At 70.2% G+C, this 57,024-nt stretch carries 48 protein-coding genes and 4 pseudogenes (2 of these 52 only partly in view); 24 read left to right on the top strand and 28 right to left on the bottom strand.

All coding sequences use genetic code 11. From position 1 onward, the window contains the following. Positions 1-729: pseudogene (locus tag QF027_RS39730) on the bottom strand (IS200/IS605 family accessory protein TnpB-related protein) (its annotated part extends 162 nt beyond the left edge of the window); the annotation flags it as partial. Here QF027_RS39730 and QF027_RS39725 point away from each other — a divergent pair. Continuing rightward, positions 712-1,369, top strand: a pseudogene (locus tag QF027_RS39725) (L,D-transpeptidase family protein); the annotation flags it as partial. The pseudogenes QF027_RS39730 and QF027_RS39725 sit on opposite strands and share 18 nt — an antisense overlap. 6 nt (positions 1,370-1,375) lie before the next feature. Here the strand turns inward: QF027_RS39725 and QF027_RS39720 are convergent. After that, on the bottom strand, positions 1,376-2,161 hold the full coding sequence (locus tag QF027_RS39720) for a helix-turn-helix domain-containing protein (RefSeq protein WP_307080204.1): 786 nt from the start codon (positions 2,159-2,161) through the stop codon (positions 1,376-1,378). Between the two features lie 63 nt (positions 2,162-2,224). Between QF027_RS39720 and QF027_RS39715 the strand changes: the two genes are divergently transcribed. Together QF027_RS39715 and QF027_RS39710 are read left to right on the top strand one after the other, a co-directional pair. Next, positions 2,225-3,034, top strand: coding sequence for an SDR family NAD(P)-dependent oxidoreductase (locus QF027_RS39715; RefSeq protein WP_307080202.1), 810 nt, complete (start codon positions 2,225-2,227; stop codon positions 3,032-3,034). 227 nt (positions 3,035-3,261) lie between these two features. Beyond that, complete coding sequence (locus QF027_RS39710) at positions 3,262-4,647, top strand: glycoside hydrolase family 16 protein (RefSeq protein WP_306973995.1); 1,386 nt, start codon at positions 3,262-3,264, stop codon at positions 4,645-4,647. 120 nt (positions 4,648-4,767) lie between these two features. Here QF027_RS39710 and QF027_RS39705 read toward each other — a convergent pair whose 3' ends face one another. After that, on the bottom strand, positions 4,768-5,157 hold the full coding sequence (locus QF027_RS39705) for a VOC family protein (protein ID WP_306973997.1): 390 nt from the start codon (positions 5,155-5,157) through the stop codon (positions 4,768-4,770). A gap of 11 nt (positions 5,158-5,168) precedes the next feature. Beyond that, entirely contained in the window at positions 5,169-6,083 is a 915-nt protein-coding gene (locus QF027_RS39700; protein ID WP_307080200.1) for a helix-turn-helix transcriptional regulator, read from the bottom strand. Positions 6,084-6,229: 146 nt separating this feature from the next. On the opposite strand from QF027_RS39700, the gene tkt reads away from it, so the two are divergent. The 8 genes from tkt to QF027_RS39660 all read left to right on the top strand — a co-directional run bounded on the left by tkt (position 6,230) and on the right by QF027_RS39660 (position 16,625). After that, on the top strand, positions 6,230-8,305 hold the full coding sequence (gene tkt / locus QF027_RS39695; protein WP_307080199.1) for a transketolase: 2,076 nt from the start codon (positions 6,230-6,232) through the stop codon (positions 8,303-8,305). A gap of 19 nt (positions 8,306-8,324) precedes the next feature. Further along, positions 8,325-9,470, top strand: a complete 1,146-nt coding sequence (gene tal / locus QF027_RS39690; protein ID WP_307080197.1) for a transaldolase — start codon at positions 8,325-8,327, stop codon at positions 9,468-9,470. Then, a complete protein-coding gene (zwf, locus tag QF027_RS39685) occupies positions 9,467-11,002 on the top strand; it encodes a glucose-6-phosphate dehydrogenase (protein ID WP_306974005.1) in 1,536 nt (511 codons plus the stop codon). Before tal ends, zwf begins: the two co-directional genes overlap by 4 nt. After that, on the top strand, positions 10,999-11,934 hold the full coding sequence (opcA, locus tag QF027_RS39680; protein ID WP_306974008.1) for a glucose-6-phosphate dehydrogenase assembly protein OpcA: 936 nt from the start codon (positions 10,999-11,001) through the stop codon (positions 11,932-11,934). The genes zwf and opcA overlap by 4 nt, the downstream gene beginning before the upstream one ends. Further along, a complete protein-coding gene (gene pgi, locus QF027_RS39675; RefSeq protein WP_307080195.1) occupies positions 11,927-13,579 on the top strand; it encodes a glucose-6-phosphate isomerase in 1,653 nt (550 codons plus the stop codon). Before opcA ends, pgi begins: the two co-directional genes overlap by 8 nt. Before the next feature lie 10 nt (positions 13,580-13,589). After that, complete coding sequence (gnd, locus tag QF027_RS39670) at positions 13,590-14,468, top strand: phosphogluconate dehydrogenase (NAD(+)-dependent, decarboxylating) (RefSeq protein WP_306986472.1); 879 nt, start codon at positions 13,590-13,592, stop codon at positions 14,466-14,468. Positions 14,469-14,475: 7 nt separating this feature from the next. Continuing rightward, entirely contained in the window at positions 14,476-15,063 is a 588-nt protein-coding gene (locus tag QF027_RS39665) for a histidine phosphatase family protein (protein ID WP_307080193.1), read from the top strand. A 98-nt stretch (positions 15,064-15,161) separates the two neighbouring features. Next, on the top strand, positions 15,162-16,625 hold the full coding sequence (locus tag QF027_RS39660) for a membrane-associated oxidoreductase (RefSeq protein WP_306974015.1): 1,464 nt from the start codon (positions 15,162-15,164) through the stop codon (positions 16,623-16,625). A gap of 7 nt (positions 16,626-16,632) precedes the next feature. Here the strand turns inward: QF027_RS39660 and QF027_RS39655 are convergent, their stop codons facing one another. Then, on the bottom strand, positions 16,633-17,508 hold the full coding sequence (locus tag QF027_RS39655; protein WP_307080191.1) for a shikimate dehydrogenase: 876 nt from the start codon (positions 17,506-17,508) through the stop codon (positions 16,633-16,635). A gap of 130 nt (positions 17,509-17,638) precedes the next feature. Between QF027_RS39655 and QF027_RS39650 the strand changes: the two genes are divergently transcribed. Further along, on the top strand, positions 17,639-18,304 hold the full coding sequence (locus QF027_RS39650; protein ID WP_307080190.1) for a TetR/AcrR family transcriptional regulator: 666 nt from the start codon (positions 17,639-17,641) through the stop codon (positions 18,302-18,304). 125 nt (positions 18,305-18,429) lie between these two features. Next, positions 18,430-19,788, top strand: coding sequence for an MFS transporter (locus QF027_RS39645; protein ID WP_306974021.1), 1,359 nt, complete (start codon positions 18,430-18,432; stop codon positions 19,786-19,788). 85 nt (positions 19,789-19,873) lie between these two features. Here QF027_RS39645 and QF027_RS39640 read toward each other — a convergent pair whose 3' ends face one another. Together QF027_RS39640 and QF027_RS39635 are read right to left on the bottom strand one after the other, a co-directional pair. Then, a complete protein-coding gene (locus QF027_RS39640) occupies positions 19,874-20,284 on the bottom strand; it encodes a VOC family protein (protein ID WP_307080187.1) in 411 nt (136 codons plus the stop codon). Between the two features lie 263 nt (positions 20,285-20,547). Next, complete coding sequence (locus QF027_RS39635) at positions 20,548-21,003, bottom strand: PPOX class F420-dependent oxidoreductase (RefSeq protein WP_307080185.1); 456 nt, start codon at positions 21,001-21,003, stop codon at positions 20,548-20,550. 158 nt (positions 21,004-21,161) lie between these two features. Here QF027_RS39635 and QF027_RS39630 point away from each other — a divergent pair, with 158 nt between their 5' ends. Then, positions 21,162-22,406, top strand: coding sequence for a serine hydrolase domain-containing protein (locus tag QF027_RS39630; protein WP_306974024.1), 1,245 nt, complete (start codon positions 21,162-21,164; stop codon positions 22,404-22,406). Here the strand turns inward: QF027_RS39630 and QF027_RS39625 are convergent. From QF027_RS39625 to ribA, 5 genes are read right to left on the bottom strand one after another with little or no spacing between them, the layout of a single operon-like run. Further along, the gene (locus QF027_RS39625; protein WP_307080183.1) at positions 22,403-23,557 is read right to left on the bottom strand and encodes a saccharopine dehydrogenase family protein; all 1,155 of its coding nucleotides are present in this window, start codon (positions 23,555-23,557) and stop codon (positions 22,403-22,405) included. The genes QF027_RS39630 and QF027_RS39625 overlap by 4 nt on opposite strands. Further along, positions 23,550-24,614 (bottom strand): saccharopine dehydrogenase, encoded by a 1,065-nt coding sequence (locus QF027_RS39620; protein ID WP_307080181.1) that lies wholly within the window; start codon positions 24,612-24,614, stop codon positions 23,550-23,552. The genes QF027_RS39625 and QF027_RS39620 overlap by 8 nt, the downstream gene beginning before the upstream one ends. Continuing rightward, positions 24,611-25,759, bottom strand: coding sequence for an NAD(P)/FAD-dependent oxidoreductase (locus tag QF027_RS39615; RefSeq protein ID WP_307080179.1), 1,149 nt, complete (start codon positions 25,757-25,759; stop codon positions 24,611-24,613). Before QF027_RS39615 ends, QF027_RS39620 begins: the two co-directional genes overlap by 4 nt. Further along, positions 25,756-26,763 (bottom strand): ornithine cyclodeaminase family protein, encoded by a 1,008-nt coding sequence (locus QF027_RS39610; protein WP_307080177.1) that lies wholly within the window; start codon positions 26,761-26,763, stop codon positions 25,756-25,758. Before QF027_RS39610 ends, QF027_RS39615 begins: the two co-directional genes overlap by 4 nt. A gap of 45 nt (positions 26,764-26,808) precedes the next feature. Then, entirely contained in the window at positions 26,809-27,468 is a 660-nt protein-coding gene (ribA, locus tag QF027_RS39605) for a GTP cyclohydrolase II (RefSeq protein ID WP_306974036.1), read from the bottom strand. A 38-nt stretch (positions 27,469-27,506) separates the two neighbouring features. Between ribA and QF027_RS39600 the strand changes: the two genes are divergently transcribed. Beyond that, positions 27,507-28,259, top strand: a complete 753-nt coding sequence (locus tag QF027_RS39600) for a creatininase family protein (protein ID WP_306974038.1) — start codon at positions 27,507-27,509, stop codon at positions 28,257-28,259. A 110-nt stretch (positions 28,260-28,369) separates the two neighbouring features. On the opposite strand, the pseudogene QF027_RS39595 reads toward QF027_RS39600, so the two are convergent. The 5 genes and pseudogenes from QF027_RS39595 to QF027_RS39575 form a co-directional block, all read right to left on the bottom strand. Further along, positions 28,370-29,653 (bottom strand): annotated as a pseudogene (locus QF027_RS39595) (lysylphosphatidylglycerol synthase transmembrane domain-containing protein); the annotation flags it as partial. Continuing rightward, positions 29,650-30,669 carry a class I SAM-dependent methyltransferase gene (locus QF027_RS39590; RefSeq protein ID WP_307080175.1) on the bottom strand — a complete coding sequence of 340 codons (1,020 nt, stop codon included), beginning with the start codon at positions 30,667-30,669 and terminating at the stop codon, positions 29,650-29,652. The pseudogene QF027_RS39595 and the gene QF027_RS39590, both read right to left, overlap by 4 nt. After that, complete coding sequence (locus QF027_RS39585) at positions 30,666-31,850, bottom strand: glycosyltransferase family 4 protein (RefSeq protein ID WP_307080173.1); 1,185 nt, start codon at positions 31,848-31,850, stop codon at positions 30,666-30,668. The genes QF027_RS39590 and QF027_RS39585 overlap by 4 nt, the downstream gene beginning before the upstream one ends. Further along, positions 31,847-32,245 (bottom strand): 6-pyruvoyl trahydropterin synthase family protein, encoded by a 399-nt coding sequence (locus tag QF027_RS39580; RefSeq protein WP_046728401.1) that lies wholly within the window; start codon positions 32,243-32,245, stop codon positions 31,847-31,849. Before QF027_RS39580 ends, QF027_RS39585 begins: the two co-directional genes overlap by 4 nt. Before the next feature lie 116 nt (positions 32,246-32,361). Continuing rightward, positions 32,362-33,342 (bottom strand): zinc-dependent alcohol dehydrogenase, encoded by a 981-nt coding sequence (locus QF027_RS39575; protein ID WP_307080172.1) that lies wholly within the window; start codon positions 33,340-33,342, stop codon positions 32,362-32,364. A 120-nt stretch (positions 33,343-33,462) separates the two neighbouring features. Between QF027_RS39575 and QF027_RS39570 the strand changes: the two genes are divergently transcribed. Beyond that, positions 33,463-34,254, top strand: coding sequence for a CDP-alcohol phosphatidyltransferase family protein (locus tag QF027_RS39570; RefSeq protein WP_306986473.1), 792 nt, complete (start codon positions 33,463-33,465; stop codon positions 34,252-34,254). Positions 34,255-34,273: 19 nt separating this feature from the next. Here the strand turns inward: QF027_RS39570 and QF027_RS39565 are convergent, their stop codons facing one another. The 5 genes from QF027_RS39565 to QF027_RS39545 all read right to left on the bottom strand — a co-directional run bounded on the left by QF027_RS39565 (position 34,274) and on the right by QF027_RS39545 (position 40,421). Then, complete coding sequence (locus QF027_RS39565; protein WP_307080169.1) at positions 34,274-34,723, bottom strand: GNAT family N-acetyltransferase; 450 nt, start codon at positions 34,721-34,723, stop codon at positions 34,274-34,276. Between the two features lie 721 nt (positions 34,724-35,444). Further along, positions 35,445-36,656, bottom strand: a complete 1,212-nt coding sequence (locus QF027_RS39560) for an MDR family MFS transporter (RefSeq protein ID WP_307080167.1) — start codon at positions 36,654-36,656, stop codon at positions 35,445-35,447. After that, on the bottom strand, positions 36,653-38,446 hold the full coding sequence (locus tag QF027_RS39555; RefSeq protein ID WP_307080165.1) for an ABC transporter permease subunit: 1,794 nt from the start codon (positions 38,444-38,446) through the stop codon (positions 36,653-36,655). The genes QF027_RS39560 and QF027_RS39555 overlap by 4 nt, the downstream gene beginning before the upstream one ends. A 3-nt stretch (positions 38,447-38,449) precedes the next feature. Continuing rightward, positions 38,450-39,937, bottom strand: a complete 1,488-nt coding sequence (locus tag QF027_RS39550; RefSeq protein ID WP_307080163.1) for an ABC transporter substrate-binding protein — start codon at positions 39,935-39,937, stop codon at positions 38,450-38,452. 7 nt (positions 39,938-39,944) lie between these two features. Continuing rightward, positions 39,945-40,421, bottom strand: coding sequence for a GNAT family N-acetyltransferase (locus tag QF027_RS39545; RefSeq protein WP_373432519.1), 477 nt, complete (start codon positions 40,419-40,421; stop codon positions 39,945-39,947). Positions 40,422-40,598: 177 nt separating this feature from the next. On the opposite strand from QF027_RS39545, the gene QF027_RS39540 reads away from it, so the two are divergent. Together QF027_RS39540 and QF027_RS39535 are read left to right on the top strand one after the other, a co-directional pair. Continuing rightward, entirely contained in the window at positions 40,599-41,558 is a 960-nt protein-coding gene (locus QF027_RS39540) for an ATP-binding protein (protein ID WP_307080159.1), read from the top strand. Positions 41,559-41,611: 53 nt separating this feature from the next. Beyond that, positions 41,612-42,004 carry an SCO5389 family protein gene (locus QF027_RS39535; RefSeq protein ID WP_307080158.1) on the top strand — a complete coding sequence of 131 codons (393 nt, stop codon included), beginning with the start codon at positions 41,612-41,614 and terminating at the stop codon, positions 42,002-42,004. 54 nt (positions 42,005-42,058) lie between these two features. Here the strand turns inward: QF027_RS39535 and fusA are convergent, their stop codons facing one another. From fusA to QF027_RS39505, 6 genes are all read right to left on the bottom strand, one after another. Then, a complete protein-coding gene (gene fusA / locus QF027_RS39530; RefSeq protein WP_307080156.1) occupies positions 42,059-44,101 on the bottom strand; it encodes an elongation factor G in 2,043 nt (680 codons plus the stop codon). Positions 44,102-44,439: 338 nt separating this feature from the next. Beyond that, on the bottom strand, positions 44,440-45,546 hold the full coding sequence (locus QF027_RS39525; RefSeq protein ID WP_307080154.1) for a serine hydrolase domain-containing protein: 1,107 nt from the start codon (positions 45,544-45,546) through the stop codon (positions 44,440-44,442). A 115-nt stretch (positions 45,547-45,661) separates the two neighbouring features. Next, a complete protein-coding gene (locus QF027_RS39520) occupies positions 45,662-46,243 on the bottom strand; it encodes a hypothetical protein (protein WP_307080153.1) in 582 nt (193 codons plus the stop codon). A gap of 178 nt (positions 46,244-46,421) precedes the next feature. Further along, a complete protein-coding gene (locus tag QF027_RS39515; RefSeq protein WP_307080151.1) occupies positions 46,422-48,482 on the bottom strand; it encodes a hypothetical protein in 2,061 nt (686 codons plus the stop codon). Then, complete coding sequence (locus tag QF027_RS39510) at positions 48,482-48,898, bottom strand: hypothetical protein (RefSeq protein ID WP_307080149.1); 417 nt, start codon at positions 48,896-48,898, stop codon at positions 48,482-48,484. Before QF027_RS39510 ends, QF027_RS39515 begins: the two co-directional genes overlap by 1 nt. A 97-nt stretch (positions 48,899-48,995) precedes the next feature. Further along, a complete protein-coding gene (locus QF027_RS39505; protein WP_307080148.1) occupies positions 48,996-50,222 on the bottom strand; it encodes a DNA sulfur modification protein DndB in 1,227 nt (408 codons plus the stop codon). A gap of 152 nt (positions 50,223-50,374) precedes the next feature. Between QF027_RS39505 and QF027_RS39500 the strand changes: the two genes are divergently transcribed. The 6 genes and pseudogenes from QF027_RS39500 to QF027_RS39480 all read left to right on the top strand — a co-directional run. After that, positions 50,375-52,078 (top strand): N-6 DNA methylase, encoded by a 1,704-nt coding sequence (locus QF027_RS39500; RefSeq protein ID WP_307080145.1) that lies wholly within the window; start codon positions 50,375-50,377, stop codon positions 52,076-52,078. After that, a complete protein-coding gene (locus QF027_RS39495; RefSeq protein WP_307080142.1) occupies positions 52,075-54,141 on the top strand; it encodes a type I restriction-modification system subunit M in 2,067 nt (688 codons plus the stop codon). The genes QF027_RS39500 and QF027_RS39495 overlap by 4 nt, the downstream gene beginning before the upstream one ends. Further along, a complete protein-coding gene (locus tag QF027_RS39490) occupies positions 54,138-55,439 on the top strand; it encodes a restriction endonuclease subunit S (RefSeq protein WP_307080140.1) in 1,302 nt (433 codons plus the stop codon). Before QF027_RS39495 ends, QF027_RS39490 begins: the two co-directional genes overlap by 4 nt. Then, positions 55,436-55,729, top strand: a pseudogene (locus tag QF027_RS49805) (AAA family ATPase); the annotation flags it as partial. The gene QF027_RS39490 and the pseudogene QF027_RS49805, both read left to right, overlap by 4 nt. A gap of 57 nt (positions 55,730-55,786) precedes the next feature. Beyond that, complete coding sequence (locus tag QF027_RS39485; RefSeq protein ID WP_307080138.1) at positions 55,787-56,698, top strand: AAA family ATPase; 912 nt, start codon at positions 55,787-55,789, stop codon at positions 56,696-56,698. Further along, a protein-coding gene (locus tag QF027_RS39480) for a DUF4276 family protein (RefSeq protein WP_307080136.1) crosses the window boundary here: on the top strand, positions 56,695-57,024 show its 5' portion. Its footprint extends 291 nt past the window's final position; 330 of the gene's 621 nt are visible here — the first part of the coding sequence; the start codon lies at positions 56,695-56,697; its stop codon lies beyond the right edge, outside the window. Before QF027_RS39485 ends, QF027_RS39480 begins: the two co-directional genes overlap by 4 nt.

The following is a 57,024-nucleotide window of genomic DNA, read 5'->3' as shown; positions in this document are numbered from 1 at the left end:
GGTCTCCGGTCGGGCCTGGACGGTCCGATGCCCACCACGATCACTCTGGTCGGGGTGGGGCGGTGCCGTCCGTCGCCGGATCGGGTGACCGAGGGCGCGTCGCCCGATCGCGATGCTTGCCGCATCGTGCCGGGACATCTTGCGCTGTGAGGTGGTCAGGGGTTTCTGCCAATGCTGGGCACCCCAGCGGGAGGTGTACGCCGGATCGACCGCAACGATCGCGATGTCCTGTTCGGCGGCCATCGAGACGAGGCGCGCTTTGAGTTTGGCGGTGGGTAAGCGGGAGATGAGGCGGCGGAAGCGTTTGTTGCGTCCGTGCTTTTCGCGGCTGGTGCCGTCGGTGAAGTCGAGGTCCTCGATGGCGATCGCGGCGGCCACGCAGCGGCGGGCGTGGTGCAGCAGCCGGGTCAGTGCGTGCCGGATCTGCGCGTCCCGATGCTGGGTGCTGCCGGTGAGGTCGTAGAAGAACCGTTGTGGTTCGCCGACCGGGTTGCCATGCACGTCCAACTGCCAGGCGGCGAGGTGGTCGTCGTTCATGTCCACCCCCACCACTCCGCGCGCCAGCGCGGCCTGAAGTGGTACGACGGGTGCGGAAGCGCGCTGCCAGGAGGCGGTGACATACCAACGCCCGCGTGCCGTGTCGTGGTGGATGCGGTAGGCGACCGCCCGGTTCGCGGCGACGCGGTCACGCCACTCCGCGCCGCGGTGCTGGAACCGTACGGTGAGATCGTGGGCCACTGGTTCAGCGACACCCGGCTCGACTTCCGGCCCGAGACCTACTGGGCGGCCGGCACGAAGATCACGCTGGGCCTGCGGCTCAGGGACGTCCAGGGATCCGCCGGCGTCTACGGCGTGCAGTCCAAGGACGTCACCTTCCACATCGGCCGCGAGCAGATCAGCACGGTCGACCTGTCCACCAAGGAAATGGTGGTCAAGCGGGACGGCCGGACGGTCGCCACCTACCCCGTCTCCGGCGGCGACTCCGACCACACCACGTGGTCCGGGATCATGGTGATCAGCGAGCGGTTCAAGCAGACCCGCATGGAGCCCTCGACGGTCGGCCTCGGCGACGAGTACGACATCTCCGACGTCCCGCACGCCCAGCGCCTGACCACCTCCGGCACCTTCGTGCACGGCAACTACTGGGCGTCCACCTCGGTCTTCGGCAGCCGGAACACCAGTCACGGCTGCGTCGGCCTGCACGACGCCAAGGGCGCGAACGACAGCTCCGTGGACGGCTACAAGTTCTACGAGAGCTCCCTGCTCGGCGATGTCGTGATCGTGAAGAACTCCGGCGAGAAGACCGTGGAACGGCCTCAACGGCTGGAACCTGTCGTGGTCGGACTGGAAGGCGGGCAGCACGGTCTGAACGGCGTCAGAGCAACCTGGCGAGGGCTTCGGCGGAGGGGCTCGAGGGCACCGCCTGGTAAACGATGATCACCTGCTGCTCCGCGCCTCCGACGGTGAGCGCCTGCCGCCTCAGGGCGAGCTCCCCGACGTGCGGGTGCGCGAACCGTTTGAGCTCGTCTCGGGAGGGCCGCGCGTCGTACCGCGCCCACAGGCCGCGGAAGTCCTCGTCGCTCTCCAGCTCGGCCACGAGCCGCGCGGTCCCGGGGTCGCGCGGGTCGGCCTCGGCGCGCAGGGCCGCGACGGTCTGCGCGGCGATCTCCGGCCAGTCGGGGAACAGTCGGCGGGCTGCGGGATCGAGGAACACCTCCCGGACCAGGTTGTGCCCGGGCTCGTACATCGGCGCGAGCGCGCGGGCCCACTTGTTGGCGGCCAGCACCTCGAACCGCCGGTTGCGCACATACGCCGGTGTGCCCGTCCACGCGTCGAGCAACTGGTGCAGGTCCGGGGCGACTTCGGTCTCCGCGGGCGGTACGGGATCCGGGGCGGCGAGCGCGAACAGATGCGCGCGGGTGTCGGCGTCCAGTTCCAGGGCCCGCGCGAGTGCCCGCAGCACCTGCGGCGAAGGATGCTGGTCCACGCCCTGTTCCAGCCGGGTCAGATACGGCTCGCTGATGCCGGCCAGCCGGGCCAGCTCGTCCCGGCGCAGTCCCGCGACCCGGCGTCTTCCGTGCGCGGGCAAGCCCGCGCGCGAGGGCGGGACCCGTCCCCGCCGGGCCTTGAGGAACTCTCCGAGCGCGTTGTCGGCCGCCATGGCCGAAGGGTAACCCTGCGGGGGTGCTGGCTGCCGTCCGGTGGGAGGCGCAGGGTCGAGGGCATGAAGAAGACCTGGTTCATCACCGGCGCGTCCCGTGGCTTCGGCCGGATCTGGGCGGAGGCCGCGCTTTCCCGAGGCGACCGCGTGGCCGCCACCGCCCGCCGCCCCGAGTTGCTCAAGCCACTCGTCGACACCTACGGGGACAGCGTCCTGCCCCTCGCCCTCGACGTCACCGACCGGGCGGCCGCCTTCGCCGCCGTCCGACGGGCCGCCGACACCTTCGGCCGCCTCGACGTGGTCGTCAACAACGCGGGCTACGGCCTGTTCGGCATGGTCGAGGAGACCACCGAGGAACAGGCCCGCGCCCAGCTGGAGACGAACACGCTCGGTCCGCTGTGGGTGACACAGGCGGCCCTGCCCCTCCTGCGCGCCCAGCGCGGCGGCCACATCCTGCAGGTGTCCAGCCTCGGCGGCCTGGCCGCCTTTCCCTCCCTGGGTCTCTACAACGCCTCCAAGTGGGCGCTGGAGGGCATGAGCGAGGCGCTCGCCCAGGAGGTCGGTCCGCTCGGCGTCCGCGTCACGATCGTCGAACCCGGCCCCTACGGCACCGACTGGTCCGGCTCCTCCGCGGTGCACGCCGAGCCGCTCGCCGCCTACGAGCCGATCCGCGAGGCCCGCCGGGCCGGTGCCGGCGCCCGGGCGCCCCAGGATCCGCAGGCCACCGCCGAGGTCGTCCTCGAACTGGTCGACACGGACGAGCCGCCCCTGCGCCTGTTCCTGGGCACGTATCCCTATCCGGTCGTGGAAGCCGCCTACCGCAGGCGACTGGACACCTGGAACGCCTGGCGGCCACTCGCCGCCCGGGCCTGACGCGGACGTGCGAGCCGGCGCCTCGGCAGCGACCGAGGCGCACGGCGCCGATCCGCACCCTTCACTGGGTGAACTCACCTGCACCGCAGCGACTTTCACTGTTTCACCTCTTGACGACCGGAGTGGCCGAGAGCACATTGGGCGCACTTTGAGAGCGCTCTCAGAACGCGCTCGAAGGGCATCCCCGCACTCGCACCCCCACTCCGTACTCGAGAGGCAGCACCCCCATGAGTGAAACCTCCGGCATACCCAGACGGCGTCGAGCCCTCGTCGCCGTGCTGAGCACCCTCGGTCTGGCAGCCGCCCTCGCGACGGCCGCGACCCTCCCCGCCGACGCCTCCGCCCCCACGCCTCCCACGGGCTGGTCGCAGGTCTTCCTGGACGACTTCAACGGCTCGGCCGGGACCGGCGTCAACACCTCCAACTGGCAGTACGCGACCGGCACTTCCTATCCGGGCGGCCCCGCGCACTGGGGAACCGGCGAGGTCGAGACGATGACCAACAGCACCAGCAACGTGGCGCTGGACGGCAACGGCAACCTGCGCATCACGCCCCTTCGCGACGCGGCCGGCAACTGGACCTCGGGCCGCATCGAGACCAACCGCACCGACTTCCAGCCCCCGTCCGGCGGCAAGCTGCGCGTCGAGGCGCGCATCCAGATGCCCAACGTCACCGGCACCGCGGCCGAGGGCTACTGGCCGGCGTTCTGGGCACTGGGCGCGCCCTACCGCGGCAACTACCAGAACTGGCCGAGCGTCGGTGAGCTGGACATCATGGAGAACGTCCAGGGCATGAACCGCGTGTGGGCCACGATGCACTGCGGCACCAACCCGGGCGGCCCGTGCAACGAGACGACGGGCATCGGCAACAACGTCGCCTGTCCAGGCTCGACCTGCCAGTCGGCGTTCCACACCTACACCATGGAGTGGGACCGCTCGGTGAGCCCCGAGACGATCCGCTTCTTCGTGGACGGCACCCAGTTCCACTCCGTCAACGCGAGCCAGATGGACGCGACGACCTGGGCCAACGCCACGGGCCACGGTTTCTTCCTCATCCTCAACGTGGCGATGGGCGGCGCCTTCCCGGACGCGTTCGGCGGCGGCCTCGACTCCGGTACCCGGTCCGGCGTGCCCATGACCGTCGACTACGTCCAGGTGCTGTCGGCGAGTGGGAGCGGTACCACGCCTCCGCCTTCGGGTGGCGTCGACGCCTACGGCACCATCCAGGCAGAGTCGTACACCAGCCAGAGCGGTGTGAACGCCGAGGCCACGACGGACACCGGTGGCGGCCAGGACATCGGCTCCCTCGCGAACGGTGACTGGGCGCTCTACCAGAACGTCAACTTCGGCTCCACGGCTGCGACTCAGTTCGTCGCGCGCGTGGCGAGCGGTGCGGCGGGCGGCGTCAGCGGTCTGGTCGAGGTGCGCCTGGACAGCCGTACCGCCACTCCGGTCGCCAGCTTCTCGATCGCCGACACGGGCGGCTGGCAGTCCTGGAGAACGGTCCCGGCGAACATGAGCGCCGTCACCGGCACCCACAACGTCTATCTGACCTTCACCAGCGGCCAGCCGGCCGACTTCGTGAACGTGAACTGGTTCACCTTCGGTCACTGACCGATCCGTCGGCACCCACCGGAGCCGCCCCGCGAGGCCTGTGCGGTCTCGCGGGGCGGCGTTCTGTCACCCGGACAGGCGGGGGCGAGCACCGGCACCAGGACGCCGAGTACGGCGACGTCATCCGTCCGCACCGACGACACAGAACTCGTTCCCCTCGACATCGACCAGCATCAGATGGTCCGTGTACCGGTCCCGGACCGTCGCACCGAGCCCGACGAGCCGCCCGGCCTCCGCTTCCATGTCCGTGGCGGAAAGGTCCAGGTGGACCCGGTTCTTGCAGCTCTTGCCCTCCGGCACCAGCTGGAACCACAGCCGGGGCCCGCCCCCCGAGGACTCGACGAGCACGGTCGGGTCGTCCTCGACGTCCGTGATCCCGAGGGCCCTCAGCCGGGCCAACTCCTCGTCGTCGTACGGCGCGACGTCATAGCCGTCCATCGCGGCCGCCCAGAACCGCGCCATGGCGGCGGGGTGGGCGCAGTCGAAGACGATGTCTCGCAGTCGGGCCATTCGGTCCACTCCTACAGAAGTTCCGCCCGGAACGCCGCCGGCGTCATGTCGGTGTGCTGATGGAAGAACTTGGAGAAGTTCGCGGCGTCGGGAAACCCCACCGCCGCCCCCACCCGCCCGATCGGCATGTCCGTGTGGGCGAGCAGCCGCTTCGCCTCCAGCACGACCCGCTTGTCGATGAACCCCTTGGGGGTCTCCCCCGTGGCGGCGCGCACCGCACGCACCAGGGTCCGGCGGGAGTAGCCCAGCGCGTCGGCGTACGCGCTGACACTGTGGTTCGTGGCGAAGCCCTTCTCCACCGCGTCCCGGAACAGGGTGAACGTCGACTCGGCCCGCCGCCCCGCCTCGGCCGAACTCGCCGCGAGGTGGGCCAGGCGCAGCAGGAACGCCGTCAACGAGTGCCGCAGGACCGAGGTGTGCAGGCTCAGCGGGAGGGTCGACGTGTCCTCGTACTCCCGTTGCAGCTGGTCCAGTGAGGCCTCGAGGCCCGCCAACTGGGCGCCGGAGGGCCGCAGTAGCGGCGGCAGGTCGTAGCGGTAGAGCCCCGTCGCCTCCACCGTCGCCCGCGGCAGGAAGCCCGGTTGCATGGTCAGCACGGTTCCGCGGTACTCGCTCGTCGGCGAGAAGCGGTGGACCTGACCCGGCCGGATCCACAACAGGTCGCCCGCTGTCGCCTCGTACTCGGCGAAGTCGATCATGTGGCGCACGGGACCGCCGCCGAAGAGCATCACGACATGGAAGTCGATGCGGTGCACCCGCTCCAGCGGGGCATCCGCGTGCCAGGTGCGGCCGGTGCCCATCGCGCCGACCTGCATACCGACTCCGCCCACGCTCAGCTCTATGGGGAAGGGGAACGTTCTGATCCCGTCCACTCCGTCGTCACCACCCCCGCCACGGGTGGAGTCTTGGATTGTTCTGTCCGCCATGTCCTGCTCGCGCCGCCTGCCTGGAGCGTTCCGTGTCCCACTTTCACCACAGGCTGACACACGGCGACCTTCCCCCGTAAAAGTCAGACTTTTAAGGTTGAACGCGTCAGACCAGCTACTTCGCTCCGATCGAGGACTTCTTGAAGATGAGCACGCAGACACCGGACAGCTTCGAATGGACCGAACTCGACCGGCGTGCCGTCGACACCGCCCGTCTGCTGGCGGCGGATGCCGTGCAGCAGGTCGGGAACGGCCACCCGGGCACCGCGATGGCCCTGGCCCCCGCGGCCTACACGATCTTTCAGAAGGTGATGCGCCACGACCCGGCGGACCCCGAGTGGACCGGCCGTGACCGCTTCGTCCTCTCCCCCGGCCACACCTCGCTGACGCTCTACACCCAGCTCTACCTCTCCGGGTACGAGCTGGAGCTCGACGATCTGAAGGCCTTCCGGACGCACGGCTCCAAGACACCCGGTCACCCGGAGTACGGGCACACCGCCGGTGTCGAGACCACCACCGGTCCGCTCGGCCAGGGTGTCGCCAACGCCGTCGGCATGGCGATGGCCGCCCGCTACGAGCGCGGCCTCTTCGACCCCGAGGCCCCCGAGGGCGAATCCCCCTTCGACCACACCATCTGGGCGATCGTCTCCGACGGCGACCTGGAGGAGGGCATCTCCGCCGAGGCCTCCTCGCTCGCGGGCCACCAGAAGCTCGGCAACCTGGTCTTCGTCTATGACGACAACCACATCTCCATCGAGGGCGACACGGCGACCGCGTTCTCCGAGGACGTGCTGAAGCGGTACGAGGCCTACGGCTGGCACACCCAGCGCATCGAGCCCGGCGCCGACGGCGACATCGACGTACCCGCCCTGTACGCGGCACTGAAGTCCGCGCAGGCCGAGACCGAGCGGCCCTCGATCATCGCTATGCGCACGATCATCGCCTGGCCCGCCCCGAACGCCCAGAACACCGAGGCCGCCCACGGCTCCGCGCTCGGCGCCGACGAAGTCGCGGCCACCAAGCGGGTCCTCGGCTTCGACCCCTCGCGCACCTTCGAGGTCGCCGACGAGGTGCTGGCCCACTCCCGCAAGGCCCTCGACCGGGGCGCCGAGGCGCACGCCGCCTGGGACAAGCGGATCTCCGCCTGGCGCGGTGAGCAGCCCGAGCGGGCCCGGCTCTTCGACCGGATCGTCGCCGGTCAGCTCCCCGAGGGCTGGGAGTCCGCGATCCCGGTCTTCGAGGAGGGCAAGTCCGTCGCCACCCGTGCCGCCTCCGGCAAGGTGCTCCAGGCGCTCGGCGCGGTGCTCCCCGAGTTGTGGGGCGGTTCCGCCGACCTCGCCGGCTCGAACAACACGACCATCGACAAGTCGAGCTCCTTCCTGCCGAAGGGCAACCCGCTGCCGGAGGCCGACCCCTACGGCCGTACGGTCCACTTCGGCATCCGCGAGCACTCGATGGCCGCGGAGATGAACGGCATCGCGCTGCACGGCAACACGCGGATCTACGGCGGCACCTTCCTCGTGTTCTCCGACTACATGCGCAACGCCGTACGCCTGTCCGCGCTGATGCAGCTGCCTGTCACCTACGTGTGGACGCACGACTCCATCGGCCTCGGCGAGGACGGTCCCACGCACCAGCCGGTCGAGCACCTCGCGTCGCTGCGCGCCATCCCGGGCCTGAACATCGTCCGCCCGGCCGACGCCAACGAGACCGCGACCGCCTGGGCCGAGATCCTCCGCCGGCACGCCACCGACCCGGCCCCGCACGGCCTCGCGCTCAGCCGCCAGGGTGTGCCGACGTACGCGCCGAACCCGGACGCGGCCAAGGGCGGGTACGTCCTCCGGGACTCCTCCACGGAGACCCCGGACGTCGTCCTCATCGCCACCGGCTCCGAGGTCCAGCTCGCCGTCGCCGCGCGGGAGCAGCTGGAGACGGAGGGGGTCGGCACCCGGGTGGTGTCGATGCCGTCCGTGGAGTGGTTCGAGCAGCAGCCGCGGGAGTACCGGGAGAGCGTCCTACCGCCGTCCGTGCGAGCCCGTGTCGCGATCGAGGCCGGTATCGGCCTGACGTGGTACCGGTTCACAGGTGACGCAGGACGCATCGTCTCCCTCGAACACTTCGGCGCCTCCGCCGACGCGAAGACTCTCTTCGCCGAGTACGGCTTCACCGCCGAGAACGTCGCCGCCGCAGCCAGGGAATCGCTGGCCGCCGCGCGTGGTTGATCCGATCGCCAGAAAGAAGATGATCCAAGTGACCGAAGCAACCGCGACCGCGGGAGCACTCAAGCGCCTGTCCGACGAGGGCGTATCCGTCTGGCTGGACGACCTGTCGCGGGGACGGATCGAGTCCGGGAACCTCGCCGAACTGGTCGAGACGAAGCACGTGGTGGGTGTCACCACCAACCCGTCGATCTTCCAGGCCGCCATCGGCTCGGGTGAGGGCTACGAGGAGCAGCTGACCGACCTCGCCACCCGGGGCGTCACGGTCGACGAGGCCGTACGGATGATGACCACGGCCGATGTCCGGGCCGCCGCCGACGTACTGCGTCCGGTGTACGACGCCACCGGCGGCCGGGACGGCCGGGTCTCCATCGAGGTCGACCCCCGCCTCGCCCACGACACCCGGGCGACGATCGCCGAGGCCAAGCAGCTCGCCTGGCTCGTCGACCGCCCGAACGTCATGATCAAGATCCCGGCGACCAAGGCGGGCCTCCCGGCGATCACCGAGGTCATCGGCCTCGGAATCAGCGTCAACGTCACGCTGATCTTCTCCCTCGAGCGCTACCGCGAGGTCATGGACGCCTACCTGGCGGGTCTGGAGAAGGCCGCGAAGAAGGGCCTCGACCTCTCCACGATCCACTCCGTCGCCTCCTTCTTCGTCTCCCGCGTCGACTCCGAGATCGACAAGCGGCTCACCGTCCTCGGCACGGACCGGGCCCTCGCCCTCAAGGGCAGGGCGGCCCTCGCCAACGCGCGGCTGGCCTACGAGGCGTACGAGGACGTCTTCGCCGGGGAGCGCTGGAACTCCCTCGGCGGTGCCCGCGCCAACAAGCAGCGCCCGCTGTGGGCCTCGACCGGCGTGAAGGACCCGGCCTACAAGGACACCCTCTACGTCGACGACCTGGTCGCGCCCGGCACGGTCAACACCATGCCGGAGGCCACGCTGAACGCCACCGCCGACCACGGCGGGATCACCGGCGACACGGTGACCGGCGGCTATGCGCAGGCCCGCGCCGACCTGGCCGCCGTGGAGGCGCTGGGGATCTCGTACGACGAGGTCGTGCAGCAGCTGGAGGACGAGGGCGTCGCCAAGTTCGAGGTGGCCTGGCAGGACCTGCTGGACGCCGTCACGAAGTCGCTGAACAGTAAGGGAGTTGACGCGGAATGACCGTCACCGCCGACTGGGAGAACCCGCTGCGCGACGAGCGCGACCGGCGTCTCCCCCGGATCGCCGGACCGTCCGGACTCGTCATCTTCGGGGTCACCGGCGACCTGTCCCGCAAGAAGCTGATGCCGGCCGTCTACGACCTCGCCAACCGCGGCATGCTGCCGCCGGGCTTCTCGCTCGTCGGGTTCGCCCGCCGGGACTGGGAGGACGAGGACTTCGCACAGATCGTGCACGACTCCGTGCGCGACCACGCGCGGACCGAGTTCCGTGAGGAGGTCTGGCAGCAGCTCGCCGAGGGGATGCGGTTCATTCCGGGCGACTTCGACGACGACACGGCGTTCAAGCAGTTGCGCCAGACCGTCGAGGAGCTGGACAAGGCCCGCGGCACCAGCGGCAACTACGCCTTCTACCTCTCCGTGCCGCCGAAGTTCTTCCCGAAGGTCGTCCAGCAGCTCAAGAAGCACGGGCTGGCGAACGCGCCCGAGGGCTCCTGGCGGCGCGCGGTCATCGAGAAGCCGTTCGGCCGCGACCTCAAGAGCGCCCGCGAGCTCAACGCCCTCGTGCACGACGTGTTCGAGCCGGACCAGGTCTTCCGCATCGACCACTACCTCGGCAAGGAGACCGTCCAGAACATCCTGGCGCTGCGCTTCGCCAACCAGATGTACGAGCCCATCTGGAACCGGTCGTACGTGGACCACGTCCAGATCACGATGGCCGAGGACATCGGCATCGGCGGGCGCGCGGGGTACTACGACGGCATCGGCGCCGCCCGTGACGTCATCCAGAACCACCTGCTCCAGCTGATGGCGCTCACCGCCATGGAGGAGCCGGCCGCCTTCGACGCCGAGTCGCTGCTCACCGAGAAGCTGAAGGTCCTCAGGGCCGTGAAGCTGCCGGAGGACATCGGCGCGCACGCGGTCCGCGGGCAGTACGCGGGTGCCTGGCAGGGCGGCGAGAAGGTGCTCGGGTATCTGGAGGAGGAGGGCATCGACCCGGCCTCCACGACGGACACGTACGCGGCCATCAGGCTGAACGTCGACAACCGCCGCTGGGCGGGCGTCCCCTTCTACCTGCGCACCGGCAAGCGGCTCGGCCGCCGGGTCACCGAGATCGCGGTCGTCTTCCAGACGGCCCCGCACTCGCCCTTCGACTCCACGGCCACCGAGGAGCTCGGCTCCAACGCGATCGTCATCCGGGTGCAGCCGGACGAGGGCATGACGGTCCGGTTCGGGTCGAAGGTGCCGGGCACCTCGATGGAGATCCGGGACGTGACGATGGACTTCGCCTACGGCGAGTCGTTCACCGAGTCCAGCCCGGAGGCCTACGAGCGGCTCATCCTGGATGTCCTTCTCGGGGACGCCAACCTGTTCCCCCGCCACCAGGAAGTGGAAGAGTCCTGGAAGATCCTCGACCCGATCGAGGAGCACTGGGCGAACCACGGCCGTCCGGCGCAGTACGCGTCGGGTACCTGGGGACCCGAGGAAGCCGACGAGATGCTCGCACGAGACGGACGGAGCTGGCGCAGGCCATGAAGATCGACCTGACCGACACCACGGCAAGCAAGATCAACAAGGCGCTGGTGCAGGGTCGCCGCGCCATCGGCACACCGGCTGTGGGCATGGTCCTGACGATGGTGATCGTCACGGACGAGGAAAACGCCTACGACGCGATCAAGGCCGCCGAGGAGGCCTCGCACGAGCACCCCTCGCGCACCCTGGTCGTCATCAAGCGGCACGCCCGCACGCCGCGCGACCGCACCAACTCGCACCTCGACGCCGAGGTCCGGGTGGGCGCCGACGCCGGCACCGGCGAGACGGTCGTCCTGCGAACCTACGGCGAGGTCTCCGACCACGCCGACTCCGTCGTGCTGCCGCTGCTGCTGCCGGACGCCCCGGTCGTCGTGTGGTGGCCGGTGGACGCGCCGGAGAACCCGGCGAAGGACCCGCTGGGCGCGCTGGCCCAGCGCCGGATCACCGACCTGTACGCCGTCGAGAACCCCCTCGACGTCCTCGCGGCCCGGGTCCGCTCCTACGCGCCCGGCGACACCGACCTCGCCTGGACCCGGCTGACCCCCTGGCGGTCGATGCTCGCGGCGGCCCTGGACCAGGCCCGCACCGAGATCATCTCCGGGGCCGTGGAGGCCGAGGCCGACAACCCGGCCGCCGAGCTGCTCGCGCGCTGGCTGGAGGCGCGGCTGAAGGTGAGGATCGACCGCGTGGTCACCGCCGGTCCGGTCGTCACGGCCGTCCGCCTGGGCACCGCGAACGGCGAGGTCGTCATCGACCGCCCCGAGGGCCCGCTGGCCACGCTGTCCCTGCCGGGCCAGCCCTCCCGCACCCTCGCGCTCAAGGTCCGCACCACCTCCGAACTCATCGCCGAGGAGCTGCGGCGCCTCGACGCGGACGAGATGTACGCCGTCGCTCTCCGGGGCGAGGCCACCAAGGAGACCCCCTCTCATGTCTGACTCTCCCAAGCTGACGCGCCGCCCCGAGTGGACCGCGCTGGAGGACCACCGCGCCGAGGGTGTCACCCATCTGCGTGAGCTGTTCGCGACGGACCCCGGGCGCGCGGAGCGGTACGTCGTGCGCGTCGGCGATCTGCGCATCGACTACTCCAAGCACCTGATCACCGACGAGACCCTGGCCCTGCTCCAGGAACTGGCCACCGCCACCGACGTGTTCGGGCTGCGGGACGCCATGTTCCGCGGTGAGCGGATCAACCTCACCGAGGACCGGGCGGTGCTGCACACCGCGCTGCGCGCCCCCGCCAACGCCGTGGTCGAGGTGGACGGGGAGAACGTCGTGCCTCAGGTGCACGCCGTGCTCGACCGGATGAGCGACTTCGCGAACCGGGTCCGCTCCGGCGAGTGGACCGGCCACACCGGCAAGCGGATCAAGAACGTCGTCAACATCGGCATCGGCGGCTCGGACCTCGGTCCCGCGATGGCGTACGAGGCCCTGCGGGCCTACACGGCACGGGAGTTGACCTTCCGCTTCGTGTCCAACGTGGACGGCGCCGACCTGCACGAGGCGGTGCGGGACCTGGATCCGGCGGAGACCCTGTTCATCGTCGCGTCCAAGACCTTCACCACGATCGAGACGATCACCAACGCCACCTCGGCCCGCACCTGGCTGCTCGACGGCCCGGCCGGACTCCGCGACGACAAGGCCGTCGCCAAGCACTTCGTCGCCCTGTCGACGAACGCCGAGAAGGTCACGGACTTCGGCATCGACCCGGACAACATGTTCGAGTTCTGGGACTGGGTCGGCGGCCGCTACTCCTACGACTCGGCGATCGGCCTGTCCCTCATGATCGCCATCGGCCCGGACAGCTTCCGGGAGATGCTCGACGGCTTCCGGATCGTCGACGAGCACTTCCAGAACGCGCCCGCCGAGGCCAACGCGCCGCTGATCCTGGGCCTGTTGGGCATCTGGTACGGCAACTTCCACGACGCCCAGTCGCACGCGGTACTGCCGTACTCCCACTACCTGTCGAAGTTCACCGCCTATCTCCAGCAGCTGGACATGGAGTCCAACGGCAAGTCGGTGGACCGTGACGGCAACCCCGTGGAGTGGCAGACCGGGCCGGTGGTGTGGGGCACGCCCGGCACCAACGGGCAGCACGCCTACTACCAGTTGATCCACCAGGGCACCAAGCTCATCCCGGCCGACCTGATCGGCTTCGCCCGTCCGATCGGCGAGCTGAGCGACGAACTCAAGGCGCAGCACGACCTGTTGATGGCCAACTTGTTCGCACAGGGGCAGGCGCTCGCCTTCGGCAAGACCGCCGAGGAGGTCCGCGCGGAGGGTGTGGCCGAGGAGCAGGTGGCGCACCGCACCTTCCGGGGCAACCACCCCACGACCACCATCCTGGCCAAGGAGCTCACCCCCTCGGTCCTCGGCCAGCTGGTCGCCCTCTACGAGCACAAGGTGTTCGTCCAGGGCGCGATCTGGCACATCGACTCCTTCGACCAGTGGGGCGTCGAGCTCGGCAAGGTCCTCGCCCGGCGTGTCGAACCCGCCCTGACCGAGGGTGCCGCCGTCCCCGGCCTCGATTCCTCCACCACCGCCCTCGTGGCCGCCTACCGTGAACTGAAGGAAGTGCTCTGACATGACAGCGATGCAGCTCGGTCTCATCGGCCTCGGCAAGATGGGCGGCAACATGCGCGAGCGCATCCGCCGCGCCGGCCACACCGTCATCGGCTACGACCGCAACCCCGAAGTCTCCGACGTGGCGAGCCTGTCCGAGCTGGTCGACAAGCTCGAAGCGCCGCGCACGGTGTGGGTGATGGTTCCCGCCGGCGCCGCCACCCAGTCCGTCGTGGACGAGCTCGGCGAGCTCCTCTCCCCCGGTGACACCGTGGTCGACGGCGGCAACTCCCGCTGGAGCGACGACGAGAAGCACGCCGAGGAGCTGGGCGCCAAGGGCATCGGCTTCGTCGACGCCGGTGTCTCCGGCGGCGTGTGGGGCCTCCAGAACGGCTACGCCCTGATGGTCGGCGGTGACAAGGAGCACGTGGAGCGGCTGCAGCCGATCTTCGAGGCGCTCAAGCCCGAGGGGCCGTACGGCTATGTCCACGCGGGCAAGGTCGGCGCCGGGCACTTCTCCAAGATGGTCCACAACGGCATCGAGTACGCCATGATGCAGGCGTACGCCGAGGGCTGGGAGCTGCTGGAGAAGGTCGAGTCGGTGGACAGCGTCCGGGAGGTGTTCCGTTCCTGGCAGGACGGAACCGTCATCCGCTCCTGGCTGCTCGACCTCGCGGTCAACGCCCTCGACGAGGACGAGCACCTGGACAGGCTGAAGGGGTACGCGCAGGACTCGGGCGAGGGCCGCTGGACCGTGGAGGCGGCCGTGGACAACGCGGTGCCGCTGCCCACGATCACCGCCTCCCTCTTTGCACGGTTCGCGTCCCGCCAGGACGACTCCCCGCAGATGAAGATGGTCGCGGCGCTGCGCAACCAGTTCGGCGGCCACGCCGTCGAAGCGAAGAAGTAGGCGCGCCGTGGGGGATCTTCTCCTGGTCCGCCACGGCGAGACGGAGTGGAGCGTGTCGGGACAGCACACCAGCTGGACCGACCTGCCCCTCACCCGGCACGGCGAGGAACAGGCCAAGTCACTCGCTCCGCTCCTCTCGGGCCGGACCTTCTCGCTCGCGCTGACCAGTCCGCTGGACCGCGCGATACGCACGGCCGAACTGGCGGGCATCACCGGGGCCTTGACCGACCCCGACCTCCACGAGTGGGACTACGGCGCCTACGAGGGCGTCACCACCGTGGAGATCCACCGCACCCGCCCCGACTGGTACCTGTGGACCGACGGGGTCCCGCCCGGCCCGGAGGGGCACCCCGGCGAGTCCCCCGAGGACGTCGGCCGGCGGGCCGACCTGGTGCTGGCCCGGGTGGACGCCGCCCTCCCCGACGGCGACGTGGTCCTCGTGGCCCACGCCCACTTCCTGCGGGTCCTGACGGCGCGCAGGCTCGGGCTCGGCCCGGCGGAGGGCCGGCTGTTCCAGCTGGCGACCGGCACGGTGAGCCGGCTGTCGACGGAACACGACCGTCCGGTGATCGCGGAGTGGAACACCAGGGTTTAGTACGGCAGTTGTCGACGGCCCGGGAGCAGGACTCCCGGGCCGCCGTCGTCCGCAGGGCCTGTTGACACCGTGACGTGTGCGTTGGAGAGTCACGGCTGATGGAGATCGACAACCTGACCCCGGCCGAACTGCGGGTATGGCGTGCCTTCCCGAAGGGCCAGGCCGTGGACTTCCGTACGGCCGAGGACGAAGACGTGGCGGACGGCGCCGAGTGGGGTGCCGAACGCACGGTCCGGGCCACCGTGTTGCGGGCGCTGATGCTCAACGGGCCACAGGAGGACGGGGAGATACCCGCTCTCAAGCTCGCGGGCGCCCGGATCACCGGTGTGCTCGGGCTCCAGTACGGGACGGTCGACCACGCCGTACGCCTCAGCCACTGCCACTTCGACGACGTGCCGCTGCTGTACGGCTGCCGGCTGCGGCAGTTGAACCTCAGCAACTCCGTGCTGCCCGGACTGACGGCCGCCACGATGCACGTGGACGCCGTACTGCGGATGACGGACTGCAAGGTGAACGGCCCGGTGCGGCTCGGCGGGGCGCAGATCGCCGGAGCCCTGTTCATGGACCGCGCCGAGATCACCGCGGTCGACGCCGGCGAACCCGCGCTCCAGCTCAACCACATGACCATCGGCGACGACCTGTGGGCGCCGGGCCTGCGCGCCCACGGCGAGGTCCGCCTCAACGGCGCCACCGTCGCCGGTTCCGTCAACCTCATCGACGCCCGGCTCAGTCACCCCGGCGACATCGTCCTCGACGCGCAGACCCTCGTCGTGGAGGGTGACGTCCACCTGCGCCGGGTGCACACCTTCGGCTGGATCGGTTTGCGGGGCGCACGGATCGCGGGCCGGCTCGACTTCTCGTACGCGCACCTGTCGAACCCGGGCGACGCGGCGCTCAGGGCGAACAGTTCCACCATCGGGGAACTCTGGCTGCGCAAGGGGCCGCCCATGCAGGGCACCCTGAGCCTGCGCCGCGCCCAGATCGACGACCTGTTCCTGGAACCCGAGGTGGTGCCGGACGAGGTCCAGTTCAACAAGCTCGTCTACACCTCGCTCACCCCCCAGGAGCCCGCCGATCGCCGCCTGCCGATGCTGGAGCGGGACCGTGAGGGCTATGTCCCGCACGCCTACGAGCAGTTGACCGCGGCCTACCGCCGTATCGGCGACGACCGGGCCGCGCGACTGGTCCAGCTCGCCAAGCAGCGCCGCCACCGCGCCACCCTCGCCTGGTACGGGCGCCTGTGGGGGCACGTCCAGGACGCCACCGTCGGCTACGGCTTCCATCCTCTGCGGGCCTGCGTCTGGCTGGTCTCCCTGCTCGCCGTCGGCACGGTCGCCTACAGCCTCCACCACCCGCCACCGCTCAAGGCTGACGAGGCCCCGCACTTCAGCGCGCTGTTCTACACCCTCGACCTGCTGCTGCCGGTGATCTCCTTCGGCCAGGAGGGCGCCTTCGCCCCGCAGGGGTGGTACCAGTCGCTGTCGTACGCGCTGGTCATCGCGGGCTGGATCCTGGCGACGACGGTCTTCGCCGGTGTGACGCGGACCATCAACCGCCAGTGATCCCGGGTTACTTGGGGGCGCCGACCACGCCCGCCAGTTCCGCGATGTCCCCGAGCATCCGCGCCGCGTCCGGCTCCCGCCCGGTGAACAGCCGGAACGCGTCCACGGCCTGGAAGACGGCCATGCCGCCGCCGTCCAGAGTGGCGCAGCCGAGCGCACGGGCGGTCTGCAGCAGCTCCGTCTCCAGCGGGCGGTAGACCACCTCGGCGACCCACAGCTCGGGGCGGAGCAGGTCGGCCGGGAAGGGCAGACCGGGGTGGGCGGCCATGCCGGTGGGGGTGGCATGCACGATGCCGTCGGCGTCGGCGAGCAGCTGCGGCAGTCGGTCGGGGGCGGCCGCGGCCGCCCGGCCCTGGCCGAAGTGACGGGTCAGCGACGCCGCGAGCTCCACGGCCCGGTCGGCGAGCGCGTCGACGACGGTGACCCGCCCGGCGCCCAGGGTGAGCATGGCGTGTGCGACGGCCGCCCCCGCGCCGCCCGCCCCCAGCTGCACGACCCGTTCGAGCGGCACGTCGGGCAGCCCGCGCGCGAAGGACGCCGCGAAACCGGTGACGTCGGTGTTGTGGCCGGTCGCCCGGCCGTTCTCGAAGACCACGGTGTTGACCGCGCCGAGCGCCTCGGCCTGCGGGGCGAGCCCGTCCAGGTGCCCGATGACCAGCTGCTTGCACGGGTGGGTGATGTTCAGGCCGTCGAAGCCCAGGTCACGGGCGGCCCGCACCAGATCGCCGACCGCCTCGGGGCGCACCCCGAGCACATCGATGTCGATGAGCCGGTACAGATAGCGCAGGCCCTGCCGGTCCGCCTCCCGCTCGTGCAGCGCCGGGCTCAGCGAGGGGCCGATGCCGGCGCCGATCAGTCCGACGAGAAACGAGTCCTTGGCCACGCGGACCTCCTGAGGCGAGCCCTAATGTACGAACCAGTACGTTAGCTATATCAGCCGGGCTGCCGCCGGGGAAGACTCCGGCCGCGCCTTCTAGAATCTGCGGCACCGGCCGCACTCCCGAAGGAACCCGATGACCAGCGTCGACGAACCGGCACGACCGAACGGGCGGATCCGCGACGCCGTCCGCACCCAGGCCGAGATCCTCGACGTGGCGACCCAGGAGTTCGCGCGGGCCGGCTACGACGGCGCCCGCGTCGACGAGATCGCCGCCCGCACCCGCACCACCAAGCGGATGATCTACTACTACTTCGGCGGCAAGGAGCAGCTGTTCACGGCCGTCCTGGAGCGGGCGTACGGCGTGATCCGCGAGGCCGAGCAGGAGCTGGACGTCGAGCACCTGGACCCGGTCGCGGCGATCCGGCGCCTGGCCGAGGTGACCTTCGACCACCACGAGCAGCACCCGGACTTCATCCGTCTGGTCAGCATCGAGAACATCCACGGGGCCGAGCACATCGCCGCCTCCGCGAAGCTGGGGAAGATCGGCTCGCCCGCGCTCGACGTGATCCGCCGCATCCTGGCCTCGGGGCAGGAGTCGGGCCTGTTCACCGCCGACGTGGACGCGGTCGATCTGCACGCGATGATCAGTTCGTTCTGCTTCTTCCGGGTCGCCAACCGCCACACCTTCGGCGCGCTGTTCGGGCGTGATCTGGTCGCCGCCGAGCAACGGGAGCACTACCGGACCATGTTGGGGGACATGGTGATCGCCTACCTGACGGCGGACCGCGCGGCGGACTGATCCCGGCACGTCCGGACCCCTTGACACCCGGGATAAGCGGGCGCACCATCCTCGGCAACCGCTACTAACTATCCAGTGGGTTAATTACCTGGATAGCTCCCGGAGTCCCCCCGAAGGAGCAACCCGTGTCCCCGACCGTCGCACCCCGCGACCCTGCCGAAGCCGTCGGGCAACCGAAAAAGGCGGCGACCGCCGCCTGGATCGGCAGCGCCCTGGAGTACTACGACTTCTTCATCTACGGCAGTGCCGCAGCCCTGATCTTCCCGAAGGTGTTCTTCGACGAGTCCGACCCGGCCACCGCGACCCTGCTGTCGCTGGCCACGTTCGGTGTCGCCTACGCGGCCCGGCCGGTCGGCGCGCTCTTCCTCGGGCATGTCGGCGACCGGGTCGGCCGTAAGAAGATCATGGTCTTCACGCTGATTCTGATGGGCCTGTCGACGTTCCTCATCGGCTGTCTGCCGACCCGCCACCAGGTCGGCACCCTCGCCCCGGTCCTGCTGGTCCTGTGCCGCGTCCTCCAGGGCATCTCGGCGGCCGGTGAGCAGGCCAGCGCCAACTCCATGAGCCTGGAGCACGCGCCGGCGCACCGACGGGGCTTCTTCACGAGCTTCACGCTCAGCGGCACCCAGGGCGGACAGCTGCTCGCCACCCTGGTCTTCCTGCCGGTCGCCGCGCTGCCCGAGGACCAGTTGCTGTCCTGGGGCTGGCGGGTGCCGTTCTGGCTGAGCGTGGCGGTCGCCGTGGTCGGCTTCGTCATCCGCCGCAAGCTGGACGAGACACCGGCGTTCGAGCAGCAGGCCGCCTCCGAGGGCGTCCCGAAGCTTCCGCTGGTGGTCCTGCTGCGGGAGCACTGGGCGGATGTGCTCCGGGTGATCGGGGGCGCGCTGATCGCCTCGGTCTCCACGATCTTCACGGTGTGGGCGCTGGCGTACGCGACGAGCGACGCGGTCGGGATGAGCCGTTCCTCGATGCTGTGGGTGGGCGCACTGGCCAACCTCGTCGCGCTCGCCGCGATCCCCCTGTGGGCCACGCTGTCGGACCGCATCGGCCGGCGTCCGGTCTTCCTGATCGGCGCGGCGGGCAGCGCGGTGACGATGTTCCTCTACCTCTGGGCGATCTCCACGGGCAACTACCCGCTGACACTGCTGCTCGGCATCGTCACCTTCGGCGTCGTCTACAGCGCCGCGAACGGGGTCTGGCCGTCCTTCTACGGCGAGATGTTCTCCACCAGGGTCCGGCTGTCGGGCATGGCGATCGGCACGCAGATCGGTTTCGCGGTGGCCGGTTTCGCGGTCACCTTCGCGGCACAGATCGCGGGCCCCGACGGCACCGACTGGTCCTCGGTGGCCCTGTTCACCGCGGCCCTGTGCGTCCCCCCGCTGATCGCCGCCCTGACGGCCCGCGAGACCCACAAGGTCCCCACGGAGGACCTCGGCTCCCGCACCCCCCGGGAGGCACCCCGCCCGGAGAAGGTGACGGCCTGACCCTCCCCCTTGTGCTCTCCCCCCACGTCGAGCCCCCGGGCGCCCTGTCGGCACCGGGGGCTCGGGCCTGCCCGGTTCTCGACGCCTACGCGTTCGACCAGCCCCGCGTGCACAGCACCAGTCGGTACCCGTCCGGGTCCTCCACCGTGACGCCCCACTCGTTCCAGTACGGGTTCGGCGACAGCACCCGCTTGCCGCCGCGCGCCTCGAGGCGGGCCACGAGGTCCTCCGGTACGGGCCCGTCCACGTAGATCACCAACAGGTCCTCCTCGGTGGGGCGGGGTTCGACCGGGTGGCCCTGCTCGTGGACGAGTTCCAGGTGCCAGCCGGCGTCCGGCCACCCGAGCATCAGCAGGTCGTGCTCGCCGGGTTCGGGGCCGCCCTCGGCGCGCCACACGACACCCAGGCCGAGCCCCTCGACCCAGAACCGCTCGGCGGCGGCCAGATCCCGGGACGGGCGGGCGATGCGGATGTGGCTGCGGCCGTTGACGGGCATGGTGACCTCTTCCCCTCGGTGTCCGGGTCAGCCTAGGCAGCCACTGATCGCCGGCACATCGGCCATGCGCCCTGCTCCCCGAGTCGTAGGACCTCTTCCGCCGCCCACGCACCGTTGACAGACGACTTTTCCAGCAAGAACATCGGCACGAACAAGCAGAAAAGAACAGACGCCGACGTCGTACGCCGACCCGCGCACAGACCACCGCGCACTCCGGCCGGATTCAGGGGCGGCCGGGGTGCGCGGACCGCTGTCGAGGAGCGTTACTTCCCCGAATCGGCCGCGCGGGCCGGAATCCCGTACGCCCGCTCCACCCGCAACCGCAGTACCAGCCGCCGGTCCCGGACCATCGCCGCGCGGTAGTCGTCCCAGTCGGGGTGTTCGCCCTGGACGTCCCGGTACAAGCGGATGAGTTCCTCGACCGTGTCGTCGTGCGGGTCGTTCGCCACGGGGGTGAGGTCGGCCGTACCCTCGGCGACCGTGTACGCCCATCGGTCCGGCGTCGTCACGTGGTACGAGGCGCGGGGGTCCCGGCGCAGGTTGCGGGTCTTGGCGCGGTCGTCGGTGAGGGAGACCCGGATGATCCGTTCGTCGGGGTAGTAGGCGTGGCTGACGTTCGACAGCTGGGGCCGGCCGTCGCGCTTGAGGGTGACCAGCACCCCGCCGTGGCCCTCCGAGAGCAGCCGGAGCAGTGCGTCCTGCGTCGCGTCCTGAGTCATACCACGATCAACCGGCCCGGCCGCACCCGGCATTCCCGCGACCGGCAATTCCCCGCCGACCCGCGGCTCGTCGCGGTTTCCTGAGCGACGATGATGTCTGAGGTGGTCCGGGCCGGGTATATCGGTCCGCACCTCGACGGACGCGACGGAGGAGAGCGATGGCACAGCTTCGGCAAGAGGTCGATCCCGCTGAGGTGGGGCTGGACGGCAAGGCGCTGGACCGCCTCGACCAGCACTTCGCCCACTACGTCGACGAGGGCCGGATGCCCGGCTTCCTGGTGTCCGTCGCCCGAGGCGGACGCGTCGCCCACCTCACGACGCACGGCCACCGTGACCTCGCGGCCGGCCTGCCGGTCGAGGCCGACACCCTGTGGCGGATCTACTCGATGACCAAACCGGTCACCTCGGTGGCCGCCCTCCTGCTGGTGGAGGAAGGACGGCTGTCGCTGGACGACCCGGTCGCCGAGTATCTGCCGGCGTTCGCGGAACCCCGGGTCTACGTGGACGGTTCCGGCGAGAGCCTCACCACCCGGCCGGCCGACGGTCCGATCCTGATCCGGCATCTGATGACCCACACCGCGGGTCTGACCTTCGCCTTCTACCACTGCCACCCGGTCGACGCCCTCTACCGCGAGGCCGGCCTGGAGTCGTCCGTGCTGCCGGGCTCGGACCTCGCCGAGACCGTCGCCGTGTACGCGAGCCTGCCGCTGCAGTTCGAACCGGGCACGCAGTGGAACTACTCGGTCGCCTCCAACGTCCTGGGCCGGGTCATCGAGATCGTGTCCGGGCAGACCCTCGACGCCTTCTTCGCCGAGCGCGTCCTCGGGCCGCTCGGGATGACCGACGCCGGCTTCTGGGTGCCGGACGAACAGGCGGACAGGCTCTCGGAGTTGTACGGAGAGAAGGACGACGGCACCATCGAGCCGGTCCCCGGACTGCCGCTGCGGGGCCGCCCCCGCCTGCTGTCCGGCAGCGGTGGCATGGTGGCGTCCGCGTACGACGTCCACCGCTTCGCGGAGCTGCTGCGCCGCCGCGGCGAACTGGACGGCACCCGTCTGCTGTCCGCCGAGACGGTGGACCTGATGACCTCCAACCACCTCCCGGGCGGCGCCGACCTGCGCGCCTTCGGCGCCAAACCCGCCCACGACGAGCCCGGCAACGACGGCGTCGGCTTCGGCCTCGGCGTCTCCGTGGTGACCGACCCGGCCCGCACCCTGGCCCCTTCCGGCCTCGGTTCCTACGGCTGGAGCGGGGCGGCGTCCACGACCTTCTGGGTCGACCCGGGCCGCGATCTGACCGTGCAGTTCCACACCCAGGTGCGGCCGAAGACGCTGAAGCTGTTCCCCGACCTCAAGCGGCTGGTCCACGAGGCGGTCGTGGACCAGGACGCCCCGGGTCGCTAGTGATCGACCCGGAGCGTGAAGTGGACGCCGTCGCGGGCGAGTTCGCCCAGCCACTGCTCGGAGCGGGCCGCCGTCTCCGCCGCCCGGTTCAGGCCCGCCGGGAGAGAGCCGTCCAGGATGTGACCGATGCCGAGGGCAAGGGTGCGGGAGACACAGCGGGCCATGGCGCTGTCCTCCTCGTCACCCACCAGGTCGAGGAGGTAGCCGCCGGACCAGGTGCGGCCGTCCTTCGCGCGCACGTCGAGGGAGACGGCGAGGACGACCCGGTCGCGGTCGGCGTCCGTTGTCGGGTACCTGGCCGCCAGTTCCTGGGCCAGGGCGGCGATCCGGGTGTCGTCGCCGGTCAGCAGCTCCTCGAAGACCGGCTCCCAGGCGCGCAGCCAGCCGTCCAGCCGCAGGGTCCCGCGCACGAAGGTCCGCGGTGTCCAGGCGGCCGGCAGTCCGTACTGCTCGATGAAGGGGACGCTGTCGCGGTTGGGATAGACCTCGAAGGCCTCGCCGTCCACGACATGGCGCCGGGTCACCTCCCAGGGGCGGTCGGCGGTGGTCGGGGTGCCGTTGTCGATGTAACGGGCGGGCGAGCGCAGGGCGTTCAGGACTCCGGCGGGGGCCCAGCTGAAGCGGTACTTGAAGTCGTTCGGGACGGCGGGGACACCTCCGCAGTAGGAGGTGAGGCGGTACGACGCCGGTGTCGCGTCGCCGATCACACCGCGGGCCCGGGCGACGAGGCTGTGCGCGAAGAGGTGGTCGATGCCCGGGTCGAGGCCCGCCTCGGTGAGGACGACGATCCCGGCCTTCTCTGCCTCCGGCACCTGTTCGAGGACGGCGTCGGACACATAGCTGGAGCAGGCGAAGTGGGCCTTTTCGCGCACGCAGGCGGCGAGGATCCCGGCGTGCTCGGGCGCGGGCAGCATCGACACGACGACGTCCCCGGGCGCCAGCGCGGCCGCGAGCGCGGACAGCGTGTAGGCGCGCGGCTCGGCCCGTCCGGTGAGCCCCAGTGCCGCGAGGGCCTCGGCGGCACGCTCCTCGGTGCGGTGCCACAGGCGGACCCGGTCGGCGGTGTCGCACAGCTCGGCCAGGCCGCTGCCGGTGGAGAGCCCGGCGCCGATCCAGTGGACGGTGCCGGTCGTGGGAACCAGGTCAGACACGGCGGAACTCCCCTTCGTCGATGCCGAGTTCACGGCACGCCTGATGGAACCGCTCCAGACAGCGCCCCCAGGGGCCGCCGACCCCGAACTCCGGCAGCAGGGGCAGCAGGGACCCCGAGAAGTCGACGCTGGACTCCTCCGGGAGCAGGGACGGCAGGTTGTCGATGGCGATCAGGTCGAGCGGGGGTTCCTTGTGCAGTCGGCGGACGGGCTCGGCCCACTCGGTGACGCGGTCGTAGACCGGCAGGACGTTCAGGGGCGAGCCGACGTCGCAGGTGACGTCGGAGAGGGTGCGCAACCGGCGGGTCGGGTCGTCCAGGTCCGCCTCACGGACGAAGGGCGGGACGGGAGTGGTGGCGAGGACGCAGTTCACGAGCAGGTCGTGGGCGAGCAGGGCGGGGCGGTCCAGGCTGCGGGTCTCCTCGAGGTCCCAGCAGGCCGGCTCGATCCCGGCAGCCCGGAGCGCGACGCGCGCGCCCCGGCCGCTGCGGCCCAGGGCCCCGATCACCAGCGCCCTGAACTCCTCGTCCCCGGCGACGGGCCGCAGGACCTCCGCCAGCTCCTCCTGCGAGGTGGGCGTGAGGGGCGCGGACAGCCTTCCCCGGTGCTGGAGCACGGCCAGGGCCGCACCCAGGTAACCGGCCCAGTAACCGAAGGCGGCGAGCCTGCGGCCGTGGTCGTCGACCAGGTACTCCAGGTCGAGGAGCGCCCCTCCCCCGGCGGCGAACCGGCGCAGCAGTTCCGGGGCGCCCGGCTGCCCCTTGTAGGCGTGCCCGAAGAAGATGTGCCGGTGCGGCAGGGCGGCGGGCTCGTCGGGGAGTTCCTTCAGGCCTACGACCACGGCGTCCAGCGGCGCCCGGGACGCCCAGGAACCCGCGGGCGCCACTCCGCAGCCGGCCGCCTCGTACTCCTCGATCGGGAAGATCCGTTGCGGGGACTCCTCGACGGTCAGCGTCACCCCGCTGTCGACGAGCCGCCGGGCGTCGGACGGCACCACGGGTGTGCGTCGCTCGGTGGAACGGACCTCGTGGCGCAGCCACAGGTGGAGCTCGGTCATACGCGGTTGGCCTCCGGGCGCGGGGCGTCGGCCGCGAACCGGCCGGCGCTGAGCGGGCTGATGTCCACGAAGGGTACGCGGCCGAGGTACAGGTCGCGGACGACCTCGCCGACGGCCGGTCCCTGGAGGAAACCGTGGCCGGAGAAGCCGGTCGCGTACAGGAAGCGGGAGACCGAAGTGGCCTCGCCGATCAGGGCGTTGTGGTCCGGGGTGAGCTCGTACAGGCCGGCCCAGCCGCCGGTGCGGCGCAGGTCGAGGAGGGCGGGGGCGCGATGTCTCATGGCCTCGGCGAGGCGGGGGATCCAGCGGTCGTGGGTGGCGGTGTCGAAGCCGGGTGTCTCGTCGGGGTCGGACATGCCGAGGAGGAGACCGGGGCCCTCGCCGTGGAAGTAGAGACTGCTGGTGAAGTCGATGGTCATGGGGAGGTCGGGCGGCAGCCCCTCGACCGGTTCGGTGACCGCGATCTGGCGGCGCAGCGGCTCGACCGGCAGGTCCACGCCGACCATCGCGCCGACGGCCCGCGACCAGGCGCCGGCCGCGCAGATCACCGTGCCGGTGGCGATCCGGCCCCTGCTCGTCACGACGCCCGTGATGTCGTCGCCGCGCTGTTCGATGCCGGTGACCTCGGTGTGCCGCAGGATCGTCGCGCCGTGGCGGCGGGCGTCGGCGGCGTAGCCGTACACGACGGACTCGGGCGTGCAGTGGCCGTCCTCGGGCGAGAAGGCGGCGGCGAGCAGGCCGTCGGTGGTGATGAGGGGCGACAGCCGGCGCGCCTCGGCCGGGTCGGTCATGCGGCTCGGGACGCCGAGCGAGTTCTGGAGGCGCACGCTCTCCTCGAAGGAGGTGACCTCCTCCGGGGTCGACAGGAGGAACAGATAACCGACCCGGTGCAGCCCGATGTCCTGCCCCGTCTCCTCCTCGAAGCGGCCGAACGCCTCCAGGCCGCGCGCCCCGAGCCGGATGTTGAGCTCGTCGGAGAACTGCGCCCGCACCCCGCCCGCGGCCTTCGAGGTGGAGCCGGAGGCGAGTTCGTCGCGCTCGACGAGCACCACCTCCCTGACGCCCGCGCGCGCCAGGTGGCGGGCGATGCTCGTGCCCATGACTCCGCCGCCGATCACGACGACGTCGGCCGTGTGCGTGCTCACCGGCGCTCCCCCTTCGCCGCCTGCACCACGGCCCAGGCCGCGGCCGCGTCCTGGATGCCGAGGCCGACGCTGTTGTAATAGACGATGTCGCCGGGGGCCGCCCGGGCCACGGCTCGTCCGGTCAGGACCTCGCCGAGCCCGACCGGATCGGTCAGCAGCCCGGCCCTGAGCGCGTCCACGACCGGCCCGGCGTGCTCCGCCGCGGTCGCCGGGTCGTCCACGACGACGGCCTCTGAAAGCACCCCTCGCCGTAGGACGTCGGTGTCCACCTCCCGGCGGGTGGGCTCGAAGGACCCCATGCTCACCACCGTGCACCCGGGCGCGAGCCACTCCCCGTGCACGACCGGTGTCCTGCTCAGAGTGCAGGCCACGACCAGAGAGGCGCCGCTCACCGCCTCCTCGGCGCTGCCGACCGCTTCGGCGGGGAAGCCGAGTTCCGCCGGCGTCTCGGCGGCGCGGGTGCGGGTGCGGTTGCGGTTGCGGTTGCGGTTGCGGTTGCGGTTGCGCGGAGTCGGGCTCCACAGCCGTACGGACTTCAGGGGCCGCACCCGGGCGATCGCCCGCACATGGGCCGGAGCCTGGGTGCCGGAGCCCAGCACGGCCAGGTCGGTGCTGTCGGGCGTGGCCGGCGCGTCGACGGCGACGGCGCTCGCAGCTGCCATATGCAGGATGGTCACCGCGGCGCCGTCCATGACAGCGGTCAGGCGGCCGGTCACCGGGTCGAGCACCGAGAGCACGGCGTGGATCGTGGGCAGCCCGGCCGCCGCGTTGCCCGGATTGACGCTGCCGGACTTCGCGACGGCCCCGGAGTCGGCGGAGAGCCGGGAGACGTACGCGAAGACCACGCTGTCGTCGAAGCGGCTCGGATGCATGATCTTCGCCGGCAGGTCGGCCGCCCCGGAGCCGAGCGCGGTGAAGGCCGCGCGCTGCGAGGCGATGGCCGTGTCCGCGTCGAGCAGGCGGGTGACCTGCGGTCCGGAGAGGAAGAGGACGTCGTCGGTCATTCCCTCTTCCTCTCCGGATTTCCCGTCCCGGAATCAGCCCGGTGATCAGGACAGGTGGGCCACCGCGTCCAGATGGGGCAGGACGTGGTCCAGCCGCTCCCGCTTGGTGCGCAGATAGGTGATGTTGCTCTCGCACGGCGTGATGAGCAGCGGCACCGTCTCGGCGACCGTGATGCCGTGCCGCAGCAGCGCCTCACGCTTGCGCGGATTGTTGGACATCAGGCGGACCGAGTTCACGCCCAGGTCGTGGAAGATCCCGGCGGCGACGCCGTAGTCCCGGGAGTCCACCGGCAGACCGAGCGCGAGGTTGGCCTCGACGGTGTCCAGACCCTCCGCCTGGAGCGCCATCGCGCGCAGCTTGGCGAGCAGTCCGATGCCCCGGCCCTCGTGACCCCGCAGATAGACGACGATGCCGCTGCCCTCCTTGACCACGGCCCGCAGCGCGGCGTCCAACTGGTCGCCGCACTCGCAGTGCTGGGAGCCGAACGCGTCACCGGTCAGGCACTCCGAATGCAACCGTACGAGGACGTCGTCCGAGCCGATGTCACCGTAGACCAGGGCGACCTGTTCGTCACCGCGGTCGTGATCGAGATAGCCGACCGCCTGGAATTTCCCGTACACGGTGGGCAGCGGGGCATTCACCACGCGTTCCACGCCGGTGCGCTGTGGTGCCTTCTTGCCGAGGACGCCAACTTTATCTGTCATGATCTGTTTCCTAAGCAGAGACGAAAGGCCGTGAAAAGATGAGCGGTTCGGGAATACGGTCGGCGGCGTACGGTCTGTTGCCGACGGACACTACGGAAGACGTACGGACGCGGGGGGCGGGCGTCTCAACACAGGTCGCCGTCCTTCCGGTCGGAAGCTTCGAACAACACGGTCCGTACCTTCCCCTGGCGACCGACACCCTCGTCGCCTGCGCCGTCGCGCGGGAGATCGCCGCGGCGTACCCGGTGCACCTCCTCCCCCCGGTGACGATCTCCTGCTCGCACGAGCACGCGGCCTGGCCGGGGACCGTCAGCATCTCCTCCGTCACCCTTCATGCGGTGGTACGGGACATAGCGGCCTCGCTGCGCCGCTCGGGCGTCGAGGCGCTGGTCGTGGTCAACGGACACGGCGGCAACTACGTGCTGGGCAATGTCGTCCAGGAGGCCTCCGCCCGCGGGGAGCGAATGGCGCTCTTCCCGGCCGCGGAGGACTGGGAGGCCGCCCGTCTGGAGGCCGGGGTGGTCACCTCGCTGCTCACCGACATGCACGCGGGAGAAATCGAGACCTCCATTCTTCTGCACACCGACCCGGAATGTGTCCGATCCGGTTACGAGACCTCCGATTTCGTCGCGGACGACCGTCGCCATCTCCTCACCCTCGGTATGTCCGGTTACACCGATTCCGGTGTCATCGGGCGCCCTTCGCTGGGCTCGGCGGAAAAGGGGAAAGCCTTGCTGGAGAGCCTCGCGGCGTCCTTCGGTACGTATTTCTCGGCGCTCACCGGGGAGTAGCGGTGCGCGGGGCGCAGGCCCTGGTACCAGCGGACGACCAGGACGACCGCGCCCGGCAGGCTCGCCACGAAGCTGAGGACGCCGTACACGACGGCGGTCGCGAGGCCGGCGCCGGCGCCGAGGCCCATGGCGGCGAACGCCCAGGCGGTGACGCCCTCCCGGGGGCCGAACCCGCCGACGTTCAGGGGCAGTCCCATGGCGAGCAGGGCGAGCACGGCCAGTGGCAGCAGTTCGGCGACGGAGGCGTCGGAGCCCGCGATGCGGGCCGCGAGCACGAACATCCCGAGGTGGCCTGCGAGGACGACGGCCGAAGAGAGCGTGACGCCGGGCCAGTTGCGGCGGGACAGCAGTCCCTCGCGGGCCTCGGCGAGGGTCGCGCGCAGGAGCCGGCCCCGGCGGGAGGGAGGGGTCCGGTTCATCCGCAGGGCCACGACGACGGCGAGGGCGCCCAGGCCGGCGAGGCCTACGGCGGGGGCGAGGTGGCGGGCCTCGGCCAGCACCGGGGACTCCATCGTGAGCAGCACGCCACCACCGACGACCGCCAACGCGATCTGCCCGGCGACCCGTTCGAGGACGACCGCCCGTACACCGCGGCCCATGTCACCGGTGCTCTGCCCGTGCCGCACCGCGCGGTGCACATCACCGAGGACACCGCCGGGCAGGGCCGCGTTCAGGAACAGGGCACGGTAGTAGTCGGCCACGGCCTCGCCGAGCGGCAGCCGGATGCGCAGCCCACGGGCCACCAACTGCCAACGCCAGGCGCTGAACACGGTGGTCAGCACGCCGATCGCGAGCGCCGCCAGCAGGGCGGGGCCGTCGATCCGGCGCAGCCCGTCCAGGAAGACGCCGGTGCCCAGGCGCCACAACAGGACCGCGAGGATGGTGACGCCCGCGACGGTGCCGATGTGGGTGCGCAGGCCGCGGGAGTTGAGGACTCCGCGCAGCGCGGTACGCCACTGGGGGGTCCGAGCGGGCCGGGGCCGTGCCGCGGTCACGATCACGCCGATCCGGTCCCGGGAGACGGCGGCGTCGGTCAGGTCCGCGACGGACTCTCCGGCTGCCTCCAGGATCCGGGCCCGGACCACGAGCGCCTCGGCGCGCGCCGTGAGTACCTCGTCGCGCGTCTGGACCACGTCGGCCTGGAGCGTGAGGGCCCGGCGGGAGAGGGTGCCGGGCTCGGGCGCCTCCGCGGGTCGCCGGACGGGCAGACGCGCCGTGCCGTGGCCGGTGCCGCGGGCCGGAAGACTCGCCCTGCTCCGGTCGGTGCTCCGGACCGGCAGGGCGTCCCGCTCGCCGGCCCCGGCGTCGTCGCCGCGCGTCGAGTGGTCCTCCTCCCGGCGTCCGGTGCGCTCCGCACGCCGCTCGGTGTCCGGCCGCACCGTCTCCACGCTCATGACGCTCCGCCCGCCGGCCGGGACAGCGCCAGCAGGTCGGTGTGGTGGACGACGACCTTCAACTCGCCCGCGCGGCAGGCCTCCAGGCGGTCCCGGAGGTAGCGTTCGGCGGGCTCCTTCAGCTCGGGCCGCTCCTCGACGGCCGCGCCGACCCAGCCGCGCAGCCACTGGGCGGTGAGCGCGGACTCGGCGGGGCCGAGGCGCCAGGCACTCGGGTGCAGCCGTACCGTCGCGCCCCGTTCGGAGAACGCCTCGCAGGCGACGGTGACGGCGTCCGGGCCGAGCAGTCCGCCGCGCCGCTGGTGGGAGTTGAACGCGTCGGCGATCTCCTCGTCCAGCGGGTCGGCCGGGGTGAGTTCCACGCGGCCCGCCACGGACAGGGTGAGCAGAGCCGGGCAGCCGGCTCCCGTGCAGGCCGTGGCGAGGGTCTCGATCTCCTCCCGGGTGAGGACGTCGAGGAGCGCGGAGGCCGTCACCAGGGAGGCGCCGGCGAGGGCGTCCGGGGTGAGCAGGCCGACGTCGCCGCGGCGGGTCTCGACGGTGACCCGGCTGCCGTCGGCGGCGGAGCGCGGGGACGCGACCGCCGCGAAGTGCAGGAGGTAGGGGTCCCGGTCGTGCAGGATCCAGTGCTGGGGGCCGTCCAGGCGGGGCGCCAGCCAGCGGCCCATCGAGCCGGTGCCGCAGCCCAGGTCGTGGATGACGAGGCCGGCCTTGCCCGGCAGGTTCGCCAGCCGGATCCGCAGCGGGTCGATCAGGTCGCCCGCCCGCGCGGCCGCGTCGGGCCCTTCCCGAAGCTCGAGCCACTCGGGGGCGTAGCGGGGAGCGTCGTCGGGACCCGCGTCCCTGAGTCGTACGGTGGGACGCTCGCCGGGGTGGGTGCTGGGACCGGCCCCGGGGATGACCGATTCCGCGTCGGATTCGGCGTGGGAAGGAACTCCGGGCTTCACCGACGCCACCTCCCGCGGTCCCGGCTGTGCCGGGATCTTCCCGCTCTGCTTGGTCGCCGTCTTCCTCATGCCGCCCTCCTGGGCTCGCTCGGGAGTCGGCCGAGTACTCCGGCCAGGCTGCGGGCCGTGGTCGCCCAGCCGTCCAGGGCGGCCCGCCGGCCCCGGGCAGCCGCCTTCAGTCGTCGTCGTACGTCCGCCTCGCCGAACCAGCCGCGCAGTTCCGCGGCGAGGGCGGCGGGGTCCTCCGGCGGGACGAGGATGCCGGGCACGCCGCCGTCGGGGGCGCGGCCGACGGCCTCCGGCAGTCCGCCGACGTCGGTGGCCAGCACCGGGATGCCGCGCGCGAGGGCCTCGGTGACCGCCATGCCGTAGGTCTCGGCGTAGGAGGCGAGGACCATCAGGTCGGCTGCGGCGTAGCTGGCGTCGAGCTCGGCCCCGGCCTGCGGCCCCGCGAGGTGCAGGCGGTCCTGGAGGCCGTACTTCTTGATGAGCATCCGCAGACTGGCGACGTACTCGGGATCCTGGGTGATCCCGCCGACGCACACGCAGCTCCACGGCAGGTCCTGTGCGCCGGCCAGTGCCTCGATCAGCCGGTGCTGTCCCTTGCGGGGAGTCACGGCGGCCACGCACAGCAGCCGTGAGACACCGTCGGTGCCGGAGGCGAGCGGGGCGATGTCGGCACCCGGGGTGGCGACATGGACCCGCTCGGGGGTGAGGCCGTGGTGCGAGACGAGTCGCCGTACGGCCCAGTCGCTGGTGGCGATGACGGCGGGCACGGCCCGCAGCACCTCGCGCTCCTTGGCGTCCAGTTCGAGGGCGAGATTCGGTTCGAGCCCGGTCTCGTCGCCGAGCGGCAGGTGGACGAGGACGGCGAGCCGCAGCCGCTCCGCCTCGGGGACGATGATCTCCGGGACCCCGCAGGCGACCAGTCCGTCGATCAGGACGACGGTGTCGTCCGGCAGGTCCCGCAGGGTGCGGGCCAGCTCGGTACGGGCCGCGGCTCCCGGTCGGGGCCAGCCGCCGGCCACCGCGTGGCGTTCGACCTGCCAGCCGAAGCCGGGCAGGTCCAGGCAGACCCGCCGGTCATAGGCGTTGCCGCCGCTCGGCGCGGTCGAGTCGTCCACGCCACCGGGCATCACGAAGTGCACGGACCGCAGGGACATCGGGATGATCTCGGCCTTCTTGAGGGCGGAGTGCTGCACGGGTACGTAGTCGAGCGTGCCCGTCCGCCCGGTGGTCATGTCGGTCACAGGGCACGCTCGTAACTCGCCCAGGCGACATGCGACTCGTGCAGGGTGACGGTCAGGCCCGCGAGGCCCTTGGCGCCCTCACCGAGAGCGCCCTTCTCGATGCGCTCGGCGAGCCGGTCCGCGATGACCTTCGCCAGGAACTCCGTCGAGGTGTTGATCCCGGCGAAGTCGGGTTCGTTGTCGAGGTTGCGGTAGTTCAACTCGCTGACGACGGCACCGAGTTCCTGGGTGGCCAGTCCGATGTCGACGACGATGTTGTCGTCGTCCAGCTGTTCGCGCCGGAACGTGGCGTCCACCAGGAACGTGGCTCCGTGCAGACGCTGCGCGGGCCCGAAGACCTCGCCGCGGAAGCTGTGGGCGATCATGATGTGATCGCGGACGGTGATGCTGAACAACGGACGACCCTCCAGGTGCGGCGCGTCTGGTCCTCCGGCTGATCCCTGCCGGGGGATGCCGTGTAGTACGGCTCTTCGCTTCCCCGTGTTCAGCCGTATCTCACTCTTTTCTCAGGTCAGGCGCTCTTGCCGTACCTCACGAGGTGACAGAGGGCCGGAATTTCCCCACTGGCCAGCTTCGGCATCACCTCGGGGAGTTCTTCGAACGCGCTTTCCCCCGTGATGAGGGCGTCGAGCGCCGGATCGGCGAGCAGCTTCAGCGCGAGCGCCAGCCGGTCGCCGAAACTGCGGTTGCCGCGCGCCGGGGACACGGTGCCGACCTGGCTGCTGCGGATGACGAGCCGCCGGGAGTGGAAGGCCTCGCCGAGCGGGAGGGCGACCTTGCGGTCGCCGTACCAGCTCAGTTCGAGGACCGTGCCCTCGGCGCTGAGGAGTTCCAGGGAGCGGGCGAGGCCCTGTTCGGTGGCGCTGGCGTGGATGACGAGGTCGCACGCGCCGAGGGCGTCCGCGGGGGTCGCGAAGCCGACGCCGAGGGCCTCGGCGGTCTTGGCGCGGGCGGGGTCGGCGTCCACCAACTGGACCCGGGCGCCCGGAAAGCGGGCCAGCAGCGCGGCGACCGAACTGCCGACCATGCCGCCGCCGACCACCGCGATCCGGTCGCCGATCAGGGGGGCCGCGTCCCAGAGGGCGTTCACGGCGGTCTCGACCGTGCCGGCGAGGACGGCCCGTTCGGCGGGCACGTCGTCCGGTACGACCGTCACGGCGCTCGCGGGAACCACGTACCGCGTCTGATGCGGGTACAGACAGAAGACGGCCCTGCCCTTCAGCGCGGAGGGCCCCTCCTCCACCACTCCGACGCTGAGGTAGCCGTACTTCACCGGCCCCGGGAAGTCGCCCTCCTGGAACGGTGCCCGCATGGTCGCGTACTGGCTCTCGGGCACCCCGCCGCGGAACACGAGTGTCTCCGTGCCCCGGCTGACCCCTGAGTACAGCGAGCGGACCAGCACCTCGTCCTCACGCGGGGCCGGAAGGGTGACCTCCCGTAGCTCGCCCTCGCCCGGAGAGCGGAGCCAGAACGCGCGTGCGGCGGCCTTCATCGAGAACCTCCTGAACGATCGGCAACCCGTGCACGTACCTCGTCACGTACCGAGATGTGCACAGGCCGCGCACAGTACGCGGCCTTGATCGACTCTGTCATCTGGCCGGAGGAATGTGCGGTGGCCCTGAACAACACTTACCAAGCAAGGCTGGTCCAGCAGGAGACCGCTGTGGGAGCGGGTCTGCAGATCCTGTTGCTGGCCCTGCTCGGCACGGCGATCGGCATGGGGCCCGCGGGCTGGCTGACCGGCCTCGCCTTCGCCGTCGCCACCTGGGCCGTGCTCTCCAGGGCATTGCACCGCACCCGGCCTCGCTCCTTCGGACCGGCCAACCGCGTGACCCTCGGCCGGGCGACCCTCGTCGGCGGAGTGACCGCGCTGGTCGCGGACTCCTTCCAGGACTCCCCGCCGGTGACGCTGTTCGTGGGCCTGACCGCGGTGGCCCTGATCCTCGACGGCGTCGACGGCAAGGTCGCCCGCGCCACGGGCACCTCGACCCCGCTGGGCGCGCGGTTCGACATGGAGGTCGACGCGTTCCTGATCCTGGTGCTCAGTGTGTACGTCTCGATGTCGCAGGGTCCGTGGGTGCTGCTGATCGGCGCCATGCGCTACGGCTTCGTCGCCGCCGCCCGCGTCTGGAGCTGGCTGAACGCCCCCCTGCCGCCGAGCATGGCCCGCAAGACGGTGGCCGCGCTGCAGGGGATCCTGCTGCTCGTGGCCGCGTCCGGGTACCTGCCGTACTCGGCGACCTTCGGGGTCGTGGCCGTCGCTCTGGGGACGCTGGTCTGGTCGTTCGGCCGGGACATCCTGTGGCTGTGGCGCACGCACCGGGCGGACCAGGCGGCGGTGGGCGAGCTGCTGGAGCTGGAGTTCGCGGCGGTGGAGCGGGAGCCGGAGGCTGTTGCCTCCTGAAGCCGTGCCGGCTCGGAGGTCAGCTTTTGAGCGGCACCCGGTACACCGTCGACTCCCGCTGCCGGAACCCCTGCCGCTCGTACAGCCGGTTGGCCGCCGCCCGGTCCGGGCGGGAGGTCAGATCGACGGTACGGGCCCCGGCCTCCCGGGCGAGCCGGATGGCCTCCCGGATCAGCAGTCCGGCGATGCCCTGGCCGCGTGCCGCGTGGTCGACGATCACGTCCTCGATACGGGCCCGCAGTCCTGCGGGCGCGGGGTACATGACCAGGGTCAGGGTGCCGATGACCGACCCGGCCGGCGACCTGGCGATCAGCATGGTGTTGGCGTCACAGGCCAGGATGCGGTCGAGCGCCGCGAGGTCGAGGGCCTCGGCCGTCGAGGACAGCTGCGGCAGCATCCGCCCGAAGGCGTCGACAAGCTCCTGGTCCGCCTCCCGGGCGATCTCCACCCGGATGTCCTGAGTCTCCATGGGGTGGACCCTATCGCCGCGGCTGCGGGACCTACGGCAGATCCGATGCGCCGGGGCACCGAAGCCGTCCGGCGAATCGCGGCGCGCGTGCTGGAAGCCTCCGACGGGGCCCTGGCCCGGCAACGCGGCCGTCCGGTGGGTGTCCCCGACCCGGCCACCTGAACCGCCCGGCACGTCCATGACCGGCGTCCGAGCTCCCGCCCCGCCCCTGCCCGGGGCACCTGAACCCACCGACGCCACCCTGCCCTGGCCCCTCAGCCGTCCCGCGATCGCCCGCGACTCGGCCACCTGCGCCTTCCGGCGAGTCCATGACCGGCGTCCGAACTCCCGCCTGGCGAGGACACCTGAACCCACCGACGCCACCACCGGCATCCCACTCCCGACGCGCCTCCGACTCAGCCACCTGAACCGTCCGGCGAGCCCATGACCGGCATCCCAACTCCAGCCCCGCCCCTGACCGGGGCACCTGAACCCACCGACGCCGCCCTGCCCCCCGACACCTGAGTTCTCCGACCAGCCTCTGACCGGGGCCGGAGCGTCTGAAGCGCGGGCGTCGTGTTCGGGGCAGACGCTCGCACGGGACGGGAGAGGTTCGACAGAGCCCCCGCGGGACGAGCACCTCTCCAGGGTCCGCCCGTCCTCGGTCTGGGGCAGGACCGGCGCCCGGAGGGGGTTCGGGGGCTGGCCGGAGCCGGGCCGCCCTGGCTCGACCCGTTCGTTCCTACCTCCGCGGCACCAACCCCACCGCCGCGACCGGCACCGCCGCCAGCAGCAGCCACGGCACCGCGGTCGGCAGTCCGCCGTCCAGGAAGGAGCCCGTGACGGAGCTGCCGATCAGGACGATCAGCCCGGAGACGGAGGAGAGCGCCCCGGTGTAGAGGCCGAGCCGGCCCTCCTCCGCGAGGTCGGGAACCCAGGCCCGAGCGACGGGTGCGACGAGCATCTGGCCGAAGGTGAGCAGGACGACGAACCCGGCCGAGGGCAACAAGCCCGCCGTACCCGTCCAGTCCGCGGGCCGCGAAACGGCGACGACCGCGAACCCCGCGCCGATCAGCAGGAGTCCGGCCACCATGGACCGGCGCAACGACAGTCGGGAGCCGGCCCAGCGGGTGACGGGAAGCTGGGCGGTCACCACCAGCAGCGAGGACAGCGCGAACAGCCAGGCCAGCGCCGACTGCGAACCGGTCGCGCGCTCCACCTCGTCGGGGAGGGCGAGGTAGAGCTGATTGTAGGCGAGCAGGTAGGCACCGTACGCGCAACACAGGGCGAGGAAGGGGCGGTTGCGGACCAGCGCCCCCACTCCGCCCTTCAGACGCACCTGTTGCCGCCCCGGAATGCGCTGCGGCAACATCCACGCGTGCCCGGCGAGGACGAGTACGAAGATCCCGGCGCCCGCCAGACACACCGTGCGGAAGTCCACTGCCAGCAGCAGCGCGCCGAGCAACGGCCCGACGAAGGCTCCGGCCTGCCCGGCGACGGTGAACAGCGCGAGGACACGGGTGCGTTGGCCGCCCGCCTCCTCGTGGACGACGGCCTGCCGGGCGACCTCGGACTCCACCGCCGGCGAGAACAGCGCGGCCGCGAACCCGATGAGCAGGACGGCCCCGATGACCGCCCCCGTCCGCTCGGCGTACCCGAGCCAGGCGAACCCGGCGATCCGCAGTACACATCCGGCCAGAACGACCGGCCGGATCCCGTACCGGTCGGCGAGCGCCCCGCCCACCACGAACAGCCCCTGCTGACTGAAGGTCCTCAGTCCCAGCACGAACCCGACCAGCCAGCCCGCCATGCCGACGGCCTGCCCCAGGTGTTCGGACAGGAAGGGCAGAACCGCGAAGAAGCCGACGTTGAAGGCGAGTTGGGTGAGGATCAGCAGCCGTAGCAGCGGGGAGAGCTGGACTGTCCTCCGCAGATCGACTGGCGTGGACGTCATCCGGCCTTCACCAACTCCTTGGAACGCGAGGGCTGTTCGGTTCCGGTCGCAGTCGTACGAGGACGCGCGCGCCGTCGCGGCCACCGCACCCCGCCCGCCGAACTGACCGCCAGCGCGCCCAGCAGGGCGAGGGCGGCGGCGGGCGCGAGGACGGCCCAGGGGGCACGTTCGGCGTAGGGCTGGTTCTCGGCGAGGAGCAGGCCCCACTCCGGGGAGGGCGGCTGGGTGCCCAGGCCGAGGAAGCCGAGGGAGGCAAGGGCCAGGGCGACACCGGGCAGGCGCAGCAAAGCGTGTCGGGTGACGGGCGGCAGGATCGCGGGCAGCACTTCGTGTCGCAGGAGATACCAGCGGCTCGCGCCCAGGCCTCGGGTGGCCGTCAGATGCAGGGTGGCGTGTTCCTGCCGGAGCAGCGAAGAGGTGTGCGCGGCGAGCGCCGCCCAGGAGACGGTGGCCACGGCGATCGCGGGCGTGGCGGCGCCGCTCCCGGCGACGGCGGTCACGAGCAGCGCGGCGAGCACCGGAGGTACGGCGTTGACGGTGTCGACGAGCGGCCCGGACAGCCGGGGCAGCAGGCCGAGCAGGACGCCGACGACCAGCGCGGTGACGCTGATGGCGAGGGCGGCCAGCAGGGTGTCGAGGGCGCCGTGGCCGACCCGGGCGAGCAGGTCCCGGCCGAGCGAGTCGGTGCCGAACGGGTGCCCCCACGAGGGGGATTGGAGTCGGGCGCCGGTGTCCAGCGCGAGCGGGTCGCGGAGCAGGCCGAGCGCGATGACAGCGATCAGGAGGCCGCCGTACACGAGAGGCAGGGCGCTGCGGTCGGACCGTCGCGGCCGGTGCAGGGAGCCCAGGGCGCCGTCGCGCAGGGCCCGGCCGGCCAGGAGGCGGACGGCGAGTGCCGCGAGGCCGGTGGCGGTGACAGCGAGGAGCAGAAGGGCGAGGGTGCCCGCCTGAAGTACGGGCAGGTCCTGTGCGAGGGCGGCCTGGAGGGTGGTCCGGCCGAGGCCCGGGATGTCATAGATCTGCTCGACGGCGACGGAACCGGCCGTGAGGCCTACGACGAACAGGCCCAGGTTGGGCAGCAGCGCGGGGACGCAGCGGCGGACCGCCTTGGCGGCGATGGCCCGGCCCGGCAGTCCGCGGGCCTCCGCGGCCGGCGCCCAGGGTTCGGCGAAGGCACCGGGCAGCAGGTCGTCGAGGAGGCGCCCGAGCACGGCCCCGGCGGGCAGGCCGAGGGCGAGGGCGGGCAGGACCGTCCACCGGGGGCCGTACCAGCCGAGGGCAGGCAGCCAGCCGAGTTGTACGCCGACGACGGTGGCGAGCACGGAGGCGGTGAGGAACTCGGGCAGCGCGGCGAGCATCGCCGAGGCCCCGCCCCCGGCCCGTCGCCCGTCGAGGCGTCGGTGTGCGCCGAGCCACAGCGTGCGGGCGCACACCAGGGCGGCGGTGGCGGCGGCGATCACGAGCGCCACCGTGACCAGCAGCAGGGACACCCCGAGTGCCTGGACCACGGTCGGGGTGACCTCCGTGCCGTTCAGCCAGGACCGGCCGGCGTCCCCGCGGGGCAGCCCGCCGAGCCATTGGCGGAGCAGGTGCAAGGGGCCTTGGTCCAAGGCGAGTTGGGCCCGGATGTCGGCCAGTACCCGCGCTGTCGGGTCGCGGTCCGCCGAGCGGGCCTTGAGCACGGTGAGCGCCGGGTCGGTGCGGGACAGCCAGGGCAGCAGGCCGATCCCGCACACCAGGGCCGCCGCGAGCAGGACCCGCCACAGCAGGGTGGCCACGCGGTGTCGCATGGATCAGCGTCGCGTTCCGGTGCCGACCAGGGTCCGCTCGTACGGGTCGAGGAGCACGCCCCGCACGTCGGTGGCGACGCCGACGATGATCGCCTGGTGGGCGAGCGGGACCACGGCGTCGGTGCCGAGGATCGCCGCTTCGGCACGCATGGCCGCGTCCTGCCGCTCGCCGGTGTCGGCCATGGCCTCGGCCTCGGTGACCGCCCGGTCGACCTTCCTGTCGCAGAGCCGGGCGAGGTTGTAGCCGCCGTCGCAGGTGTAGTCGCTCGCGAGGACGCCGACGGGGTCGCCGGTGTCGACGAGGCTGTTGCGGGCGCCGACGAACGCGTCGAACTTCCCCGCGAGCGCGTCGCTCTCGAGCCGCGAGTACTCACGCACCACCAGCGTGACCTTGAACCCGGCCTTCTGGAGCTGCTGTTGGAGGACCTGGGCGGCCTCGGGGAGTTCGGGCCGGTTGTCGTAGGTGGCGAGGGCGACGGCGGTGCCGTTCGGCTCGGCTGCGCTCGCGCGTCCGGTGGGCTGTACGCGCTCGCCCTCGGCCCAGGTCACGGCCGGTCCGTAGATGCCGGCGCCGGGATCGGCGTACCCCTCGAAGACGCCCTTGACGACGGTGGAGCTGCCGACGGCCTCGCGGGCGGCGGCGCGCAGCTTCGGGTCCTTGAAGGGGCCGGACCGGGTGTTGAGGTGCAGGCTCGTGGTGCGGGTGGTCGCGGTCTCCTTGAGGGTGGCCTTGTCGAGGGTGGCGGCCTGGGCGACCGGGATCGCCTCGGCGATGTCGACCTGGCTGGTGCGTACGGCGTTGGCGCGGGCGGTGCCGTCGGCGATGAAGCGGGCGTCGATGCCGGAGGCCTGGGCGCGGCCGCCCCAGTAGTCGTCGAAGCGGTCGAGGGTGGCGGAGGTGGAGCCGTTGACCTTGGTGAGCTCGAAGGGTCCCGTCGCGGTGCCGACCGGGTCGGCGCCGTCCTTGTATGCCTTCGGGGAGAGCACGGCGAGGCTGGGGCTGGACAGGCGCAGGGGCAGGACAGGATCGGGGTTCGTGGTGGTGATCCGTACGGCGGCGCTCTGCGCCTTGACCGTGAGGGTGACGCCGGAGAGGGCGGCCGGGGCGGGCTTGGCCTCGGTGGCGCGGGTGAGGGCGGCGGCGACCGCGGCCGGGGTGACCTCGGAACCGTCCTGGAAGGTGGCCTCGCGCAGGGTGAACAGCCAGGTGCGGTCGTTCTCGCGGCGCCAGGACTCGGCGAGCCCGGGAGCGGCGGCGCCGTTGGCGTCGAGCGCGGTCAGGCTCTCGGTGACGCCGAGGCGGCTGAGGAGGGTGGCGTCGGCACCGTACGGGGAGAGGTTCTCGGCGGGCGGGAAGGCGAGGGCGACGCGGAGGCGGGAGCCGTCGTCGGCGTCGCCGCCGGGGTCGCCGCCTTCGGAGCCTTCGGAGGCGAAGCAGGCGGTGAGGAGGGGGATGAGCAGCAGGGAGCCAAGGAGGTGACGGCGTCGCATGGTTGTCCTATCGCCCCATCGGTATCTCGAAGTGGACGACGCTGCTCGCGCCGCCCGTGGTCTGGCGTTCGTCGTGCACGACCTTGGCGATCGATCGCCAGAAGGATTCGGCGCCCGGGACCGCCGGGTCGGTGTGCAGATACACGGAGCGGTAGCCGCCGTCGGCGGCCGCGAAGGCGAGCAGCTCGTCGACCAGGCGGCGGCCGAGGCCGCGCCTGCGGTGCTCGGGGCGGACGTAGATCCGCCGCAACTGGGCGGTCTCGCCGGAGGGGTAGCGCTCGGCCAGCTCGCGCGGGTTCGGCGGGTGGGCGGGGCCACGGGAGTCGAGGGCGCCGGTGGCCACGACGGTCCCGTCCTCCGGGTCGAGGGCGACGAGGAGGGTGTGGCGGGCCGGGACGAGATAGGCGGCGGCCGGGTCGATGATGTCGCCGTGCCAGCGGGGCACGTACCCGGTTGTGAAATCGCGGTAGACGGTGTCGAGCATCACGGCTCGCACACCTTCGACGTCGTCCGGGCCTGCGGTCTTGATGCCGTAAATACGCACTTGCACATCATATGCATTAAGCCTTCCAGCTTGATCGCGGGGGTGATTTGACACTGATCGAATGCGCGCCATAGAACTTACCAACATGACATCCATTTTCAAAAAGACGGTCCGGTAGTGCGCATCGCCTTCGTCGGCAAGGGCGGCAGCGGCAAGACCACCCTGTCGGCGCTCTTCTCCCGTCAACTGGCCCGTTCCGGCGCACCGGTGCTGGCCGTGGACGGCGACATCAACCAGCATCTCGCCGAGGCGCTGGGCCACGACGGCGACGAGGCTCTCAACGCCCCACCGCTGGGCGCGCACGTGGCCGACATCAAGGACTACCTGCGTGGCACCAACCCGCGTATCGCCTCGCGCGAGGCGATGATCAAGACGACTCCGCCGGGCCGCGGCTCACGTCTGCTTCGGCTGTTGGGCGACGACGAACTGCACGTCAGACACGTCCGGCGGGTGGGTGACGTACCGCTGATGGTGACGGGCGAGTTCGACGAGAGCGACCTGGGTGTGGCCTGCTACCACTCCAAGCTGGGCGGGGTGGAGCTGTACCTCAACCACCTCGTCGATGGTCCCGGCGAGTACGTCGTCGTCGACATGACGGCCGGCGCGGACGCGTTCGCCTCGGGCCTTTTCACCCGCTTCGACATGACCTTCCTGGTGGCCGAACCCACCCGCAAGGGCGTCTCGGTCTACCGCCAGTACCGGGACCACGCCCGGGAGTTCGGCATCCGGGTCGCCGTGATCGGCAACAAGGTGACCGGCGAGGACGACCTGCTCTTCCTCAAGGAACATGTCGGCGACGACCTGTTGACCCACCTGGTCAACTCGTCCTGGGTACGCGCCGCCGAACAGGGCCGTGCCGAGGGCGGGTTCGAAGGCCTGGAGGCGCACAACCGGAACGCCCTGAGCATCCTGCGCGAGACCGTCGAGGCCCACACCCGCGACTGGGCCGCCCTCCACCGCCACGCGGTCGAGTTCCATCTCCGCAACGCCCGCTCCTGGGCGAACGAGGCGACCGGCCTCGATCTGACGTCCCAGGTGGACCCGGACTTCGTACCGGGTCCTGCCTCCCTCGGCTGACCCCCTCCTTTCAGTTCACGCCAGTTCACGACAACAGGACAGGAACCCCTCACATGTCTCTCGACGTCTCCCCGAAGCTCCTCGCCGAAGCCGAACAGGGCGACATCCGCGAGGAGGACTTCGTGGACACGGTCCGCACGTCCCTCCCCTACGCCTACGACCTGATCGCCGGCCTGACCAACGAACTGCGCGACGGCACGGTGGAGTTCACCGACAACCAGACCCCTCCCCCGTCGGAGAAGGAACGCGGCCAGCTCCTGCGCGCGCTCGCCAGCGACGCCATCCGGGGCAGCCTGGAACGCCACTTCGGCGTGGCCCTGGCCTTCCAGAACTGCCACCGGGTGGCGGCGTTCCGCCCGGAATCGGTCACGGGTGAGACGTACGCCCGCTTCACGTCCGTACGGTCACAGGTGCTGAATCAGTCGCCGGAGTTCAGGGACTGCTGAGCCGGCCCCGCTGTGAGATGTGGCCCTCCCCGGTACGGGAGGGCCACCCGCTCGCTACCGCCGGACCGCCGCCTCGGCCGGAACCGGCGCATACCCGGTCGGCCGGGCCGTGAAGGTGCCGCGGCCCTGGGTTCGACTGCGCAACCTCGTCGCATAGCCGAAGAGTTCGGCCAGCGGCACGGTCGCCGTGACGACCGCCGAGCCGCCGCGCGTGACCGAGCCCGAGACCCGGCCGCGGCGTGCGGCGAGGTCGCCGAGCACCGCTCCGACGGCATCCTCGGGGACGGTGACCGTGACCTCGACGACCGGTTCCAGGAGGACCATCGCGCAGGCGCGCAGGGCCTCCCGGAGGCCGAACCGGCCCGCCGTGCGGAAGGCCAGGTCCGAGGAGTCCTTCACATGGGTCGAACCGTCGGTGAGCGTGACGCGCAGCCCGGTCACCGGGTGCCCGCCGAGGGGGCCCTCGGCCAGCGCGTCCCGGCAGCCGGCCTCGACCGCGCGGACGTACTCCTGCGGGACGCGCCCGCCGACGACGGCCGAGCGGAACTCGAACCCTTCCTCCGACGGCTCCACATCGAGCACGACCTGCGCGAACTGCCCCGCCCCGCCGTCCTGTTTGACGTGCCGGAAGACCAGCCCGGACACCCCGCGCCCGACCGTCTCGCGGTAACTCACCCTCGGGCGGCCGACGTTGAGGGCGAGGCCATGCTCGCGCCGCACCTTCTCCACAGCCACCTCCAGATGCAGTTCACCCATGCCCGAGAGCAGAGTCTGACCGGTCTCGGCGTCCGTGCGGACGACGAGCGACGGGTCCTCCTCGGCCAGTCGGGCGAGCGCCGAGGCCAACCGGTCGGTGTCGACGGACCGCTCCGCCTCGACGGCCACCGACACGACCGGGTCCGCCACGCTGGGCGGTTCGAGCACGAGCGGGGCGTCCGGCGCGCACAGGGTCGAGCCGGCGCGTGCCGACTTCAGCCCGACGACGGCGACGATGTCGCCGGCGACCGCCCGTTCCAACTGGGCGTGCCGGTCGGCCTGTACGCGCAGGATCCGTCCGATGCGCTCGGTGCGCCGCGCGCCCGCGTCCCACACGGTGGCTCCCTTCTCGATCGTTCCCGAGTACACGCGTACGTACGTCAGCCGCCCCGTCGGGCTGGCGTTCACCTTGAACGCCAGCGCCGCGAAGGGCGCCGCCGGGCCGCAGGGCCGCTCCTCGCCGTTCTCACCGCGTACGGCGGGCACCTCGAGCGGCGACGGCAGATACGCCACGACGGCGTCCAGCAGCGGTTCGATACCGCGGTTGCGGTAGGCCGAGCCGCACAGGACGACCACGCCGTCGCCGCTGTGGGTAAGGTCCCGCAGGGCGGCGGTGAGGGTGCCGGTGGACAGGGTCTCCCGGTCGCAGAACTCCTCCAGGGCAGCCGGGTGGCGTTCGGCGACCGCTTCCTCCAGCAGTCGACGTCGTCGTAGGGCTTCCTCACGCAGACCGTCCGGGACGGGTCCCTCGTCAGCGGCGGTGGTGTCGTCCGCCCAGGTCAGTGCCCGCATCCTCAGCAGATCGACGACTCCGGTGAAGCCGTCCTCGCTGCCGATGGGCAACTGCACGACCAGTGGGGCAGGATGCAGCCGCCGCCGGATCGACTCGACGGCCGCATCCAGGTCGGCGCCCGCGCGGTCCAGTTTGTTGACGAACGCGATCCTGGGCACGCCGTGCCGGTCCGCCTGCCGCCACACCGACTCGCTCTGCGGCTCCACGCCGGCGACCGCGTCGAACACCGCGACCGCTCCGTCCAGCACCCGGAGCGAGCGCTCCACCTCGTCGGCGAAGTCGACGTGCCCCGGGGTGTCGATCAGGTTGAGGCGATGTCCGTCCCACGCGCAGCTCACGGCCGCCGCGAAGATGGTGATCCCGCGGTCCCGCTCCTGCGGGTCGAAGTCGGTGACGGTGGTGCCGTCGTGGACCTCGCCGCGCTTGTGCGTGGTTCCGGTGGCGAACAGGATCCGCTCGGTGACGGTGGTCTTGCCGGCGTCGACGTGGGCAAGGATGCCGAGGTTGCGGACGACGGCGAGCGGGTTGGGGTTGGTGGTGGTGCGCACGGCCCATGGCCTTTCGGGTGGTGTGACGACAGGGCGGCGCGATGGCCCGTACGACGACATGACGGTACGTCACATACGCGTGCTCTGGCGGTACTTGACCAGAGTCAGGCAGACGTCACGGGCATCCGGTGCCGACCGCGCAGCGGGCACCGGAGGGTCGAGGACACGAGGATCACGTCGTACGACGTCCGGGGGACGGCGACAGCTGTGCGCACGCACATGGCCGTACTCCCCTCACTCGTCGTTCCTCTTCATGGGCTGCGTGGTGAGTGTAGGGAAACGGGTGGGGCGGGGCACGGTGTTTTCCGCACCCCGCCCTGGCCGATCCCTCGTAGGTGCTAGAGGCCCTGAAGACCGTCGTAGGCGGACATGACGAGGTCCAACCCCCGGGCGTCCTCGGCCGGTTCACGCATCTGGTTGGTCGCGTACGCCACCACCATGCGGGCGTCGGGGTCGATCATGACGAGGGACCCGCCCCAGCCGCCCCAGCCGAAGGTGTTGCCGAAGAGGCCATAGCCCAGGCCGTACCGCTGTGTCATGCCGATCACGCGGTCCTCGCCGGCGAACTGCTCCTCCCTGGCCCTCCCGGCGCCGGCGGCCGACAGCAGCCGTACACCCCGGACCGTGCCTTCGCAGGCGAGCGCGGACTGGACGAGCGCGATGGAACGGGCGTTGCCGAACCCGCTGGCGGCGGGGATCTGGGCGCGCCGCCACGCCACGCTGTTGCCGTCCCGGACACGCAGCGCGGTCCCGGTGGAGGGTGTCGCGTCGGGACCAGGGGTGGCGGCGCCCGCGGTGTAGTCCTCGTCCCGGCCGGGCGGGGGGACCGTGAGGGCGACGCGGTGATCATGCTCGGCGGAGAGTCCGATGTGGAAGTCGGCTCCGAGCGGCCCGGTCACCTGCTGGGTCAGGAACTCACCGACGGTGCGGCCGGTGATCCGGCGCAGGACCTCGCCGACCAGGAACCCCTGGGTGAGCGAGTGGTAGCCGGCCGCGGTGCCGGGCTCCCAGAACAGCGGCTGGGCGGCGAGCCGTGCGGTGGCGGCCGGCCAGTCGTAGAGCTCCTCGACCGGGCCCTCCCAGTGGGGCAGTCCCGCGGTGTGCGAGAGCAGATGCCGTACCAGCACCTTCTCCTTGCCCGCCGCGGCGAACTCCGGCCAGTACCGGGCGACCGGGGCGTCCACGTCGAGCTCGCCGCGGTCGGCGAGAATCAGCGCGCACAATGCCGTCATCGTCTTGGTCGTGGAGAAGACGTTGGTGATCGTGTCCCGCTCCCACGGGACCGTCCGGCCGACGTCGGCGAAGCCGCCCCAGACGTCCACCACCGGTTCACCGCCGACGAAGACGGCCACGGATCCGCCGACATCCCCCTCGTCCAGCAGCGCTGCCAGCTTGTTGGGGACGGCGGAGAACAGATCGTCGTACGTGCCCTGGATGTCGGCCATGCCGGGTATTGAGCCCACGGCGGCCGGACCGGGTCAACCGAATTAAGGGCGCCTGCCGGGCCGTAACGCGAAAGACCCCACATGAAGAGGGGTCTCAAGCCGGTGGAGGCGACGGTCAGGACACGCCTACGGAAGAAGTGGAGGCGTTCAATGCCGACGCAGGCACCAGCGTGCGAATGATCGCCTCCAACAGATCCGCAGCCCGCTTCCCCGTAACCGGATCCTCAAGAGCAGTGAGCAGCTCTTCCACGCGCGCGCGGATCATGGTCTTCTCATCGGGCACGACGTCCGCGCGATCTTTGCCCAAAGCGCGGGTGATTGTCCCGAATGCAGCCACCACTGCTTCGGCCTTCGCTGCGGGGTCACCCGCAGCGAACTGGAGGTCGGCATAGCGGTGGATCCACCACGCGAGTCCGATCCTGCGGTCGAGCAATCGCTCCCGAAGGATCTCCAGATGCTCCGTGATGACAGCCTCTTCAATCCGCAGACGCTCCACAGCCCGTCGGCGCTCACGAGCCGCTGCGGCCGTCTCCTCGGTGATGGTCAGGGCCGCAGCCCCGGTCACCAGCAGTCTCGGATCCGTAGAAATTTCCTCTGACAGAGCGGAATTAACTGCGGCCTGAGCTGCCTCCACCCACAAGACCTCGTAACGCTTCGCCACTCTCGCGGCCGCACTCCCCATCAGGGTCTGGGCCACCGCATCACCGTGCAGCAAGGGTCCAGTTCCAGTAACAGGCTCCCATTCGTACGTGAATCGAACATCGAAGCACAGTCCGCGATCGGCGCTCTCAAGCCTAGTGGAGAAGATCGCAGTAGACCTTCCCCACCTATGCTCGTCGGCGCCGGCCTTGGATCGACGGAACATCGTCACGTTCTTAAGCCGCCTGTCCGGTCTCGGTGGCCGAACGGCGGGCAGCGGTCTCACGAACCACATCGACGAACCTCGCTCGCAGCCGCTTCCTGAAGGCGCTTGCTCCACCGATGACCTTGTCCAGGTCGTCGCCGAGCGAGTCGGCTTCTTCCGTGAAGACTACGGCGACGATCTCCTCCACGGCCTCAGCGGGCAGGCCACCCTCGTCGGCCGCGTCACACCACGATCCCAGTACGTTCGCCGCTTCTTCCCGTGCCTCAGGACGCCGCCACACCGCGCGCCAGCCCTCCTTCAACAGCTGCCGTACAACGCGCCCTTCAGGCCCCGCGGACGTGAGCAGGGCGACCGTCGGATCCGCAGCACCGACGGCGGTGTCCAGAACGAAGACCTTGAGGAATGCCTCCCGGCTGGGCGCCTCCACGTCCGCCCCGGCTCCCCACTCGACCAACGTCTGCAGCACACGCGCCGATACCAACTCCTTCGTGAGCATTTCCCGCAACGCGCCCTCGGCCTCCTGCCGTACCTGTGGATCGCGCGCCCGGTCGAGGACATACCGGAGCCTCGTGAGTGCGATGCTCGTGTACTCCCGTCCCAGGCGTCCACGGCACACGGCGACGACCGCCCGCTGCCTCTCAGGACGGGTCACCGCCTTGGCCCACGCGCTCAGCTCCTTGCGTACGGACGAACCCAGCGACTGCTCCACAGACAGCCGGTCCAGGACGTCGACAGCAAGGTCGACATGACGTGCCTTACCAGTGAGCAGCCAGTCGTGCGTGAGGTCCAGAACGGCACTGGGGCCTTCGGACTCTGCGATGTATGTCAGCGACTCGGCGAGGCGGCCGAGGCTCCCGTCCGCGATGCCGCCGGGCTTACTGATCTCGCAGAGCCAGCGCGTCAGGATGGGTACCAACTGGGGTCGCTTGCGCCAGACATGCCGGAGCAGCGCCCGGTCGATGCCCGGCCTGGGCTTACTGATGGACACCGTTCCGTCCATCGCGAAGTGCACGTCGGCCACGGCACAGCGCTGGGTGTCATCGGCTCCGGCCAGCGGGCCACCCTCCCGGGCGGGCCAGTTGATACCAGTGTCGGCGAGCAGTGCGTCCGCAGCGTCCAGCACGGTGCGTGCCGGGCTTCCGTCGAGGAAAGCAGCAGCGATCTGCAGGGCCCGGTGCTCCGGTGCCTTCCCGTCGCTGCTCCCGAACCATGCCGTGAGCCGCTCTTCCCAACCCAGGAAACGGTCACGGGCCTGTGCGTCGTGGACCGAGGTGGCCTGCAGGATGATCTCCGCAAGGCGTACGCCATCGGCAGGCGGCTCGTCGCCGCTCAGCAGACCGGCGAACACACCGGAGGTGTCCTGCAGCCATCCCATACGGCCGGCCTGATGCGCATCGTCACCGATCCGCCGCAGTGCGACCTTCCGAACATCGGGCCGGCCGACCCGCAACACAGTGACGGGGACAGTCCGGCTGCTCTCCTCTCCCTTGTTCCACACATGTTCGCCGGCAATGACGACAAGCTTCGTGCCCAGCGCCGCCACCCGTCGCGCGTACTCGTCAAGCTGCTCGTGAAACCGTTCCCCGAGTGGCTCCTGCACCCCGGAGAGATTCAGGACGTACCCCGTCTCCGGCTCGGACGGGAGCCGTGCGACGTCAGGTTCCTCCCAGTCCGGGAACAGCTCGAAGATCCGATGCCCGGGAGGGAGCATGAGATCCAGCATGCGGAGTGCGGCGGTACGCCGCCCGGACGCTTCGCTTCCGAGTAGCACACGCACGCTGTTGGCCAACGGGGCTGCCCCGGGGAAGACATGTGCGGGCGCCTTGCCGTAGTGCACGGGCGGCTCCACGAAGAGGTTGCTGCCGAGCACGGCGCCTCGGTCGATGATGTGGGGTCTCAGGTGCGCAAGTTCCGCGACGTAGTTGGTGACCCGGATGTCGCCACCGGAGACGAGTACGTCGTGTCCCGCCTGAACGCCCTCCAGACGAGGAGCGAATTCAGGCGTGGACTGCGGCTGCCGCTGCGGCTCGTCCGCGGGGCCTTCGAAGTCCTGATACAGGTTCTCGTCCATCACTTGTCCCCCGAGATGTGGGTGTTGTTGCCGCTCCAGATGAAGTCATGGCCGGCCTTGACATTCCGATACGTCAGATTGCTATGCGCGACCCCGTACGAGGGCGCCGCCTTCAGCTCCTCGGTGAGGGCCTGAACTGCCTCCGCCGACTCACGCGACCGCGCTGCGACGACTCCGAAGAGCTCCACGACGAGGCGTTCGAAGTCCGCCGCGACGACCGGGAACCCCTCAGGCCCTGCGGCGGCAACGGCCTGCTGGTAGGCGTCGAGCCTGGCGAGAACGCGATCGCCTTCGTCGGGTGCATGCCGACGGAGCAGCGCAGCGCAGCGACCACGTGCATACGTCCACACGTCGCCGACCATGGAGTTGATGACCGCCGAACCGGCCAGCGCTGCGATCTCTGCGGACGTACTCATGTGTGCCTCTTCCTCATGGTCAGTCATGGAGGGAACTGCGAATCGTGCAGATCTGTGTGGCGCGGGACGAGGCGGGGTGAGCTGAAGCGAGCTCGCCCTACCAGCCGCGGATCTTGCGACCGTGCTCGCTGTCCGGGTACAGGAGGGCATCGGCGACACGGCCGCCCGAGTCCTTCGCTCCGCCGCCGAAGTTCAGCGTGCCCTGCGCGTTCGCGCTGGCGGCGACACCGTCCCAGTAGGCGGCCTCGCGCTCCCAGCGCACCGAGTCGAGCAGCGCGAAGAGGTCGTCCTCCGAGAGCGGCTGCCCGGAGGTGGCCCAGCCGGTGGCCTGGTGAACGGCGATCCCGATGCCGGCGAGGACGGCGGGAGCGGAGACAGCCGTACGTGCAACGAAGTGCGGATAGAGCCGGGAGACCACTGCTGACAGCAGCGGCAAGAGACAGCGCTCGGCGCTGTCGCCGCTCACCCCGTCGGGCAGGTCCTCAGCGTGCAAGGTGGCGGAGGACAGCCCGAGGCCGCCGCGTCCGTGCAGCGCGGTGATGACCAGGACACGCAACGCGGAGAGCGTGACGAGTTCCGGATCGGCCTTGGTCAGCTGTCGTTTGCGCGCCTGCACCAGCTTCCCGAACGGGACCACCTTCCCGTCGTGCTCGACCTTCACTGACTCGGCGATCCGGTGCGCGAGCTGCGTGCCGATGTCCCGCTGGTCCATGGACATGGCGAGGTTCTTCGCGACGGGTACGCCCTCGACATTGCGGTCGTAGAAGATCTGCCGGGCGTCCTCGACGCCAAGCCCGAAGTACAGCTCGAAGGGCAGTCGTACGCTGCCGAGCTTCTCGTACGTCGTCCCGAAGCGCTCAGGGTTGTCATACAGCTCGTGCCAGGCGGCGACCTGCGTCTCCCCGTCGATCGCCACGACCGGTGAGCCCGGCAGCACGGTGATGGTACGGATGCCACTGCCGGTGATGAGCTCCGCGCTCACCGCACCGGGCTGCCCGTCCAACCACAGCGTGATGGGTGGCGTCGACCAGGCCGCGCCATGTCCGCCGCTGACGCCGGTGGCGATATAGGAGGCGTACGAGGTGACATTGCGCCCTTTCTGCGTCGCCTTCAGCATGCGCTGCACGAGGCCGCGCACTTCGGCGTGGCGACGCAGTGCGCCCGACGCGTACTTCAGGGCGCGCTTGTCCTCCTCTGCCTTGGGTGAGGGGACGAGCTGCAGCAGCGTGGGCAGCCCCATCGTGCCGATGACGGCGTCCGGGCGGAACGGGGTGACCGTGAGCTGGATTCCCTCGACGGTCGTGGTCGGCATGGTGATGGTCATGGCGAAGCCCTTCAGGACAGGCAGGATCGGCGACATGCAACTGGAGAGAGTTGGCGCTCACCAGGTCAGCCACAGAGAGCGTGACAGCTTTTGTTAGCACTGTCAACGCGTTAACGCTCACGCTCCCCCTTCGCCGCGTGTACTCTGGCCCCATGGAGGACGAAGGATCCGCAACAGCACCGGTTGTCACGGCAGCTCAGATCGCACGGCTCGCCGGTGTCACGCGCGCCGCTGTCGCCAATTGGCGCCGCCGACACGACGACTTCCCCGCGCCCATCAGCGGCACGGCAGCAGGCCCGCTCTTCGCCCTGACCGAGATCGAGGCCTGGCTGGCCGGACAGCGCAAAGGGCGGGGGGTCTCGCAGGAGGTCGCCCTCTGGCAGTCCCTGCGCGCCGCGTACAGCGACGACATGACAGCCGCCCTCGTGGAGGTCGGTACGCATCTGACTGGTGAAGCCACGACGACGCTCCAGGAACCCATCAGCGAGGCCGTCGACCGCCTGGCTGCCGAACGCACCGCAGCGCAGTTGTTCGAGGACCTGCTCACTCGCTTCCTCACCTCGGTCGGCCGCAGCGGCGCGCAGGCAGTCTCATCCCCTCGGCTCGTCCGCGCCTTCACGCACTTCGCCGGCCCGCTCCAAGAAGCTGCGGGGCTGGTCTACGACCCGGCGTGTGGTGCCGGCTCGCTTGTGCTGTCGATGACCGGATCGGCCGCGACGGAGGTAGCTGGCCAGGAACTCAACCCTGGCCTGTTGCGGCTGACCCAACTACGGATCCAGCTAAAGGGCGGGTCTGCAGCCCACCTGGAAGTCGGAGACTCGCTACGAGACGACCGGCACCCCGATCTGCGAGCCCAACTCGTCGTCTGCGAGCCACCTCTGGGACAGACCGACTGGGGCCGTGAAGAACTACTGCTCGACGCCCGTTGGGAGCTGGGCGCACCGCCCCGTGCGGAGGGTGACCTGGCCTGGCTCCAGCACTGTTACTTCCACACAGCACCCGGAGGGCGCACGCTGATCGCGCTCGCACCGTCCGCTGCATACCGCAGGAGTGGCCGCCGAATCCGTGCCGAGTTGGTGCATCGCGGTGCTCTCACCTCGGTGGTCGCTCTGCCTCCCGGCCTGGCAACAAGCCACAACCTGCCGCTCCTGCTGTGGGAGCTCCGGCGGCCGGCGAGACCGGGCGATGAGGCTCGGTCGGTACGGATGATCGACCTGACGGCGAACGACCCGGACGGCCCCCTGGACCCCTCACCGGACCAGATCGCGGATGTCCCGCTGATCGACCTCATCCGTGCGGAGGTGGACCTCTCCCCCTCCGCGTATGTGACCGCAGCTCAGCCCGACTACCCCACGGAATACGCGCATCTTCGGGCGACGCTTGAGCAACAGCTGCGCGAACTCGCCGAGTTGCTGCCATCGCTGCCACCGGGGCCGGGGACCGGAGCCTTGGACGAGATCACCCCGGTGGGGGTCGGTGACCTGGTACAGGCAGGTCTGGTTCGCACGACGGAGGACGGCGAGGCCGCCTCGGCGAGCGATCAGCTCGACACGGACTATCTGCGTGGCTTCCTCCGCAGTGCGAGCAACACCCGCCGCAACACCTCCGCCACGGGCACCCACCGCAGCGACCTCCGCGGGGCACAGCTCCCGCAGATGGACATCGAACAGCAACGACAGTACGGGGCCGCGTTCCGCGACTTGGGCGAGTTCGAGCGAAGGCTGAAGGAACTTGTCAGGATGGGCGATCAAGCGGCCCGCCTGGCGTACGACGGACTGACCAACGGCGCCCTCGCGCCGACGGCGGCCGCGCACATTACGACAACGGACAGCGCGACACGAGAAGGTGCCGAGTGAGCAATACCAACCAGGAACTTGCCGACTTCATCTGGTCGGTGGCCGACCTGCTGCGGGGCGACTACAAACGCTCGGAGTACGCCAAGGTCATCCTGCCGCTCACAGTACTGCGCCGTTTTGACTGCGTGATGGAGGAAAAAGGCACGCGTGAGGAGGTACGGGCACGTGCCGCCACATTCGCCGGTGAGAAGAAGGATGCGCTGCTGCTCGGCATCTCCAAGCTGCCCTTCTACAACACGTCGGAACAGAGCTTCAAGACCATCGGCAGTGACGACAGGAACGTCTACGCCAACCTCAAGGACTACATTCGCGGCTTCTCGCCCGAGGTCACCGAGATCATCGACCGGTACGACTTCCACATCCAGATCGAGCGCCTCAACGACGCCGACCTGCTGTATCTGGTGGTCCAGGAGTTCGCGGCGATCGACCTCAGCCCGTCGAAGGTCAGCAACCACGACATGGGGTACGTCTTCGAGGAGCTGATCCGCAAGTTCGCGGATGCCTCCAATGAGACCGCGGGTGAGCACTTCACCCCGCGTGAAGTGGTCAAGCTGATGGTTGAGCTGCTGCTCGGCCCAGACGAGGAGCGCATCCGCAAGCCCGGGGCAGTCATCGACATCCTAGACCCGGCCTGTGGCACAGGTGGCATGCTCGCCGCGGCCGAGGAACACATCAAGCAGCTCAAGCCCAACGCCCGAGTCAACCTTTTCGGCCAAGAGCTCAACGCCGAGTCGTATGCGATCTGCCGCTCCGACATGCTACTCAAGGGACATAAAGCCGAGAACATTCGGTTCGGCAACACCTTCACACGCGACTGGCATGAGGACCGTAAGTTCAGCTACATGCTGGCCAACCCGCCCTTCGGAGTCGAATGGAAGAAAGCAGAGAAGGCCGTCCGCGAGGAACACGACGAGCACGGCTTCGACGGCCGTTTCGGAGCAGGTCTGCCCCGCATCAACGACGGCTCGTTCCTCTTCCTGCAGCACATGCTGCACAAGATGCAGCCGTTGAAGAAGGACGAGAACGGCGAGGAGATCGGCGGATCACGCATCGCCATCGTCTTCAACGGCTCCCCGCTCTTCACCGGCGGGGCAGGCTCGGGTGAGTCGGAGATCCGCCGCTGGATTCTCGAGCACGACTACTTGGAGACCATCGTCGGCCTCCCTGACCAGCTCTTCTATAACACCGGTATCTCCACCTACTTCTGGATTCTCAGCAACCGGAAGCCCGCGCACCGCAAGGGCAAGGTCGTCATGATCGACGCGCGCGGGGAGTGGGTGAAGCGGCGGAAGTCGCTCGGCGAGAAGCGCAAGGAGATCTCGGAGCAGCAGATCGCCGAAATCTGCGCGATCTACCGCGACGCGGAGCAGATCGCGGCGGACGAGAATCACCCGCAACACGCCAAGGTCAAGATCCTTTACAACGAGGAGTACGGCTACCAGCGCATCACCGTGGACCGCCCGCTGAAGCTTCGCTTCGAGATCACCGAGGACACGCTGGCCGAGCTCGCGGCTTCTGCGGCGCTCCAGAAGGTGCTGGGCGACAAGAAGATGTCCGAGGAGGACGTCGCCAAGCGGCAGGCGGAGTTCGTTGAGGCGCTGCGACCACTGGCTGGCCAGGTCTGGTCGACCAAGGCTGAAGCCCGCGACGCCTTGCACCAGGCAGTCGCGTCAGCTGGCCTTTTGTGGCCGTCGGGTGCTGCGTTCCAAAAGGCGCTGTGGAGTGCGGTGGGGGTACGCGACCCGCAGGGCGAGGTCCAATTCGCCAAGCCCAACCAGCCCGAGCCGGACCCGGACCTCCGCGACTCGGAGAATGTGCCGATGGGTCAGAACATCGACGACTACCTGGCAAAGGAAGTCAAGCCTCACGTCGACGATGCGTGGATCGCCGAGCTGAAGAACCCGAAGACGAAGCTTACCGAGCGATACAAGGTGGGCTACGAGATTCCGTTCACTCGCCATTTCTATGTGTACGAGCCGCCGCGACCGCTGGCGGACATCGACGCGGATCTCAAGTCGCTTGAGGCACAGATCCAGGAACTGTTGGGCGAGGTGACGGAATGACAACTGTAGATCATTGGGTCAATCAGGCACCCGCGCATTGGACGCGAGGCCGTCTCAAGAATCTAATTTCTGCCGCCTCAAACGGAACGTGGGGAAGTGACCCCAAGGAAGACGCCACTAATGTTCGCTGTATTCGCGCAGCAGATTTCAATCGAATTCAACGTCGCGCAAATGTTGAGCGGGCACCATTCAGGAGCATTGACAAGCAGGCATTGCGGCAGCATCAGTTGCACCCTGGAGATCTAATTCTCGAGAAATCCGGTGGAGGAGAACGGCAGCCTGTCGGCATGGCGGTCCTATTCGAAGGCGCAGACAGGGCCGTCTGCTCAAACTTTTGCGCCAAAGTCACTCCAGCAAGCGGCGTAGATTCACGCTTCTTGAATTACGTATTCTCTGCCGCCTACAGTCAAGGCCTAACGGAAATCGCGATCAAACAGACCACGGGGATTCAGAACCTGGACATGGGAGCCTTCCTCTCGGCATCATGGGCTTATCCAGAAATGGGCGAACAGCACCGCATCGCCGACTTCCTCGACACCGAGACCGCCCGCATCGACCGGCTTGCATCGCTGCAGACCGAGGTCATCGTTCGACTCGACGAACGCGAGTCGGCCATCGTGGATCTCGCCATCGACAACCTGATCGAACGCGCTGGTACTGCACCCTTCCGACGCTTCATTACAGGGATGGATCAGGGATCGAGCCCGCAATGCGATGCTGTTCCGGCCGATGATGATGAATGGGGTGTCCTGAAAGTCAGCTGCCTCAGGCCTGGTTCCTTCCGGCCGGACCAGAACAAACGACTCCCTGAAGGTTCTCTACCAGATAGCCGCAACGAGGTACGCGCAGGCGATCTTCTGATCACCCGCGCAAATACACCGCAACTGGTGGGTTCAACTGCAGTAGTACCTGCAGTACGACGCGGCCTCTTGCTCTCAGATAAAATCTTCCGAGTCACTATCGCGAACTCATTGGACTCGCACTACGTTGCACTCATCGCACGCGGCAGCCGCGTACGAGCTATGTGTTCAGCGTCATCCAACGGTGCTTCACAGTCGATGGCCAACATCCGCTTCGACGAAGTGAAGGAGTGGCCAATCCCAGTAATCAGCAAGAGCGAACAAAAGAAAGTAGTATCTGAGATCGATCGGAGCCGTACTCAAACTGCAGCTCTACGGACGCGCATCGTTCGCCAATTGGACCTGCTTGCCGAGCGTCGCCAGGCGTTGATCACCGCCGCCGTCACTGGTCAGTTCGACGTCTCCACCGCCTCCGGCCGAGGAGTTGAGAGTCCATGAGCTCCGACAAGGCAAGCCGTTGGCTGATGACGGACACCAGGCCCGCCGTTCCCTTTGTGGACCGGCTGCACGTGAGCGGGTTCCGGTCTATCGCCGACTGCGATGTGACGTTCGGGCCATTGACCGTGCTCATCGGGCGGAACGCCTCAGGGAAGTCCAATCTCCTGGATGCACTGCGCTTCCTACGCGACTGCGTGGAGAGGCGTCCTCTCCACGCAGTCACAACCCGTGGAGGGGCCGACGTCCTGTTCCACCACACGTCGAACGCCGAGACTTCCGACACCCTGTCCATCGAGGTTCACCTGTCACTCCACACCTCTGACGGTGACCACCCTTCAGTCCACCCCGTGCGCGTCACCTATGGATTCCGCTTGGCCCGGGACGCCGACCGTATCCGTCAGCTCGTCGCCGTCGAGTCGGAGTGGCTGGAGGTCACCGGCCCCGACGCCGAGGGCGGCGCTCCTCGCGGGTTCCGCCGGGAGGGCGACACGGTCACCGCCCTAGACGACGGCTCCACATCGGGCCCCGTGATGTCGACAGACCTATGGCTGGGTAACGCCGCCGTCACCGACGCGACATTCGCTGGTGTCCTCCACGCACTCTCCTCCCTCACTCTCTACGCCCCCGACCCCGCCCAGATCGCCAAACCACAGCGCCCCGCCCCCGGCGACGTCCTGCTCCCCGACGCATCAAACCTGGGCCAGATCCTGGGCGCCCTGGCTGCCACCCGCCCCGAGGTGAAGCAACGCGTCGACGACTACCTCTCGGCGATCGTCCCCGGCGCGCTCGGGATCGACGAGCAGCCCCTCGACGCGTACTCCTCCGTGCAGTTGCGGATGAGGGACGCCGACACCGACAGCGTCATCCGCTTCGGCGGGGACCAGCTCTCCTACGGCACCCTCCGCGTCGCCGGACTGCTGGCTGCCCTCTTCCAGCCCGACGCGCTCGACGGCTGGACGTCCCTCGTGTGCGTCGACGAACCGGAGCTGGGGCTCCACCCTGCCGCCGCCGGAGTGGTGTTCGACGCTCTCACCGAGGCAACTCAACACGTGCAGGTCATCGTGGCCACCCAGAGTGGTGACCTACTGGACCGGGACGAGTTCGATCCGGACTGGGTGCGTACGGTCGCGGTCGTCGACGGGGCGACTTTGATCGAACCGGTCGGGGATGTCGCCCGCCGCGTACTGGGCAAGGGCCTGGACACGATCGGCGGCCTGATGCGCGGAGACCAGCTGACACCCGGCGACGTGCAGCCGTGACATACTCCGCGACCCCACCGGTGATCGCCTCCGTCGTCGAGGGCGACGGCGAGATCCAAGCCTTACCGAAGCTGCTGCACCGGATCGCGGGAGACCTGGGCCTCTGGCGCATCAGCACACCGCGCCCCGCCCGCGTGCCCCGCAGCCAGCTCGTCAAGGCCGGCGGCATCGAGAACGCCGTACTGAAGCAGGCCGAGTTCGTACGCGGCCATGCGGGCGGTGTCCTCGTCCTCCTCGACGCTGACGACGACTGCCCGGCGTCCCTGGGTCCGACGCTGCTCGCCCGCGCGCGGGACGCATGCCATGACGTCCCCGTCGCCGTCGTA

This window comes from Streptomyces canus (assembly GCF_030816965.1).
Taxonomy (GTDB): Bacteria; Actinomycetota; Actinomycetes; order Streptomycetales; family Streptomycetaceae; genus Streptomyces; species Streptomyces canus_E.
Note: the sequence above shows the minus strand (reverse complement) of the source record. Positions and strands in the feature narration are given on the sequence as shown.

Excerpts from the sequence above, each read along its gene's own strand:
- opcA (WP_306974008.1), top strand. The coding sequence starts at position 10,999 with ATGAAGATCGACCTGACCGACACCACGGCAAGCAAGATCAACAAGGCG.
- QF027_RS39715 (WP_307080202.1), top strand. The coding sequence starts at position 2,225 with ATGAAGAAGACCTGGTTCATCACCGGCGCGTCCCGTGGCTTCGGCCGG.
- QF027_RS39515 (WP_307080151.1), bottom strand. The coding sequence starts at position 48,482 with ATGGACGAGAACCTGTATCAGGACTTCGAAGGCCCCGCGGACGAGCCG.
- QF027_RS39565 (WP_307080169.1), bottom strand. The coding sequence starts at position 34,723 with ATGGAGACTCAGGACATCCGGGTGGAGATCGCCCGGGAGGCGGACCAG.
- QF027_RS39575 (WP_307080172.1), bottom strand. The coding sequence starts at position 33,342 with ATGAAGGCCGCCGCACGCGCGTTCTGGCTCCGCTCTCCGGGCGAGGGC.
- QF027_RS39500 (WP_307080145.1), top strand. The coding sequence starts at position 50,375 with ATGGAGGACGAAGGATCCGCAACAGCACCGGTTGTCACGGCAGCTCAG.
- QF027_RS39525 (WP_307080154.1), bottom strand. The coding sequence starts at position 45,546 with ATGGCCGACATCCAGGGCACGTACGACGATCTGTTCTCCGCCGTCCCC.
- ribA (WP_306974036.1), bottom strand. The coding sequence starts at position 27,468 with ATGACAGATAAAGTTGGCGTCCTCGGCAAGAAGGCACCACAGCGCACC.
- QF027_RS39710 (WP_306973995.1), top strand. The coding sequence starts at position 3,262 with ATGAGTGAAACCTCCGGCATACCCAGACGGCGTCGAGCCCTCGTCGCC.
- QF027_RS39630 (WP_306974024.1), top strand. The coding sequence starts at position 21,162 with ATGGCACAGCTTCGGCAAGAGGTCGATCCCGCTGAGGTGGGGCTGGAC.
- QF027_RS39550 (WP_307080163.1), bottom strand. The coding sequence starts at position 39,937 with ATGCGACGCCGTCACCTCCTTGGCTCCCTGCTGCTCATCCCCCTCCTC.
- QF027_RS39560 (WP_307080167.1), bottom strand. The coding sequence starts at position 36,656 with ATGACGTCCACGCCAGTCGATCTGCGGAGGACAGTCCAGCTCTCCCCG.
- QF027_RS39635 (WP_307080185.1), bottom strand. The coding sequence starts at position 21,003 with ATGACTCAGGACGCGACGCAGGACGCACTGCTCCGGCTGCTCTCGGAG.
- QF027_RS39700 (WP_307080200.1), bottom strand. The coding sequence starts at position 6,083 with ATGGCGGACAGAACAATCCAAGACTCCACCCGTGGCGGGGGTGGTGAC.
- QF027_RS39620 (WP_307080181.1), bottom strand. The coding sequence starts at position 24,614 with ATGACCGAGCTCCACCTGTGGCTGCGCCACGAGGTCCGTTCCACCGAG.
- QF027_RS39490 (WP_307080140.1), top strand. The coding sequence starts at position 54,138 with ATGACAACTGTAGATCATTGGGTCAATCAGGCACCCGCGCATTGGACG.
- QF027_RS39660 (WP_306974015.1), top strand. The coding sequence starts at position 15,162 with ATGGAGATCGACAACCTGACCCCGGCCGAACTGCGGGTATGGCGTGCC.
- QF027_RS39720 (WP_307080204.1), bottom strand. The coding sequence starts at position 2,161 with ATGGCGGCCGACAACGCGCTCGGAGAGTTCCTCAAGGCCCGGCGGGGA.
- QF027_RS39535 (WP_307080158.1), top strand. The coding sequence starts at position 41,612 with ATGTCTCTCGACGTCTCCCCGAAGCTCCTCGCCGAAGCCGAACAGGGC.
- tal (WP_307080197.1), top strand. The coding sequence starts at position 8,325 with ATGATCCAAGTGACCGAAGCAACCGCGACCGCGGGAGCACTCAAGCGC.
- QF027_RS39545 (WP_373432519.1), bottom strand. The coding sequence starts at position 40,421 with ATGCTCGACACCGTCTACCGCGATTTCACAACCGGGTACGTGCCCCGC.
- QF027_RS39650 (WP_307080190.1), top strand. The coding sequence starts at position 17,639 with ATGACCAGCGTCGACGAACCGGCACGACCGAACGGGCGGATCCGCGAC.
- QF027_RS39505 (WP_307080148.1), bottom strand. The coding sequence starts at position 50,222 with ATGACCATCACCATGCCGACCACGACCGTCGAGGGAATCCAGCTCACG.
- tkt (WP_307080199.1), top strand. The coding sequence starts at position 6,230 with ATGAGCACGCAGACACCGGACAGCTTCGAATGGACCGAACTCGACCGG.
- QF027_RS39555 (WP_307080165.1), bottom strand. The coding sequence starts at position 38,446 with ATGCGACACCGCGTGGCCACCCTGCTGTGGCGGGTCCTGCTCGCGGCG.
- QF027_RS39590 (WP_307080175.1), bottom strand. The coding sequence starts at position 30,669 with ATGAGGAAGACGGCGACCAAGCAGAGCGGGAAGATCCCGGCACAGCCG.
- QF027_RS39510 (WP_307080149.1), bottom strand. The coding sequence starts at position 48,898 with ATGAGTACGTCCGCAGAGATCGCAGCGCTGGCCGGTTCGGCGGTCATC.
- zwf (WP_306974005.1), top strand. The coding sequence starts at position 9,467 with ATGACCGTCACCGCCGACTGGGAGAACCCGCTGCGCGACGAGCGCGAC.
- QF027_RS39705 (WP_306973997.1), bottom strand. The coding sequence starts at position 5,157 with ATGGCCCGACTGCGAGACATCGTCTTCGACTGCGCCCACCCCGCCGCC.
- QF027_RS39610 (WP_307080177.1), bottom strand. The coding sequence starts at position 26,763 with ATGACCGACGACGTCCTCTTCCTCTCCGGACCGCAGGTCACCCGCCTG.
- QF027_RS39600 (WP_306974038.1), top strand. The coding sequence starts at position 27,507 with ATGAGCGGTTCGGGAATACGGTCGGCGGCGTACGGTCTGTTGCCGACG.
- QF027_RS39640 (WP_307080187.1), bottom strand. The coding sequence starts at position 20,284 with ATGCCCGTCAACGGCCGCAGCCACATCCGCATCGCCCGCCCGTCCCGG.
- pgi (WP_307080195.1), top strand. The coding sequence starts at position 11,927 with ATGTCTGACTCTCCCAAGCTGACGCGCCGCCCCGAGTGGACCGCGCTG.
- gnd (WP_306986472.1), top strand. The coding sequence starts at position 13,590 with ATGCAGCTCGGTCTCATCGGCCTCGGCAAGATGGGCGGCAACATGCGC.